The organism is Larkinella sp., from assembly GCF_965227735.1.
Classification (GTDB): domain Bacteria; phylum Bacteroidota; class Bacteroidia; order Cytophagales; family Spirosomataceae; genus Larkinella.
On sequence record NZ_OZ245776.1, the window covers coordinates 3690719 to 3748389 of the forward strand.

At 52.1% G+C, this 57671-nt stretch carries 45 protein-coding genes and 1 tRNA gene (1 of these 46 cut by a window edge); 29 read left to right on the forward strand and 17 right to left on the reverse strand.

What is annotated here, in order from left to right; all coding sequences use genetic code 11:
* Positions 1–131: 131 nt before the first annotated feature.
* The gene (locus ACO064_RS14355) at positions 132–1133 is read right to left on the reverse strand and encodes a polysaccharide deacetylase family protein (RefSeq protein WP_421827973.1); all 1002 of its coding nucleotides are present in this window, start codon (positions 1131–1133) and stop codon (positions 132–134) included.
* On the opposite strand from ACO064_RS14355, the gene ACO064_RS14360 reads away from it, so the two are divergent.
* The 4 genes from ACO064_RS14360 to ACO064_RS14375 all read left to right on the forward strand — a co-directional run bounded on the left by ACO064_RS14360 (position 1096) and on the right by ACO064_RS14375 (position 5352).
* On the forward strand, positions 1096–1989 hold the full coding sequence (locus ACO064_RS14360; RefSeq protein ID WP_421831022.1) for an EamA family transporter: 894 nt from the start codon (positions 1096–1098) through the stop codon (positions 1987–1989). The genes ACO064_RS14355 and ACO064_RS14360 overlap by 38 nt on opposite strands.
* Before the next feature lie 9 nt (positions 1990–1998).
* Positions 1999–2973, forward strand: a complete 975-nt coding sequence (locus tag ACO064_RS14365) for an NADPH:quinone oxidoreductase family protein (protein ID WP_421827974.1) — start codon at positions 1999–2001, stop codon at positions 2971–2973.
* 111 nt (positions 2974–3084) lie between these two features.
* Entirely contained in the window at positions 3085–4254 is a 1170-nt protein-coding gene (locus tag ACO064_RS14370) for an acyl-CoA dehydrogenase (protein WP_421827975.1), read from the forward strand.
* Between the two features lie 171 nt (positions 4255–4425).
* Complete coding sequence (locus ACO064_RS14375; protein WP_124908273.1) at positions 4426–5352, forward strand: AraC family transcriptional regulator; 927 nt, start codon at positions 4426–4428, stop codon at positions 5350–5352.
* A 95-nt stretch (positions 5353–5447) separates the two neighbouring features.
* On the opposite strand, the gene ACO064_RS14380 is transcribed toward ACO064_RS14375, so the two are convergent.
* From ACO064_RS14380 to ACO064_RS14395, 4 genes are all read right to left on the reverse strand, one after another.
* Positions 5448–6233: a geranylgeranylglyceryl/heptaprenylglyceryl phosphate synthase gene (locus ACO064_RS14380; RefSeq protein WP_421827976.1), complete on the reverse strand. Its 786-nt coding sequence runs from the start codon at positions 6231–6233 to the stop codon at positions 5448–5450.
* Positions 6196–6654 carry a hypothetical protein gene (locus ACO064_RS14385; protein WP_421827977.1) on the reverse strand — a complete coding sequence of 153 codons (459 nt, stop codon included), beginning with the start codon at positions 6652–6654 and terminating at the stop codon, positions 6196–6198. The genes ACO064_RS14380 and ACO064_RS14385 overlap by 38 nt, the downstream gene beginning before the upstream one ends.
* Before the next feature lie 89 nt (positions 6655–6743).
* Complete coding sequence (locus ACO064_RS14390) at positions 6744–7169, reverse strand: phage holin family protein (protein WP_150877336.1); 426 nt, start codon at positions 7167–7169, stop codon at positions 6744–6746.
* A gap of 210 nt (positions 7170–7379) precedes the next feature.
* Positions 7380–7763, reverse strand: coding sequence for a TraR/DksA family transcriptional regulator (locus tag ACO064_RS14395; RefSeq protein WP_114407523.1), 384 nt, complete (start codon positions 7761–7763; stop codon positions 7380–7382).
* Between the two features lie 336 nt (positions 7764–8099).
* Here ACO064_RS14395 and ACO064_RS14400 point away from each other — a divergent pair, with 336 nt between their 5' ends.
* Together ACO064_RS14400 and ACO064_RS14405 are read left to right on the forward strand one after the other, a co-directional pair.
* The gene (locus tag ACO064_RS14400) at positions 8100–9374 is read left to right on the forward strand and encodes a Glu/Leu/Phe/Val family dehydrogenase (RefSeq protein WP_421827978.1); all 1275 of its coding nucleotides are present in this window, start codon (positions 8100–8102) and stop codon (positions 9372–9374) included.
* 183 nt (positions 9375–9557) lie between these two features.
* Positions 9558–10217 carry a phosphatidylserine decarboxylase family protein gene (locus ACO064_RS14405; RefSeq protein ID WP_138992923.1) on the forward strand — a complete coding sequence of 220 codons (660 nt, stop codon included), beginning with the start codon at positions 9558–9560 and terminating at the stop codon, positions 10215–10217.
* 114 nt (positions 10218–10331) lie between these two features.
* On the opposite strand, the gene ACO064_RS14410 is transcribed toward ACO064_RS14405, so the two are convergent.
* Together ACO064_RS14410 and gcvP are read right to left on the reverse strand one after the other, a co-directional pair.
* Positions 10332–11021, reverse strand: a complete 690-nt coding sequence (locus ACO064_RS14410) for an outer membrane beta-barrel protein (RefSeq protein WP_421831023.1) — start codon at positions 11019–11021, stop codon at positions 10332–10334.
* Positions 11022–11429: 408 nt separating this feature from the next.
* On the reverse strand, positions 11430–14312 hold the full coding sequence (gcvP, locus tag ACO064_RS14415; protein ID WP_421827979.1) for an aminomethyl-transferring glycine dehydrogenase: 2883 nt from the start codon (positions 14310–14312) through the stop codon (positions 11430–11432).
* Between the two features lie 271 nt (positions 14313–14583).
* On the opposite strand from gcvP, the gene rfbF reads away from it, so the two are divergent.
* From rfbF to ACO064_RS14455, 8 genes are read left to right on the forward strand one after another with little or no spacing between them, the layout of a single operon-like run.
* Positions 14584–15354, forward strand: a complete 771-nt coding sequence (rfbF, locus tag ACO064_RS14420) for a glucose-1-phosphate cytidylyltransferase (RefSeq protein WP_421827980.1) — start codon at positions 14584–14586, stop codon at positions 15352–15354.
* Between the two features lie 13 nt (positions 15355–15367).
* The gene (gene rfbG, locus ACO064_RS14425; protein ID WP_421827981.1) at positions 15368–16465 is read left to right on the forward strand and encodes a CDP-glucose 4,6-dehydratase; all 1098 of its coding nucleotides are present in this window, start codon (positions 15368–15370) and stop codon (positions 16463–16465) included.
* On the forward strand, positions 16462–17013 hold the full coding sequence (rfbC, locus tag ACO064_RS14430; RefSeq protein ID WP_421827982.1) for a dTDP-4-dehydrorhamnose 3,5-epimerase: 552 nt from the start codon (positions 16462–16464) through the stop codon (positions 17011–17013). Before rfbG ends, rfbC begins: the two co-directional genes overlap by 4 nt.
* A gap of 3 nt (positions 17014–17016) precedes the next feature.
* A complete protein-coding gene (locus ACO064_RS14435; protein WP_421827983.1) occupies positions 17017–18243 on the forward strand; it encodes a methyltransferase domain-containing protein in 1227 nt (408 codons plus the stop codon).
* Positions 18240–19100 (forward strand): NAD-dependent epimerase/dehydratase family protein, encoded by an 861-nt coding sequence (locus ACO064_RS14440; protein WP_421827984.1) that lies wholly within the window; start codon positions 18240–18242, stop codon positions 19098–19100. Before ACO064_RS14435 ends, ACO064_RS14440 begins: the two co-directional genes overlap by 4 nt.
* Positions 19093–19824, forward strand: a complete 732-nt coding sequence (locus ACO064_RS14445) for a cephalosporin hydroxylase family protein (protein WP_421827985.1) — start codon at positions 19093–19095, stop codon at positions 19822–19824. Before ACO064_RS14440 ends, ACO064_RS14445 begins: the two co-directional genes overlap by 8 nt.
* Before the next feature lie 21 nt (positions 19825–19845).
* Positions 19846–21081, forward strand: coding sequence for a glycosyltransferase (locus ACO064_RS14450; protein WP_421827986.1), 1236 nt, complete (start codon positions 19846–19848; stop codon positions 21079–21081).
* A 12-nt stretch (positions 21082–21093) separates the two neighbouring features.
* On the forward strand, positions 21094–22248 hold the full coding sequence (locus tag ACO064_RS14455; protein WP_421827987.1) for a glycosyltransferase family 4 protein: 1155 nt from the start codon (positions 21094–21096) through the stop codon (positions 22246–22248).
* A gap of 8 nt (positions 22249–22256) precedes the next feature.
* Here the strand turns inward: ACO064_RS14455 and ACO064_RS14460 are convergent, their stop codons facing one another.
* From ACO064_RS14460 to ACO064_RS14470, 3 genes are all read right to left on the reverse strand, one after another.
* Complete coding sequence (locus ACO064_RS14460; protein ID WP_421827988.1) at positions 22257–24338, reverse strand: DUF7657 domain-containing protein; 2082 nt, start codon at positions 24336–24338, stop codon at positions 22257–22259.
* A 67-nt stretch (positions 24339–24405) separates the two neighbouring features.
* Positions 24406–24807, reverse strand: a complete 402-nt coding sequence (locus ACO064_RS14465) for a DUF2304 domain-containing protein (RefSeq protein WP_421827989.1) — start codon at positions 24805–24807, stop codon at positions 24406–24408.
* Positions 24808–24816: 9 nt separating this feature from the next.
* Positions 24817–25536, reverse strand: a complete 720-nt coding sequence (locus ACO064_RS14470; protein WP_114407535.1) for a glycosyltransferase family 2 protein — start codon at positions 25534–25536, stop codon at positions 24817–24819.
* A 145-nt stretch (positions 25537–25681) separates the two neighbouring features.
* Here ACO064_RS14470 and ACO064_RS14475 point away from each other — a divergent pair, with 145 nt between their 5' ends.
* Both ACO064_RS14475 and ACO064_RS14480 read left to right on the forward strand, forming a co-directional pair.
* Positions 25682–26674: a lysylphosphatidylglycerol synthase transmembrane domain-containing protein gene (locus ACO064_RS14475; protein ID WP_421827990.1), complete on the forward strand. Its 993-nt coding sequence runs from the start codon at positions 25682–25684 to the stop codon at positions 26672–26674.
* Between the two features lie 130 nt (positions 26675–26804).
* Positions 26805–28400 carry a M28 family peptidase gene (locus ACO064_RS14480; protein ID WP_421827991.1) on the forward strand — a complete coding sequence of 532 codons (1596 nt, stop codon included), beginning with the start codon at positions 26805–26807 and terminating at the stop codon, positions 28398–28400.
* Between the two features lie 118 nt (positions 28401–28518).
* On the opposite strand, the gene ACO064_RS14485 is transcribed toward ACO064_RS14480, so the two are convergent.
* The gene (locus ACO064_RS14485) at positions 28519–29367 is read right to left on the reverse strand and encodes a DUF2911 domain-containing protein (protein ID WP_421827992.1); all 849 of its coding nucleotides are present in this window, start codon (positions 29365–29367) and stop codon (positions 28519–28521) included.
* Positions 29368–29871: 504 nt separating this feature from the next.
* Between ACO064_RS14485 and ACO064_RS14490 the strand changes: the two genes are divergently transcribed.
* Together ACO064_RS14490 and ACO064_RS14495 are read left to right on the forward strand one after the other, a co-directional pair.
* The gene (locus tag ACO064_RS14490) at positions 29872–31044 is read left to right on the forward strand and encodes a cytochrome-c peroxidase (RefSeq protein ID WP_421827993.1); all 1173 of its coding nucleotides are present in this window, start codon (positions 29872–29874) and stop codon (positions 31042–31044) included.
* Positions 31045–31317: 273 nt separating this feature from the next.
* Complete coding sequence (locus tag ACO064_RS14495) at positions 31318–31833, forward strand: hypothetical protein (RefSeq protein ID WP_421827994.1); 516 nt, start codon at positions 31318–31320, stop codon at positions 31831–31833.
* Positions 31834–31927: 94 nt separating this feature from the next.
* Here the strand turns inward: ACO064_RS14495 and ACO064_RS14500 are convergent, their stop codons facing one another.
* From ACO064_RS14500 to ACO064_RS14510, 3 genes are all read right to left on the reverse strand, one after another.
* Positions 31928–32662: an ISAon1 family transposase gene (locus ACO064_RS14500; RefSeq protein ID WP_421831024.1), complete on the reverse strand. Its 735-nt coding sequence runs from the start codon at positions 32660–32662 to the stop codon at positions 31928–31930.
* A gap of 253 nt (positions 32663–32915) precedes the next feature.
* Positions 32916–33272 (reverse strand): ISAon1 family transposase N-terminal region protein, encoded by a 357-nt coding sequence (locus ACO064_RS14505; RefSeq protein ID WP_421827995.1) that lies wholly within the window; start codon positions 33270–33272, stop codon positions 32916–32918.
* Between the two features lie 163 nt (positions 33273–33435).
* Positions 33436–33508 (reverse strand) — tRNA-Met (locus ACO064_RS14510).
* A gap of 128 nt (positions 33509–33636) precedes the next feature.
* Here ACO064_RS14510 and era point away from each other — a divergent pair.
* From era to ACO064_RS14530, 4 genes are all read left to right on the forward strand, one after another.
* A complete protein-coding gene (era, locus tag ACO064_RS14515) occupies positions 33637–34554 on the forward strand; it encodes a GTPase Era (protein ID WP_421827996.1) in 918 nt (305 codons plus the stop codon).
* A 44-nt stretch (positions 34555–34598) separates the two neighbouring features.
* Positions 34599–35906 (forward strand): ribosome biogenesis GTPase Der, encoded by a 1308-nt coding sequence (gene der / locus ACO064_RS14520; RefSeq protein ID WP_114407540.1) that lies wholly within the window; start codon positions 34599–34601, stop codon positions 35904–35906.
* Positions 35903–36826 carry a DMT family transporter gene (locus ACO064_RS14525; RefSeq protein WP_421827997.1) on the forward strand — a complete coding sequence of 308 codons (924 nt, stop codon included), beginning with the start codon at positions 35903–35905 and terminating at the stop codon, positions 36824–36826. The genes der and ACO064_RS14525 overlap by 4 nt, the downstream gene beginning before the upstream one ends.
* Before the next feature lie 167 nt (positions 36827–36993).
* Positions 36994–37302: an ArsR/SmtB family transcription factor gene (locus tag ACO064_RS14530; protein ID WP_138992908.1), complete on the forward strand. Its 309-nt coding sequence runs from the start codon at positions 36994–36996 to the stop codon at positions 37300–37302.
* A 38-nt stretch (positions 37303–37340) separates the two neighbouring features.
* Here ACO064_RS14530 and ruvB read toward each other — a convergent pair whose 3' ends face one another.
* Together ruvB and ACO064_RS14540 are read right to left on the reverse strand one after the other, a co-directional pair.
* A complete protein-coding gene (ruvB, locus tag ACO064_RS14535) occupies positions 37341–38369 on the reverse strand; it encodes a Holliday junction branch migration DNA helicase RuvB (RefSeq protein ID WP_421827998.1) in 1029 nt (342 codons plus the stop codon).
* A gap of 111 nt (positions 38370–38480) precedes the next feature.
* Positions 38481–42557 carry a PKD domain-containing protein gene (locus tag ACO064_RS14540; RefSeq protein ID WP_421827999.1) on the reverse strand — a complete coding sequence of 1359 codons (4077 nt, stop codon included), beginning with the start codon at positions 42555–42557 and terminating at the stop codon, positions 38481–38483.
* Positions 42558–42825: 268 nt separating this feature from the next.
* Between ACO064_RS14540 and ACO064_RS14545 the strand changes: the two genes are divergently transcribed.
* From ACO064_RS14545 to ACO064_RS14555, 3 genes are all read left to right on the forward strand, one after another.
* On the forward strand, positions 42826–43860 hold the full coding sequence (locus ACO064_RS14545; protein ID WP_421828000.1) for a type IX secretion system membrane protein PorP/SprF: 1035 nt from the start codon (positions 42826–42828) through the stop codon (positions 43858–43860).
* Positions 43861–44037: 177 nt separating this feature from the next.
* Positions 44038–46923: a sugar-binding domain-containing protein gene (locus ACO064_RS14550; RefSeq protein WP_421828001.1), complete on the forward strand. Its 2886-nt coding sequence runs from the start codon at positions 44038–44040 to the stop codon at positions 46921–46923.
* Positions 46924–46946: 23 nt separating this feature from the next.
* Positions 46947–50384: a DUF5107 domain-containing protein gene (locus tag ACO064_RS14555; protein WP_421828002.1), complete on the forward strand. Its 3438-nt coding sequence runs from the start codon at positions 46947–46949 to the stop codon at positions 50382–50384.
* Here ACO064_RS14555 and ACO064_RS14560 read toward each other — a convergent pair.
* The gene (locus tag ACO064_RS14560) at positions 50381–51262 is read right to left on the reverse strand and encodes an AraC family transcriptional regulator (protein WP_421828003.1); all 882 of its coding nucleotides are present in this window, start codon (positions 51260–51262) and stop codon (positions 50381–50383) included. The two genes, ACO064_RS14555 and ACO064_RS14560, sit on opposite strands and share 4 nt — an antisense overlap.
* 101 nt (positions 51263–51363) lie before the next feature.
* Between ACO064_RS14560 and ACO064_RS14565 the strand changes: the two genes are divergently transcribed.
* The 4 genes from ACO064_RS14565 to ACO064_RS14580 all read left to right on the forward strand — a co-directional run.
* Complete coding sequence (locus ACO064_RS14565) at positions 51364–52704, forward strand: sugar porter family MFS transporter (protein WP_421828004.1); 1341 nt, start codon at positions 51364–51366, stop codon at positions 52702–52704.
* A gap of 174 nt (positions 52705–52878) precedes the next feature.
* A complete protein-coding gene (locus ACO064_RS14570; RefSeq protein ID WP_421828005.1) occupies positions 52879–55938 on the forward strand; it encodes a SusC/RagA family TonB-linked outer membrane protein in 3060 nt (1019 codons plus the stop codon).
* 29 nt (positions 55939–55967) lie between these two features.
* A complete protein-coding gene (locus tag ACO064_RS14575; protein WP_421828006.1) occupies positions 55968–57536 on the forward strand; it encodes a RagB/SusD family nutrient uptake outer membrane protein in 1569 nt (522 codons plus the stop codon).
* A 130-nt stretch (positions 57537–57666) separates the two neighbouring features.
* A protein-coding gene (locus ACO064_RS14580) for a VCBS repeat-containing protein (protein ID WP_421828007.1) crosses the window boundary here: on the forward strand, positions 57667–57671 show its start. The gene runs 3307 nt beyond the window's last position; 5 of the gene's 3312 nt are visible here — the first part of the coding sequence; its start codon is at positions 57667–57669; its stop codon lies off the right edge, out of view.

The window sequence follows — 57671 nt, forward strand, 5'->3', positions numbered from 1 at the left end:
TGGTTCAAAGGTGGTGGAAAGCCGCCAGCAAACCAAAGCCGTTCCGTTGGCAACGTCAGCGAGATAGGGTGAATCGTAACTTATGAACGTTGAATTGTGCCGAAAAGCCCGAAGGGCTGAAACATGGATAACTACGGGGTATCGGCCCATTTGGTCACCATCGCCGGAACTTCCGGTTCTCCTTCGAAAAACGCGCCTTTTTTGCCCTGCGTCAGCGCCCAGCGGTGCATCCACGAAATACCACCTTTGCCAATATACCCATCCTTCGAGCGGTAGGCTTCGTCGTTCAGGGCTTCGTCCAGCGAGATAAAGGTGTAACCGCTCTGACTCAGCCGTTTCAGTAAATCACCCATATAAACCGCATTGATCGTATTGGCGTGCGTCAACAACGTCTGCGGAATGGGTCGGCCAAAAAGCGAATCCGACTGCGCTTCGTAGTAGCGAACACAGGCCGTCATGTAGTCCATATACTGCCGCCCGACCTCGGCCGCCGACGCGGTATCGCCTTTCAGCAGTGCGTTGTCGTAGGCGTGGGAAAACAGATAATCATAATTATCGACCGTCACAGGCGCTTCAAGGTAGTTGTGTTGCACGAGAAACCGCTCCAGGGAATCTTTTTTGGCGGGCGTTTCCCCCTTGCGGAGGAACGGATGCCGGAAAAACCGGAACGGCTTGCCGCGTTGTTCCACCAGGGATTTGACGATTTTCTCACCGTCCATTACTTCGTCCCGGTAGTCCGGGATCGTAATAACCGTATAGTCTTTGTGCGAAAACGTATGATTTCCGAGTTCCAGCCCGGCATCGAGCCACAATTTTAGTACATTGACCTGATTTGGATCGGGAACGCCATTGCGGTATAACCCCTGCGAAACCACAAACCCGATGGCCGGCACGCGGTGCGTCTGAAAATGCCGGACCAGTTTTTGATTCATGATCAGCCGACCGTCGGGGGTTCGGTAATAGCTGGTCACGCCCGGCAGATCGTCGACGGTGATCACCATTTTTTTCTGCGCCCAGAGTTGGGAAGTCAGTAACCAAAAACCGATAAAAAGCCGGAAGCGCAGCCTGAAAGCCTGATTTTTAGATCCGATTATGATGTTGTTATTCGCCCTTACTTTAACCACCGTTGCCATTCTTGTTCGCATTGTATCGAGCCCTTTATCGAATGTTTTCCAGAAACAACTTACCCAACGCGCTGCCGAACCCCTGTTTGTCTCCTCCGCAACCTATGGCTTTTTGAGCATATTAACAATCCCGTTCTGGTCTGAACTGGAGTTGGCCGAACTCCCCCCCGCATTCTGGTGGGATGTGCTCGTTTTCAACCTGATCGGCGTCCTGGGAAATGTTCTCCTGATCAAAGCCATCCGAACCGGCGAGTTATCCGTTCTCGGCCCGGTCAATGCCTACAAATCCGTTGTCAGCCTGGTGCTGGGCATTCTGTTGCTGAACGAAATACCCAGTTGGATCGGTGTGGTGGGCGTCGTGCTGATTGTCGCCGGGAGTTACGTGGTGTTGGGTTCCGGACAGAGCGGACGCGGTTTCTCGCTGGACATTCTGAAAAAACCAGAAATTCAGTTTCGCCTGATCGCGCTGGTTTGCTCGGCCATCGAAGCGGTTTTCATCAAACGCGCCATGCTCTTGTCTACGCCCATGACCACCTTTGTGCTCTGGTGCGTGCTGGGTTTTCTGTTTTCCTTCGGTTGGGTACTGCTGACGCTGCGCAGTCGCTGGAAAGAACAGATCCGGGTCTTTTCTGCTTACAAAGGGACCTATGCCGCGCTGTTTGTTGCAACGGGGTTGATGCAGTTTTCGACCAATACGGCGTTTGGCGGCATGCAGGTGGGGTATGTGCTCGCCCTGTTCCAAACTTCGGCCCTGCTCAACGTCCTGTTTGGCTACCAGTTTTTTAAAGAGCAGAACATCGTCCAGAAACTCATCGGCGCGGTTATTATGGTGACCGGGGCGGTTTTGATTGTTGTTTTTAACTAAATATAACCTATGAAAGCCGTCCTCTGCCGCCAGTATGGCCCGCCCGAAACCCTGACTGTGGAAGAAACCGCGTCGCCGAAAGCATCCCCGGGCAAGTTGGTGATTCAGATGAAAGCCTGCGGAGTCAATTTTCCCGATACGCTGATGATTCAGGGGAAATACCAGTTCAAGCCGCCGTTTCCGTTCTCGCCCGGTGGTGAGGTGGCCGGGGTGGTCAAAGAAGTGGGCGAAGGCATCACGCATGTGAAACCGGGTGATCATGTCTTTGCACTCACCGGCTGGGGCGGTTTTGCCGAAGAGGTGCTGGCCGACGATTTCAAGACCTTTCCCATTCCGCCCGGCATGGGTTTCGTCACGGCGGCCTCGCTCATGTACACCTACGGCACGTCGTACCACGCGCTGAAAGACCGGGCCAATCTCCAACCCGGCGAAACCCTGCTGGTGCTGGGAGCCGCCGGGGGCGTTGGTCTGGCCGCTGTCGAATTGGGCCGGATCATGGGCGCGAAAGTGATTGCGGCCGCTTCGACCGACGAAAAGCTGGAACTCTGCCGACAAACCGGAGCCAGTGATACGATTAATTACAGCCGGGAAGACCTCCGCGAACGAATTAAGGAAATTACCGGCGGCTCCGGCGTCGATGTCGTGTATGATCCCGTTGGCGGCAGCCTCACCGAAGCGGCTTTGCGCTCCGTCAATTGGCGCGGGCGGTATCTGGTCGTGGGCTTTGCGGCTGGTCAGATTCCGGCGATTCCGCTCAATTTGCCGCTCCTGAAAGGCTGTTCGGTGGTTGGCGTGTTCTGGGGCGCATTTGCCGAAAAACAGCCGAACGATAATTCTAAAAATGTTCAGGCGTTATTGTCGTTTTATGAACAGGGGCAGATAAAGCCCCACATTCAGGCGAAATACCCGCTCGATAAAGTACCGCAGGCCCTCACTGAAATGATGAATCGCCAGGTAATGGGAAAACTGGTGATTACGCCCTGAACGGTTATTTTTGACCAGGATTTAGCAGATTAAAAGGATTGACAGGATGTAAAAACCGTCCACTTTTGAGAAAAAGATAAGACTGTACGAATTTAAAACACTTCACAACGCATGGCAACTTCCACACCCGACCTATCCGGACTGAATTTTAACCTGACTGAAGAACACCTGGCCGTGCAGGAAGCCGCCCGGGATTTTGCACAGACCGAACTGCTGCCCGGCGTGATCGAACGCGATACGGCCGCCAAGTTCCCCACCGAACAGATTCGGCGCATGGGCGAGCTGGGTTTTCTGGGCATGATGGTATCGCCAGACTACGGCGGTGGCGGAATGGATACGGTTTCGTACGTCATTGCGATGGAAGAAATTTCGAAAGTCGATGCTTCCTGTTCCGTCGTGATGTCGGTCAATAACTCGCTGGTTTGCTGGGGGTTGGAAGCCTTCGGCACGGAAGAGCAAAAACAGAAATACCTGACGCGGCTGGCTGCGGGCGAAATCATCGGAGCGTTTTGCCTTTCGGAACCGGAAGCGGGGTCGGATGCCACGTCACAGCACACCACCGCCATCGACCACGGCGATCATTATATTCTGAACGGCACCAAAAACTGGATTACGAACGGTGGCTCGTCGGAAGTTTGCCTTGTTATGGCACAAACCGATGTAGAAAAAAAACACCGGGGCATCAATTGTCTGATTGTCGAAAAGGGGCTGAACGGTTTCGTCGTCGGGAAAAAAGAAGATAAAATGGGTATCCGGGCGTCGGACACGCATTCGCTGATGTTCACGGATGTACACGTGCCGAAAGAAAACCGGATTGGCGACGACGGTTTTGGTTTCAAATTTGCCATGTCAACCCTGAACGGCGGCCGCATCGGCATTGCCGCCCAGGCCCTCGGCATTGCGTCCGGTGCCTACGAGCTGGCGTTGGCGTATTCGCAGGAACGACAGTCGTTTGGAAAGAAAATCTTTGAGCATCAGGCCATTCAGTTCAAACTCGCCGAAATGGCGACGAAAATTGAAGCCGCCCGCTTGCTGGTTTACAAAGCCGCCCGACTGAAGGACGAACACAAGGATTATGTGCAGGCAGCGGCCATGGCCAAACTGTTTGCGTCGGATGTCGCGATGTGGGCCACCACCGAAGCCGTCCAGATTCACGGCGGCTACGGCTACGTAAAAGAGTATCACGTAGAGCGGCTGATGCGAGACGCCAAGATCACCCAGATTTATGAAGGTACGTCCGAAATCCAAAAATTAGTAATCGCCCGGGAACTGCTTAAATAGAACTTTTTTACCGTTAGCACAATTTTTTTAAAAAACACGCGCGCTACTTTATTGGTATCGCGCTATTTTTTTTATCTTTTCGCAAGAACGAATGTTGTATTAGATTTGTACAATTTATTAGTTTTGTGCAACTTTGCAATTATTATCATGTAGATACATCACTTTCCCCATATGGAAGACTATAATAAGATTATCGAATCGCTGGGTGTGAAGTTCATCAAGGCCCGAAACATCCGCATTTTACAGCCCATAACCATCAAAAACTATTACGATGTTGAAAATACGCTGACCGTTCTGTACAACGGCGAGGTATCGTTCGGCGAAGAAAAAGTGAAGGTGGAAACCGGCGATATGCTGTTTATTCCGGGCGGTAAACACATTACTGTGACGTATGGCGACGCTTCACAACCCAAAACGGTCTCGAATGAAGAATTTATGATTCATCGGGAGCTGTATTTTGAAGCCAACCGCGATCCGCAGAAAATCGCCAACATGCCAAACTCCTTCGGCTATGTGTCGTTCGAAGCCAAGGTGTTCGACTCGGTAAACTTCTTCAACTCGCTGGATGTGCCGCCGTTTATCATCAAACGGGAAGATTCGCTGGTGCAGACGATCAACCAGATTCTGGCCGAAGAAATGCTGGATACCGCCGGTAAAGGCCGGATCATCAAGATCAAGACCGAAGAAATTGTTATCGAAGTGATTCGGTACATTTTGAAAAACCGCCTGTTCGTCGAGCAGTTGGTGACCAACAGCACCTATTTCAAAGATCCGCGCCTGATCGACATCTTCGCCTACATTAAAGACAACCTGGGCGGTGATTTGTCGAACAAGGTGCTGGCGAATGTGGCCAACGTGTCGGAAGATTACGTCGGACAGTATTTCAAGATGCTGACCGGGATCAATCCGCAGGATTACATCGAATACCAGCGGATGGAAGCCGCCGTTGGGTTGCTCCGGACGTCGAAGAAAAGCATCCGGGCCATCGGCGCCGAAGTGGGTTACAAAGACACGGCTTATTTCTGCCGCCGGTTCAAGATGATGTTCGGGATTCCGGCCGGCAAAATGCGCCGTCGGGAGTCGCTGATGAATGTGTAACGGGTAAAAAGCCACTACATAAAGCGGGGCACAAAGACTGATGGAAGTGATTTCCTCCGGTCTTTGCGCCCCGCTTTGTTTATTTTCCTTATTTTTTACGCCAACTGCCGGTTTACATCCTGAACCGCAGCCGCGATTTCCGGTAGTAAATCCGGGTTTTTCTCAATGCCGTTGCCGACCACAATCACATCGGCACCGGCTTGCAGAGCTACCTGCGCCCGTTCTACGGAGTTGATGCCTCCCCCAACAATGATGGGCGTATCGACGCAACTGCGTACGGCAGCAATCATTTCCGGCGAAACCGGGCGACGGGCTCCACTGCCTGCGTCCATGTAAATCAACTTCAGGCCGAGCATTTCGCCCGCCATCGCCGTACAGGCCGCAACACCCGGTTTGTCGTAGGGTAAAGGCGTCGTATTGCTGATGTATGACACCGTGGTTTGCACCCCGCTGTCGACCAGCATATAGCCCGTGGGCAAAATTTCCAAACCACTTCTTTTTAAAAGCGGAGCGGCAATAACGTGCTGACCGATCAAAAACTCCGGATTTCGGCCCGAAATCAGCGAAAGCAGCAGAATGGCATCCGCGCTGGGTTCAATATGAAGGCTGTTACCAGGAAAAAGAATGGCCGGAATATGGGTATACGTTCGAATGGTTTCAATGACTTCGGGCAGAATGAAGTTGGTAATCAGACTACCGCCCACAAAAAAGAAGTCAACCCGGTTTTCAACACTCCGAATCAGCAGGTCCTTAAACGAATCTTGCTCGATCTTATCCGGGTCGAGCAAGACAGCAAATGACTTTTGCCCTGTTTCCTTGCGGCTGGACAGGGTGTTCAATACGTTACGGGTACTGGCCTGGTTCTGGTTGTGTGGTTGCATTATTCTGACGTAAACGCGAAATAAAATCAGTAACCTGCTGCCGGGCTAGATTCGTCAGAATTGACGTCACGATCCCGGTGATAGCACCACCGATTGCCGATTTTGCGGGAGCCTCTTCTGCGGCTTTTGCGGCCCGTCGCACCTGCGACCGGGTGCTGCCACCGGCATAGTCATCAGCCTCTTCGTAGTCGTCGTCATCGTATTCCAGATCCGATTTATCAGACTTCGGCAATACAATGCTGGCAACCACAAAGACGGCCAGACAAACTCCAGCTACCAACGCCACGGTTTTGCCGACTTCTGCGGCATCCTCTTTCAGTGCCTTGACGTTGGACTCAATCGAACTTTTATACTGCTCGGTGGCTTCCATCAACTCAGCCCGACGGGCTGAGGTATCTGAAAAGGGCACATTCGTATCCATAAAAAAGAGCGTTCTAAAATTAGTAAAAAAATGGATTGACTTATGATAAAGCTCTCTACTTAGTTAGTATTCGAGGGCAAATAAACGTTTTATTCCTTTCTCGAGCCGCTTTCGTTGAGCGATTCCCGCGTTTGATCCATCAAATCCTGGATGGTTTCGGCCCGTTCCTCTGCTTTTTTCTCCTGGGCATTTTTAAGCATGTTGTAGGTCATCTTCCGCAGCATTCCCTCCACCGGCCCTTTGGCAAAAGCCCAGATCAGCGTTAGCAGCAGAAAAAAACCGGCCACGATCAGAAATCCCAGATAGCGGCTATCCAGCACTTCGTTAAGATAAGCCGCTAATAATGAGAACAGAAAAATGGTCGTAATGGTCGCTAGAAACCCCAGTACAATTCCGTGTACCGCATTCAGGGCAATGTTTTCAACCTGGTTGCGCGTTTCCAGCTTGAATAACTCAATCCGCGCTTCCAGGTACTTAAAGATGCCTTCCCTGATTTCTTCTAATTTTTCTAACATAGCGGTTTGGTAGTAATGACTGCTCTAGTAGTTACCAATTATAGCCTATTTTGTTTGGAAAATTTTTTAGCAGAACCGGTTTTTTAGGCAGTGACTGTTTATTGGACGAAAAAATACGAATTAGTCATCACGCGCTACAAAAAAAATCCCGCTTCATTCGTGAAGCGGGTGATGTATGAGGAATTCTGTCCTGACGTATGTTGAGCAGAACTACGTCCGTTTCAGTTTTGCTTCGATCGTCTGCTGGGTGTGTGGAACGGCGCGCAACCGTTCTTTCGGAATCAGTCGGCCGGTATCGATGCAAATGCCGTAGGTTCCGTTTTTGATCCGCACCAAAGCCGATTCCAGTTGCTGAATAAATTTCTGCTGACGGGCCGCCAGTTGACTCAGGTTTTCGCGCTCACTGGTGTCGGCGCCGTCTTCCAGCAATTTGGATGTGCCCGATGTATTATCCGTGCCACTGTCGTTGCGCTTGCTCAGCGTCTCCTTGATGTAATTCAGCTCGTTTCGGGATGCTTCTAACTTCTGGCTAATCAGCACCTCAAATTCTTTTAGCTCCTCCTCCGAGTACCTTTTCTTGTCTTCCTGAACCATAGTACTGATCAGCTAGTTAAGTGGGTAAAATTTTCTCTGTCGATGAAATAACAAAATTACAACTCTATTGATTCTTTTTCAATCAATAGCGCCTACCGTTTAAAAAAAAGTTCAAAAAATAGTCATCGGTAAATATCCGAAAACACCAAGTAATATTTGGTTACCGAACGGCTTGTTTATGACGATGTTTGGTAGAAAACTGGTCGCGGAATACATGTTATTGAAACCGGAAATTAGATTAAATCACGAAAAAATAGTTCTTAAGATGCATCGTTATCTTTTTTGGTAAGTTTGCTGTGGCACCACATCAGAATTGCCAACTAAAAAAATAGGAATATGGCTTATATAGAACCAGCCCCCATAAAAGATAAAGAGAATCCGCTCGAATCCATGATGTCGCGGTTCGATGCCGCAGCGCAAATGCTGGGTATTACGGAAGAAATGTACTACATCCTGAAGGTTCCGGCGCGTCAGGTCATGGTGGGTTTGCCCATTACGATGGACGACGGATCGATCAAGGTTTTTGAAGGTCACCGCGTCATTCACTCCACCATCCTCGGTCCGTCGAAAGGCGGTATTCGGCTCGATCCGGGCGTTACGCTCGATGAAGTGCGCGCCCTGGCCGCCTGGATGACCTGGAAATGCGCCGTGGTCGATATTCCCTACGGTGGCGCCAAAGGCGGTATTGCCTGCAACCCGCGCGAAATGTCGGCGGGTGAAATTGAACGATTGATTCGGGCCTACACCGTGGCTATGCTTGATGTTTTCGGCCCCGACCGCGACATTCCGGCTCCCGACATGGGAACCGGCCCGCGCGAAATGGCGTGGCTCATGGACGAATATTCGAAATCCCGTGGGATGACCGTCAATGCCGTCGTTACCGGAAAACCGCTCGTGCTGGGCGGTTCGCTGGGCCGGACGGAAGCCACCGGACGCGGGGTGACCGTAGCCGCCCTGTCGGCGATGGACAAACTCCGGATGAATCCCTACCGGTCTTCGGCGGCCATTCAGGGTTTTGGCAACGTTGGTTCGTTTGCGGCTGAGTTGCTGCACGAACGGGGTGTGACGGTGATGGCGATCAGCGATGTGACGGGCGGGTATTACAACAACCGCGGCATCGACATCGGTGCGGCCCTTGCCTACCGCAACGCCAACAAAGGCACGCTCGAAGGATTCAATGGGGCCGAACGCATCACGAACGAAGAATTGCTCGCGTTGCCGGTCGATGTGCTGGTACCAGCAGCAAAAGAAGACGTGATCACGGCCGAAAACGCGGATTCGATTCAGGCAAAAATGATTGTAGAAGGCGCCAACGGCCCGACCTCAGCCAGTGCCGACGATATCATCAACGAAAAAGGCATTATGGTGGTGCCGGATATTCTGGCCAATGCCGGGGGCGTAACGGTTTCGTATTTTGAGTGGGTGCAAAACCGCATCGGCTACAAATGGACGCTCGACCGGATCAATCGCCGGGCCGACCGCAACATGAAAGATGCCTTCGACCGCGTGTTCGAAACGTCGCAGAAGTACAAGGTTTCGATGCGGCTGGCGGCCTACATCGTCGCCATCGACAAGGTAGCCAGCACCTACAAATTCAGGGGCGGCTATTGATTGGCAGGCAGATACGGTTTTTGGATTATGTTTGGTGGCGGCCTCAACTCTCCCCCAGATGTAGTCTGAAAACCGTATTGGTATATGGATTGAATGTCGCCAACAAATTGGAGCCAATGCGGTTTGTTTCGTACCTTCACCGCTCTAGCCCATCTTTTTAGACGCAACTGATTTTCCAATCGTATGACCATCCACAAGGAAGGATATCAAATTTTGTTCTGGACAGCTCTGATTCTGTTAGGAGTCAACATTTTATCCATCTTCTATTTGTTTACCGGTAACCAAACCGCCAGCACGCTTATTCTCATCGTCAGTCTGGTGCTGTTTTTCCTGGTGTTGCAATTTTTCCGGAAACCGCGCCGAACCACGCCCCTGAACGATAAACACGTCATTTCGCCCTGCGACGGCACGGTGGTGGTGATCGAGGAGGTGAACGAACCGGAATACTTCAAAGGACAGCGTCGGCAGGTGTCTATCTTCATGTCGCCATTGAATGTGCACATCAATTTTCACCCCGTCACCGGCACCGTCAAATACGTCAAATATTATCCTGGGAAGTACCTGGTGGCCTGGCATCCGAAATCGAGCACCGAAAACGAGCGGACTTCCGTCGTCATCAAGGCGAAAAACGGGGCCGAAATTCTCCTCCGCCAAATCGCCGGGGCTTTGGCCCGGCGGATTGTCTGGTATGCCAAAGAAGGGCAGCAGGTTGAGCAGGGCCACGAACTCGGTTTCATCAAGTTCGGCTCCCGCGTCGATTTGTTCCTGCCGCTGGATGCGGAGGTGAAAGTGAAGATTGGCGAGAAGACGAAAGGTGGGGTGACGGTGGTGGCGGATTTGTAAGCTTTCCTTTGCATGTGGCTGAAGCCTAGAAGAACCTATTTTTCGAAATGAATTCACAAAACCGCCCGGCTCTTATGGAACCGGGCGTTTTTTTTGAATCTTAGCTTCCCACTTCTAAAACGTGTACTTCGCCTGAGCTTGCACACCTACCTGCCAGTCCCGATACTGGCCATACTCATGCCGGATTAGGTAGCCATTGGGTTTTGATTTGAGCTTTTGCAACCGGTACAAAACCGTTGGCTGAACAATCACCGACCACCTCGAATTGATTCGGTACTGCGCTCCTAATCCCACCAGAACATTCGTCGTTACTTCGTTTGAGCGCGCTACGGTGAGATCATCGTTGTTCGGGTAAGGTCCAATGGCTCTCCGGTAATTCATATTGAAGACCAAACCCGTTGACAAATAAGGCGATAAGCGGTGTTTGGAAGGCGAAAAATTAATTAAAACCGGTAGTTGCAAATTGTTGTATATCGTTCGGCGGGTTGGTTCTGCGTCATAAGCAATTTCGTTTTTGAAGGCCTGAAAATCTATGTGCCCGGTCGAACGGTTGTACCATAATCCCGACGAAACCGACCAGTTGCGATGAAACTGGTAGTTCGCCGTCAGCCCGACGGTTCCGCCTTTGTCTTTGGCGATTACCCTGGCACTGCTGACATCGGGTGTACTATCATAAAATTTAGACACGTAATCCAGCTTTCGTTGCGTGGGTGAGATTGTCGCCGATACAGAAAACCGGCCCTGACTAAAAACGAGCGTTGGCGTGACAACGGCCAGCAGGAAGATGTAGCGTAGTGATTTTATAGCGCATTAAAATGAGTGTTCGTAAATAGATTGATATGATTCATGAACGAAAGAGGAAATCTACACCCGAACGGTTGTAAGGAATTTTCGTTTTAACATTTCTTATGATTGCACGATACTGGATTTGGAATCCCGCCTTACATGCGGATTATAACTGGGTCGTCCGAAGATGCGCTTTAGGAAGGACCAAGAGTGGCTCCGGCTGCCCGTTCTTGGTCAGCCAAAAAAGGTCACTTCGCGGATTACAAATCCGCTACAGAGAAGATCAAGATTGCAAATCTTGATCAGCAAATTACAAACCTTGATCAGCAAATTACAAACCTTGATCAGCAAATTACAAACCTTGATCAGCAAAAAAGCCCCCGCCTGACACCAGGCGAGGGCTTTTCCATATTTTCAATATAAAATTTACGACGCTGTCTCCACCGCTTCCTGCGCATATTCCTCCACCGGCAAACACGCACAGACCAGATTCCGGTCGCCATACGCGTTATCGATCCGGCTGACACTCGGCCAGAACTTGCGGGCTTTCACGTACGGCAACGGGAACGCGGCTTTTTCGCGGCTGTAGGGGCGGTTCCAGTCATCGGCGATAAACACGTTGACCGTGTGGGGGGCGTTTTTGAGAACGTTGTTGGCTTTGTCGGCTTTGCCTTCTTCCACCTCCCGGATTTCGGCCCGGATGCTGATCAGTGCTTCGCAAAACCGGTCGAGTTCGTCTTTCGATTCGGATTCCGTCGGCTCAATCATCATCGTGCCCGGTACTGGAAACGAAACCGTTGGCGCGTGGAAACCGTAGTCCATCAGCCGCTTCGCAATGTCTTCCACCTCGACACCCGCAGCTTTAAACGGCCGACAATCGACGATCATTTCGTGGGCGCAACGACCGTTTTTACCGGTATAGAGAATCGGATAATGTTCTTCCAGCTTCGCTTTCAGGTAGTTGGCGTTCAGAATGGCGGTTTTGGTCGCATTTGTCAACCCTTCTCCGCCCATCATCGCAATGTAGGCGTACGAAATCGTCAGGATGCTGGCCGAACCGTAGGGAGCTGCCGAAACCGCGTGAATCGCCTGTTTGCCGCCTGTTTCCACCACGGCATGACCCGGCAGGAAGGGCATCAAATGCTCAACGACCCCAATCGGCCCCATGCCCGGTCCACCACCGCCGTGCGGAATGCAGAAGGTTTTGTGCAGGTTCAGGTGACAAACATCGGCACCGATGGTCGCCGGACTCGTCAGGCCCACCTGCGCATTCATGTTCGCGCCGTCCATGTACACCTGACCACCGTGTTCGTGGATAATATCACAGATTTCTTTGATCGTTTCTTCAAAAACGCCGTGCGTTGATGGATAGGTCACCATCAGACACGACAGATCGTTGCTATATTGCTCGGCTTTCGCCCGCAGATCGGCCACGTCGATGTTGCCCCGTTCGTCACACTTCACAATCACGACTTTCATCCCGGCCATCACCGCGCTGGCGGGGTTCGTGCCGTGGGCCGACGATGGAATCAGCGACACATTCCGGTGGCCGTCGTTGCGGCTTTCGTGGTAGGCCCGAATCACCATCAAACCAGCGTATTCGCCCTGCGCCCCGGAGTTCGGTTGCAGTGACATGCCGGCAAAACCGGTTATTTCACTCAGCCATTTACTCAGATCATCGACCAGTTTCTGATAGCCCATCACCTGATCTTTTGGCGCAAACGGGTGTAAACCACCGAATTCGGGCCAGGTTACCGGAATCATTTCGGCGGTTGCGTTCAGTTTCATCGTGCAACTGCCGAGTGAAATCATCGAATGCACCAGCGAAAGGTCTTTTTCTTCCAGTGACTTCAGATACCGCAGCATTTGATGCTCGGTGTGGTGCGTGTTGAACACCGGATGCGTCAGATACGCCGATTGACGGATCAGTCGCTCCGGCCAGTTGATCGCCAGGGTTTCGATGGCGGCATCCATGTCGGCACAGATCCCGAAAACATCCAGCAACTGAACCACATCCTCGACGGTTTTCACTTCATCGAACGCAACGCAAACCCGTTCATCGTCCAGATACCGCAGGTTGATTCCCGCCGTCCGGGCCGATTTCCGCAACGATTCCACATCGTCCACCTCGACCGTAACGGTATCGAAGTAATTCTGCGTCTGAATTTTATAGCCATTCCAGCGTAAAACCGTCACAAACAGCTTCGTCATGCCGTGGATTCGTTCGGCAATGGCCCGAAGCCGTTGCGGCCCGTGGTACACCGCGTAACTACCCGCCATGACGGCCAGCAGCACTTGTGCTGTACAAATATTGGACGTTGCTTTTTCCCGGCGAATGTGTTGTTCGCGGGTTTGCAACGCCATCCGTAGGGCGGGATTGCCTTCGGCATCAATGGAAACGCCGATAATCCGACCCGGAATCTGCCGTTTGAAGGCTTCTTTGGTCGCGAAGAAAGCCGCGTGCGGGCCACCGTAGCCCATCGGAACGCCAAACCGTTGTGAAGAACCCACGACAATATCCGCCCCCATTTCACCCGGAGGAGTCAACAGCGTAAGGCTCAGAAGATCAGCGGCAACGGCCACAAAGATATTCTGCTCATGGGCCGCCGTAATGAGATCGGTATAATCAAACACCTCGCCGTCTGACGCCGGGTATTGCAGCAACATCCCGAATAGATCGTCGGACGTAATGTTTACTTTCCGGTGATCGCCCACCTGAACGGCGATGTTCAGGGGCGTGGCACGGGTTTTGATGACGTCAATGGTCTGCGGATGGCAGCTCTCCGACACGAAGAATGTCGTAGCGTTCTTTTTGGCCGCCGGGCGCTGGGCATACAGCACATGCATGGCTTCGGCCGCAGCCGTGCCCTCATCGAGCAGCGACGCATTGGCGATTTCCATGCCGGTCAAATCGATGACGACGGTCTGGAAATTCAGCAGGGCTTCCAGCCGACCCTGAGCAATTTCGGCCTGATACGGTGTATAGGCGGTATACCAGGCCGGATTTTCCAGTATATTGCGCAGAATGACGTTCGGCGTAATGGTATCGTAGTAGCCCGTGCCGATGTAAGATTTATTCAGTTTGTTAAGCTGGGCGAGCTTTTTAAAATCGGCCAGAAACTGGTACTCGGATTTGGCTTCGGGCAGATCGAGCGGTTTTTCGAGCCGGATCAGGGCCGGAACCGTTTGTTCGATGAGTTCGTCCACCGAATCGACTCCGATGGTTTTCAAAATGGCATTCGTTTGTGAAACATCCGAGCCGTTGTGACGGTCTTCGAAACGTTCCTGATAGTGTAGGTCGAGCTTCATTACCAGTGAAGTGTGATTGAAAGCGATTGAGATAACCGGGTTAAACTGCGGTTGCCGAAAGCAATGACGTAAATACAAAAATACAAAGAATAAATGAACCCGATTGGTTCCCACCGACGAATCCGGCCACGATTTGATTTTATCCGGTAAATGTGTAAATTTTTAATTCTCCGGCACAAAAAAATTTACGATCAACAGACAAAGCAATCTTATATTACCGTCAATTTTTTCAATGAAACCCGATAGTTGTTTGTCAACAAAACCGATCAGTATGAAAGTCGTCATTTTAGCGGGAGGCCTGGGAACGCGCCTGAGTGAAGAAACCATTGTGAAGCCCAAACCCATGGTGGAAATCGGCGGTATGCCCATCCTATGGCACATCATGAAAATATACTCTTCACACGGCTACAACGACTTTATCATCTGTCTGGGGTATAAAGGGTATATGATTAAGGAGTACTTTGCCAATTATTTCCTTCATCAGTCCGACATTACCATCGATCTGGCTACCAATTCATTACAAGTACACGATTCAGCCGCCGAGCCCTGGAAAATCACGCTCGTGGATACGGGAAAAGACAGCATGACCGGCGGCCGTATCAAACGGGTCCAGCGGCACATTGGCAACGAGCCGTTCCTGCTGACGTATGGCGACGGCGTTGGCAATGTGGACATCACGGCTCTGGTTGCCTTTCATCACCAGCACGGCAAACGATGCACCCTGACGGCGGTTCAGCCATCGGCGCGGTTTGGGGCGCTGGATGTGGGCGACGACCATACCGTCCAGTCGTTTCTGGAAAAACCGAAAGGCGATGGCGCGTGGATTAACGGCGGTTTTTTTGTCTGCGAACCGGCGGTTTTCAACTACATTGAGGGCGACGATACCGTTTGGGAACGAAAACCGATGGAAACCCTGGCGGCCGAAAGGCAAATGATGGCTTTTAAACACGATAGTTTCTGGAAACCGATGGACACCCTCCGCGACAAACTGGAACTGGAAACCGCCTGGAACACCGGGCAGGCGGAGTGGAAAAGCTGGTAATTTTAGCAGAACCATGACAACACTTTTTGCAGGTATCTATCACAATAAAACCGTCCTGATTACCGGCAATACCGGTTTTAAAGGCTCCTGGCTGGCGTACTGGCTTCATCAAATGGGTGCCAAAGTAGTTGGTTATGCCCTCCCGGCGCCAACCACGCCGAATCATTGGGGCTTGCTCGATCTAATCATTCCGCACCAAACCGGCGACATCCGGCAACTGGACAGCCTGCGAAACACGTTCGACCGGTATCAACCGGAGGTCGTGTTTCATCTGGCGGCTCAGTCACTGGTGCGGTATTCATATCAGCATCCGCTCGAAACCATCGAAACGAACATCGTCGGCACGGCCCATGTGCTGGAGTGCGCCCGGCAGTCGGCTTCGGTGCGGGCCGTCGTGGTGGTCACCAGCGATAAATGCTACGACAATCCGGAAGACGGAAAACCGCTGGTCGAAACCGATCCCATGGGGGGCTACGACCCCTACAGCATGTCGAAAGGTGGTGCGGAGCTGGTGACCGCCAGTTACCGGAATTCCTTTTTCAACGTCAGCCAGTACGGCAAAACGCATCAGGTTCTCGTGGCGAGTGCGCGGGCCGGGAATGTCATCGGCGGGGGCGACTGGGCCGACGACCGCTTGATCCCGGATTTGATCAAAACGACCCAAAGCGGGCAACCAGTCGTAATTCGAAACCCGGAAGCCATTCGGCCCTGGCAACACGTTCTGGAACCCCTTTCGGGCTATCTGCTCCTCGGCCAGAAACTGCTGGAAGGCAATACGTCGGCGGCTGGCGGCTGGAATTTCGGTCCGTCGCTGTCAGACGTTTTGCCCGTCCGGGAGATGGTCCGTCAGGCCCGGCAGCAATGGGATGCAATTTCGTATCAGGAATTACCGGCCGAAACCAATCCGCACGAAGCGCATTTTCTGAGCCTTGATTGCACAAAAGCGGATCAGCAACTGACCTGGCGACCGGTTTGGGATACGGAAACCGCCCTGCTATACACCATAAACTGGTACAAAACGTATGCAAAAAGCCAGCAGATCAGTACATATTCCGACCTCGCGGCTTATGTACAACGGGCAAAAGAGGCAAATTCAATCTGGGCAGTATGATTTTTACAGAAACGTCGTTGACCGGTGCGTATCTCATTTCTCCGAAACCGTTTCGGGATAATCGGGGCTGGTTTGCCCGCATCTATTGCCGCCGGGATTTCGAAGCCGTCGGGCTGGCGGCCGACTGGGTGCAGATGAACCACTCGATGACGCAGCAAACCGGGGCCATTCGCGGAATGCATTACCAAAATCCGCCCCACGCCGAAATCAAGCTCGTGCGCTGCATTGCCGGTCGGGTCTTTGACGTCATCATCGATTTGCGGGCCGGATCACCGACTTTTGGACGATGGTTTGGAACCGAATTATCCGCCGAAAACCAGCAGATGCTGTATATTCCGAAAGGATTTGCCCACGGTTTTCAAACGTTGACGGAACATTGCGAACTGGTGTATTGCCACAGCGACTATTACACGCCCGGCAGCGAAGGAGCGGTTCGTTACGACGATCCGCAGATCGGCATCGAATGGCCGCTGCCAGCCGCCGACCTATCGGCCCGGGATGTGGCCCATCCCCTTTTGGACCCTTCTTTTCACGGTTTAACTTTCTGATTCATGGAGTGCCGCTTCTGTAAAACTCCGTTGCAACACGTCTTTATCGATCTGGTGAATTCACCGGCATCCAACTCGTTCCTAACCGCCGAACAGCTCAACGAACCGGAAACATTTTATCCGTTGAAGGTTTTTACGTGCCATTCCTGTTTTCTGGTACAGATTGATGAATACAAAAAATCCGACGCCATTTTTGATAGCGACTACGTTTATTTCTCCTCGTTTTCAACCAGTTGGTTAACCCATGCCCGGCAGTATGTCGACCGGATGACCGAACGGTTCGGGTTGGGCCGCGATTCGCAGGTGATCGAAATTGCCTCGAATGATGGTTATTTGCTCCAGTATTTTGTCGAAAAAAAGATTCCGGTTTTGGGTATCGAGCCCACCACCAATACGGCGGCAGTTGCCATCGAAAAAAATATACCAACCATCACCCGTTTTTTTGGTGCTGAACTGGCACGCGAGTTGATTGCACAAGGAACAAAAGCCGACTTATTGCTCGGCAATAACGTGCTGGCGCACGTTCCCGATATTGTGGATTTCGTAGCTGGCATGAAAATCATTCTGAAACCGACGGGCGTGATCACGATGGAGTTTCCGCATTTGCTCCAACTGGTCGAAAACAACCAGTTCGACACGATTTACCACGAGCATTTCTCGTACCTGTCGTTTCGAACCGTCAAACAGATTTTTGAATCACAGGGGCTGGTGTTATTCGATGTGGAGGAGTTGCCAACGCATGGCGGCTCGCTGCGGATCTATGCCCGGCACCGGGAAGATGACCGCAAACCGGTTTCGGCCAACGTAACGGCTCTGCTTCAGAAAGAAACCGACACCGGCCTGACCAACCTGCGTTATTATGAGAACTTCCAGCAGAAAGCGCTGCGGGTCAAGTTGGAACTCACTGATTTTCTGACCCAACAGAAACAGGCGGGCAAAACCGTTGTGGCCTACGGAGCAGCCGCCAAAGGCAATACGCTGCTGAATTATTGCGGGATTAAAAACGATCTGATCGAATTTGTTGTGGATGCGAATCCGGCTAAACAGCATAAATTTCTGCCCGCCAGCCACATTCCGGTGGTGAAAGAAACCGCCCTCCGTGAGCGAAAACCGGATTACGTCCTGATTTTGCCCTGGAATCTGCGCGATGAAATTACGCAGCAGCTCTCGTACATCCGGGAATGGGGGGGGCAGTGTGTCGTACCGATTCCAACCCTGACAATGCTATGACGATTCTGGTTACGGGCGCCACCGGTTTTATTGGACAACACGTTGTGGAACAACTGCTTGCGACAGACGGCATTCGGGTGATCGCGACGGCCCGCACCGAACCGCCAGCCGAAAAAACCGCCGGGCTTTCGAAGGTTGAGTTTGTCCCGTTCGACATCGGTGCCGACTGGGGCGACACGGATCTTTTTACGTATTTCGGCAAACCGGACGCCGTCATCCACCTCGCCTGGCCCGGTTTGCCCGACTACAAATCGCTGGCACACATCGACACCTACTGGCTGCAACATGACCGGTTTTTGACCAACCTGATCACCAATGGCCTGACCAACCTGACCGTAACGGGAACCTGTCTGGAATACGGTTTACAAAGCGGCTGTTTGTCGGAAGACCTGCCAACCCAGCCGACTACGGCTTATGGAATAGCCAAAGACAACCTGCGAAAAGCCCTCGAGCTGTTTATAAAAAACCGCACTGTTTCGTTCAAGTGGGTTCGGTTATTTTACATGTTCGGTAAAGGCCAGAACCCGAAGTCGCTGCTGGCGCAGGTTGAAGCAGCCGCGCTGCGGAATGAGCCGGTTTTCAACATGTCGAAGGGGGAACAGTTGCGGGACTATTTACCGGTGACAGAGGTCGCCAAGATCATTATCCAAACGTCTCTCCAGCAGCGTATTACCGGCATCATCAATTGCTGCAGCGGTCAGCCGATTTCCGTACGGGCGCTGGTGGAACGGTTTATGCAGGAAAATCACTATATCCTGTCGCTCAATCCGGGCTATTATCCGTACCCCGACTACGAACCGCTGGCTTTCTGGGGCGATACTCGAAAACTATTAAATCTACTGTCCAATCATGACTGATCCAATTGAGGAGTTTAAAAAAGAACGTAGCGAGCGCATCGCCACCTATCCCACCCAATCTGACTTGCTGGCTGCCGCTGCGGCTTTTAATCTGACTTCCAACCGGGATAAATATTCATACAATTTCACCTGGATGGGCCGCCCCATTATTCAGTATCCGCAGGATATGATCGCCATGCAGGAATTGATCTGGCAGCTCAAACCGGATCTGATCATTGAAACCGGCATTGCCCACGGCGGTTCGCTGATTTTTTATGCGTCGATTCTCGAACTTATCGGCAAAGGTGAGGTGCTGGGCATCGACATCGACATTCGGGCTCACAACCGCCGGGAAATCGAAAACCACCCCATGTTTAAGCGGATCACGATGCTGGAAGGCTCGGCCATCGATGAAACACTGGCCGCCGAGGTCGCCCGGAAAGCCGAAGGCAATCAAACCGTGATGGTTTGCCTCGATTCGAATCATACGCACGATCACGTTTTGCGGGAACTGGAATTGTATTCCCCGCTCGTAACGGTCGGGTCGTATCTGGTTGTTTTTGATACGATTGTGGAAGACCTGCCCGCCAACTCCTACGACCGGCCCTGGGACAAAGGCAACAACCCAAAAACCGCCGTTTGGGAGTTTCTGAAGCACCACTCAGACTTTGAAATCAATCACGAAATCGATCATAAACTTCTGATTTCGGTGGCACCGGAAGGGTATCTGAAACGGATTCGGTAGCCGTTAAAAAACGATCCGTTCATGAAAGAACATAAATACACCGTGGTTGTGCCTACCCGCGAACGCGCGGACACCTTGTTGCATACGCTGCGAACCTGCGTGACCCAAAACTACGATAACCTGACGATTCTGGTTTCGGACAACTGCAGCCAGGATACGACGGAAGAAGTCGTGCGGTCGTTCAACGACCCGCGCATTCAGTATGTCAACACGGGCAAACGGCTCAGTATGTCGCACAATTGGGAATTTGCCCTATCGCAGGTTCGGGAAGGGTACGTCACCTTTCTGGGGGATGACGACGGCCTGCTGCCCGACGCCGTGCAGGACGTCAATGCGCTCTTTAACGAAACCGGTTTGCAGGCCGTCAACATGAATCCCGCGCCGGATTTCTATTTCTGGCCTTCTTATTTTAACAAGAAACAGGCTAACATGCTGAAAGTTAGCTTTCAGAGCGGATTTGTAATTAAAGAGGGCAAGGCGGTTTTGCGGAAAGTTCTCCAATGCCGGGAAGACTATTTGCCATTGCCTTTTGTCTATAGTTCCTTCGTTAACATGACGGCAATCGAGCCGATTCAACGAAAAACCGGTGCGTTTTTCCGGTCGCAAATACCGGACGTTTATTCCGGTGTCGCCCTGGCCAATCAGGTGGGCGCGTACGTTTATTCGAAAAAACGGTTGCGGATTTCCGGGGCGTCGTCGCACAGCACGGGCATGTCACAGTTTAACTACGACGCTAACAAAAAGGCGATGGACAAATTTGCCAGCGAACCCAATATTCCGTTTCATCCGGCCTTGCAATATTGCCCGTCCTACACCTATCTGATCGCCGAGAGCTTCCTGCAATCTTTCGACGCAGGTTTGAATCCGGACGAAAAAGCGGCTTTTAACTGGATGCCCTTTATCGAAACCGCCATCAAGGAAGCCAATACGAAATTTCATAACCAACGTGACAAAATTCTGAACGTCACGCGGTATATCGCTGAAACCAATCACCTTGACCGTGAACGGGTTGAGAAGCTCATCAATGGCTCGACCAGCCGCCTGAACAATATCATTCCTTACGATTTAAAGCGGTATTCGTATCCGTTTCTGCTGATCAATGCCGCCACCTACGGTGTGGAAAATATTTTTGATGCCTGTCAGCTTCATCGCACCATCACCGACAATCCAAGCCGGTTTTGGTTGAAAAGTACCACCTGGAAGGAGATGTTTCGGATGGTTTTTGGCGAACTTGCCGACCGCTATGCCTCAGCCTGATCGATCCTGCGTATGAAAATATTGTACATTCTGGACAATTATTACCCGCACATTGGCGGAGCAGAGTTGCTGTTTCAGCGCCTGGCCGAAGGGCTGGTCCGGCGGGGCATGACGGTGACGGTTCTGGTGCCTAAAAATTACCCGGATTATCTGGATGAAGAAACCCACAACGGCGTCCACATCATCCGGCAAAAGGTGCCTTCCTTCGCACAGCGGTACTTTTTTATGGTCCTGGCCATTTTCCGCGCCATTCGTCTGGCCAAACACCACGACATTATTCAGACGGCCACCTACAACGCCATTGTACCCGCCTGGATTGCCAGTAAACTGACCGGTAAAAAAGCGATTCTGACGGTTTACGAAGTGTGGGACACCAAATGGTATACGCTGAGCGGCCAATCGCGCTGGAAAGCCAGCCTGTTCCGCCTGTTCGAACGGATGCTTTTGACCTTTCCGTTTAATCGCGTGGTTTGTATTTCGGATAGTACGCTGCGCGATTACGTTCGTCTGTTTCCATCAGCTCCCGTCTCCCGGATTTACCCCGGCGTCGATTATGACGACTTTGAGAAAAACCGGCTCAACGATGAACAGCGGGCGGTTTTTCGCGCGGAAAAAAACTATAGATCCGACGATTTTCTGGTGGTTGGATTCGGTCGGCCCGGCATTTCCAAAGGGTTCGATTTTTTGGTCAATGCGGTTCCGCAGGTGCTGAAAGCACAAGCCAACGTCCGGTTTTTGTTCATCTGGCCGTCAGCACCGAATTTTATTTCGTTGCGGGATTCGCTCGTTCAACGGCTTGAATCTTTCCAGGCTGGCAAAGCGGTGCGGATTCTCGACAAGCAATCGCGGACCGATTTGCTGCATTACATCCAGGCCGCCGACTGTGTGGTGGTTCCTTCGCTGGCCGAAGGGTTTGGGTATGCCGCCGTGGAAGCCTGTATGCTGGGCCGCAGCGTGGTGTCTACCACCGCCGGTTCCATCCCGGAAGTCATCAGCGGTCATTATCGACTGGTGCCTCCGGCCGACAGCAACGCGCTGGCTGACGCCATTGCCGACCTGGTTCATCACCGCAGCAACTACGCACCACCCCGCTATTTTGAAAACGAAACCATGATCGACCGGTATGAAGCCTTGCTCCGGGCCGAAATGGGTTCGGCCCGGAGCTAATCGTCTCCTTACTCGTTGATTCGGTAAATTTCAACCGAGCCTAATTTATCGACGAGTTTAAGGCAACGCGTTTCGACAGCCTGTGGAGTCCGGTCAAAAACAAAGTATTTGGTATTTAGCTTCTTAAGTCGTGGTGAACACGGATCCAGTGCGACCTGATACCCATCTTCAAACGTATTTTGGATCACGATGGAATCACGCCCATCGATATACGTGCTATAAACCGTGTGTGCATACCGATTGTAGGCAGAATCGCGCTTCGCCGTCGGGTCCAGCACCCGCATGGTTTTAAAATCCGGCAGGTATTTAATCCCGCTCAACTGATTGACACCGGTTGCCGTAACCAGATACGTAATGTACTGGCTCCCCAAAACTACCCAGCGGGCCGTAGGGTCCCGCTCGTGAATAGCCCGAATCTTCTGGTAGAGAACATGTTGCGTCAGGGGCGCGGTTCCTTTAGAAACCGGGTTGATGCCCAGATTGGGGAGCGAAAACAGAACCAGAACCAGCCCGATCACCCCTTCTTTATACCGAAATGTACTGACGGGTAACATCAGAAAGTTTAAGGCCAGGAAAAACGCCGTTGGCAAAAAGAGCTGGTGTGCTTTGTAAAAACCGTCCGAATCATTGAGGTTAAGCCAGGCGGCATACACCATGAACGCAACGACGCCCACCACCAGTAAACCGCTGATTACCGGTTTTAAGGCAATCTTTTTGTCCTGAATATACCCCAGATACAGCACCGCCAGCACTACATTTCCGATACCAAACGGGATTTGCGTGCGTCGGGTCGGGCTCATGTCCATCAGCGTTAATTTGGCGAGTCCTGCCGGATAACCCACCTCGATCCAGATCCAGAGCAACACGACGTAGAGCAGAACAAGCGTCAAAAGTGGGTCGATTTTGCGGAATGTTACAAAATAGAAACCCATACAAACCGCAATAACCGGGGTGAAGGTTACAAAGTGGGATAGTTCACAAATGTTCAGCCAGCCCTTCGGAAACCGCTGATCGTCCAGCAGCCAGCCGGCATAATATTCGGAAAACCAGTTGGCAATGAAACCCGTTCCGCCGGTTTCGCTTCTTTTTCCGGGATACACCGTTTGTGACATCACGTCGATGGTGGCTTTCGCTTCCACGTAATACTGGTACAAAACGAATCCAATCAGGGCGAATGCAACCGCAAACGCGACGGCTTTACTGCCCAGTTGGGAAAACAGTTGCTCCCGGCGAAAATTGCTGGCGACAAATCCGATGAGAATAAAGACCAGTAAATAGCCGATCGACACCTGATACGGCGGATACAGGTTGAGCGCGTAGGCAATCAAGGACCAGACGAAAAGCAAACCGGCCCAAATCAGCGTGCTCCGTTTTTGAGCATAAAACAGATAAAGCGACGAAATCAACAGCAATCCGCCGGATATCATGCTGGTTAACAGAGAGAAAGACCACCAGGCAAAGCCCGGCGAGAGCAGAAGCCAGACAGCTCCACAAACCGAAACCCAGAAATTATTGCGGGTCAGAATCAGAAAAAGTAAAGTCGTTACGATCAGGCTCCCCAGCAACATAAAATTCCATCGCCAGGACAAACCAAAATCGGTGCTGATGAAAAAGCCCCAGTAGTCGGGCCGAAAGAGCATGATAAAATGCTTGACCGGCAGGTACAGAACCAGGGCCGGTTTTTCACCCCCAATTGCCATGTTCTCAACCGGATAGTCCTGATTGGCCTGCGAAAGCGTAAAGGGCACCATAGCCGCCCATTCGTCCATGCGAATGGGGCGGGGTTTTCCGGAAATCAGACCCCGTTTGGGATCAGACCCATCCGGAATAACCTGATTCCAATACGGCAAGGAGGAATAATGAATTTTGGCCAGCGTCAGCAGCAGGAAAAGACCGATACAGATACCGATGAACCATTTTAACCGTTTGTTAAAGTCGATGAGCTGAGCGGTTTCTTCAGGGCGTACCGGCAACGGTTTTTCGGCCGAAACCACCGATCGGCTGGCTGGCCAATCGGGCTTTGCCGGTTGGGAGATACTCTTGGGTGGGATGGGTTGTACTGATGCCGGTATTTTTTTCTTTTTTGACATAACCGCCGTTCTATTTTTGAGGGCTGCAACTACGATTGGATCTAAAAACTCGGGATTGATTCGACAATTACGGCAAATTTGTCTGGCTTTCGTTCGCCATCACCAATTTATCCGGGACTTGTAAGTCCGTTACTTCTTTTTTTAAAAGGGCCACTTCCTGCGTTAATTCTTTGATGGAATTTTGCAGTTTGGAGTTAACCACCGACAAGTGTACCAGGAAACAGATGATGGCAAAAATAGCCGTTAAAAAAATAAGAGAGGGTGGATAAAAAACCCCTAACAACCGGGAAATCTGGGTCAATCCATCCCGCCAGGCCGCAAAAACAAGCAAAATGATTGCGCAAACAATCCAGATGAAGGAATATTCTTCACGCAATTTTCCTCTAACAATAAGCCGGGCGATGAAGGCCAGGAAGATCAAAGTGCCAATCAGACTGAAAACCTGAATGGTGATGGGTAAGGATTCCATAATTGAAAACTATATTTTCCGTAAACGAATGTAAACAAACAGGGTACCCAGCGTCACTTTGAACAGATAATAGACCGATTGAACCCAGCCAATGGATGAGGTTCCCCCCTGCCGTTCCTCCATCAGAACCGGCACTTCCAGCAGCCGCAGTTTATGCAATCCAAACTGCACGATGGCTTCCGGTTCCGGGTATTCGTCGGGATAATAGCGGTTGACAATCTCGATGGTTTTGCGGTTGAAGGCCCGGAAACCCGACGTACTGTCATGCACAGTTTTACGAATCAGCAACTGGTTGAGCCAGCGAAAATACCGAATCCCGATGCGCCGGACAAAAGACGACTGAAATCCCTGGCGTTCCAAAAACCGGGAGCCGATGACGACGTCGGCCTGGTCATCGAACAGCGGTCGCAGCAGTTTGATCAGCCCTTCGGCGGGATGCTGCCCGTCGCCATCGATCTGAACCGCAATGTCATACCCCTTGCGATACGCATACTTGTAACCGGCCTGCATGCAGCCCCCAATGCCGAGGTTCACGGGCAGGTCAAGGTGCAGGCAGTCCAGCGTACGGACAACGGCCATCGTGTTGTCGGTTGAACAATCATTGACCACCAGCGTATCCAGCGACAGGCCAAACCGGGTTTTCACCCAGTGAATATCATTCACAACCGCAGCAACCGAACGCTGCTCGTTGTAGCACGGAACCACCACCAGCACCCGAAGTGACTTCATTTTCTTTCTTAGGTAGAACGTTGGACGAGGTATAGCCGAATCTGCTACGCGATTTTCAAAGGTAGCAGGACGCAGGATTTGGGTCAAATTATGTGCCATAAATTATCCGATGTTTCCCTATCTTACAGCCAATTAGTCAAACTGAATGAAGCAACTTCTCAAAACCGCCCTTCCCTTTGTTCTGGCCATTTCCCTGCTGGCGTATGCCCTGAAGGATATTTCATTCGCCGACATCGGACAACAGTTTCAGCAGGCGCACTATGGCTGGATTGCGCTGGTGGGGCTGCTCACGGTTTTGATCTATCTGGTGCGGGGCAAACGCTGGCAGCAGCCTTTGCTGGCGCTCGGGTATTTTCCGACGGCTTTCCGGGCCACGGTTGCCACCCTGGCGGGTGTCATTGCCAGTATGATTGTGCCGGGCTCCGGCGAACTAACCCGCTGTGCCACGCTGCAACGGACCGACAACGTGCCGTTTTCGCAGGGCGTTGGCTCGGTCGTGGCCGAGCGTATCATCGACTTGATCATGCTCGGTCTGGTGCTTCTGCTGACCTTTCTGCTCGAATTAACCCGCGCCAGGAGCTATGTGTCCGGCCTGTCGTTCCGCGTACCGGACAAAACCGCCTGGTTTCTGTTCGGTGTTTTGTTGGCCTTTCTGGTTTTGACAGGCGTTGGCATTTGGCGTATGTTACTGATTTACAATATAAAACAACATCCAGTTGCCCTCAAAATAGCTAACAGTGTTAAGGGGCTCTGGAAGGGTTTTAACGCCATTCGGCAGCTCCCCAACCTTTACTTGTTTGTACTTCTAACAGTGTTAAGTCAGTTTTTTTCCTGGCTGAGCATCTATTGGCTCCTGATGGCGCTGGACAGCACCCGTTCTCTCCCTCCTACCGCAGCTCTGACCATTTTGGCCGTTAGCTCGCTCGGCGGACTGGCGGTGCCCACCCAGGGAGGAATCGGAACCTACCATTTTCTGGTCAGTCGGGTGCTGGTACTCTACGGTTTTACGCCCGCCGAGGGAGCCGTTGTCGCCACGTTTCTGCACGCCGTGGGCTTCGGAATCAATGTAGTTTTGAGCAGCCTGAGCTTCCTGATCGTCCCGTTTATCCTGGCCAAAAACCGGGAAAAAGTCGCCTGACGAGTCGGATATCAACGGTGAACCCATGTCAACATAATTAACCCACAATTTCGTTTTATCTTTGCACAAGCAGGGAGGACGATTGTCTATTCCTGCTTTTTTGATTTGTCATTTTCTTCACAACAACCCGATGAAATATTTGAAGTATAGTGCCGGTTTGCTGCTGATTACGCACTTAGCGACGGCCCAGACCGCCACCGATTATGCCAACACCATTTCGGCGGCTGATCTCGAAAAACACCTGCGCGTGCTGGCTGCCGACGATATGCAGGGCCGCGAAACCGGTACTGAAGGACAGCGGAAAGCCGCCGATTACATTGCCAAACAGTTTGCTGCCGAAAATTTACAGGCTATTGTCAAAACCGACGACGGGAAAACCGGCTATTTTCAACCGTTCAAGCTGTACCAGAAAACCTGGGGCGATTTTTACGTCAAGGCCGACGGAAAAACGTACACCTATCCCAAAGATTTCATTGTCAACGGTTTGTTTGGCGTGATGCAGGAAGCGTCGGTAGAAACCGTGTTTGCGGGCTACGGCATCCTGACTGATCAATACAACGACTACGCGAAAATCAATATTCAGGGAAAAGCGGTCGTCATTCTGGAAGGTGAACCCAAAAAGGCCAACGGAAATTACGTGATTTCCAATTCGGCCAAAGCCTCGGACTGGAGCAACGACGAGAGTCTGCGGAAAAAAGTCACGATTGCCAAGGACAAAGGTGCCGAGCAAATTTTCATCGTTTCGGCCGAATCGCCGGAAGCCTACCGCCGGTTGGTGGCCGAACGGAGTGCGCTCATGGGCCGGTTCAATCGCCTGAGCCTCCGCCCGGCCATGGAAAAGATCGGAGCCGTTGGAACGTTCCTGATTACGCAGGACATGGCCGCGGCTGTTCTTAATACGACAACGGCCAAGTTGCAGAGCGCGGTGGCCAAAATCAACAAAACCGGCAAGACCAATTCCGGCGCGTTGAAAGGTAAAATCAGCCTGAAAGCGGAGCGGAAAGATGTGCAACTGGAAAGCAGCAATGTGCTTGGGTTTCTGGAAGGCACCGACAAAAAAGACGAAATCGTGGTGATTTCGTCACATTATGACCACATCGGCGTCAATCCGGACGGGCAAGTGAACAACGGCGCCAACGACGACGGTTCGGGAACGGTTTCGGTGATTGAAATTGCGCAGGCCTTCGCCAAAGCCAAAGCCGAAGGCCACGGCCCCCGCCGGAGCATGCTGTTTCTGACGGTTTCGGGTGAAGAAAAAGGCTTGCTGGGATCGGAATATTACACCGACCTAAATCCGGTTTTGCCGCTGGAAAAAACCGTCTGCGATCTGAACATCGACATGGTGGGCCGCGTCGACGATCTGCACGAAGGCAAATCAGACAATTACATTTATGTCATCGGTTCCGACAAATTATCGTCGGAACTGCACCAGATCAGCGAAGATGCCAACCGGAAATACACCATGATGGAGCTGGATTACAAGTACAACGAGCCCAGCGACCCGCAACGGATTTACTACCGCTCCGACCATTACAATTTTGCCAAGCACAAAATCCCCATCATTTTTTACTTCAACGGCCTCCACGCCGACTACCACCGCCCCGGCGACGACGTCGAGAAAATCAACTTCACGCTGGCCGAAAAATCCGCCCGGCTGGTGTTTTATACCGCCTGGGAAATTGTGAACCGGGAGAATAAACTGGTGGTGGACAGCAACAAACCGTAATGGTGTTGGCCTGAGATTTTCCGCATCGGGGAGAATCTAAAAAAGTTGGCTATCGCAGGATGATCTCTGCCGATAGCCAACTTTTTCTATTTTTTTGATTCACTTTCCCGGCCTCTCATTACTTCTTAGCGGAAGCAATCAGGTCGTTGGCCATTTTTACATAATCCGCATTTTTAGCTTCGCTTGCCAGGGCAACGGTTTTCTCGGCACTGGCAATGGCATTGGCTTTTTCGTTTAACTTCAGTTGAATGCGCGCCTTGAGCAACATCACCCAAAACGCCTTGGGGTTTTGTTCAGTGGCCTTGGTCACCCACGTAAGCGCCTGTTTCAAATCCCGGTTGGTATCATAATAATAGCTGGCGGCCTCAAAATAGGACGGCTTATCAGAAGCCAGCGAAGCCTCGATGTTCTTGACAATGATCTGGTCAACATCGGCCGTAATGGCAACGGGTACACGGGTTTTATCCCAAATGATTTCCAAAACCGCCGAACTGGGCAAAATATCGGCGATATTGATGGTAAAGTTTTCTACTTTGTTAGCCAATGCAGTCGGTTTCACCGATACCCGCAGTACTTCGTTTTCCTGTTTATAGTCGCCCACGTTAGCCCCCAGGTTCAGGTCTTTGGAAAGCATGACTTGCCAGGTGGTTTTACCGGGAATGGTGAAGAATCCATACGTACCTGCTTTTACGTCTTTGCCTTCGAGTTTGACATCCGATGAAAAGGTAATTTTAGACGTGGCATTGGCACCGGTCCGCCACACCTTGTCATAGGGAACCAGATCCCCAAAGATGGTCCGACCTTTCATGGCTGGTCGGGAGTATTCCAGCGTTATGTCGCCCAGGGCAAAACTTTGTTTCGTGACTTGAGCGGGGCTGGCGGCTGGTATTTTCAGTTGGGCCTGAGCGGTTCCGCCCACCGTCAGAAAAATAGCAAGAGCGGTTGTGAGAAACTTAAGTGACTTCATGCGAGAGGAATGATAAATGAATACAGGTACGTTTTTATCTCAAAGGTACAAAATAATGGCCCGGTATTCTGGTCATTGGCATCGGTCCAATCGGCCTATTTTTTTACAACTTTGCGCTGATAAAATACGGTTTAAGCGTATCGTCATTGGAGAGCATCTCCGGGTCCTACTCGTTCAAGGGGGCTTGATCCGTATTTTTGGAAAGAAACCTGCCTGAAAACAGAAAAGGCCACACTTTGTGTGACCTTTTCTGTGTAGCCCCAACAGTTGAAAACTCGAACACATTGGTCAAGCGACTGCGAAGAATTTATGAACTACAACAAGTCTCAGCCCTCGAATATTGACTCAAAAACTAATTACAAAGTCTGAAATCAATCCAAGAAATTCTATGTCCAAAAAATGGCGTTTAATTTGCTTAACTTGGTAATGAAATTTGCACCAGATCAAAGAAAATAGATTTAGCCAGATCAAAAATATGTTGTTTATATTTTATCCGCTTTAACGATGCGCAAAAATATATCAGCCCTTCTCACGATAATTATTTTATTCACCGTCATTATCCAAGCCTGTACAAAGGACGATCGCAGTACGGCCATAGATCCTTCAGTCAGTACCCCCATTCAGCCCGGTACGACCAGCACTCCAGCCAGTAACCCAATTACCAATGATACGGCTGCACTTGGCCAGCTACTGTTTTGGGACCCAATCCTGTCAGGAGGGAAAGACGTAGCCTGTGCTACCTGCCATCACCCCAATAATGCCTATACCGATGGATTGGACCTGTCCCTGGGTCCTAATGCTGTGGGCTATGGGCAAAGCCGCCGGTTTCTGCGGCCTAATGATGTGCCCTTTACAAAGCGAAATACACAAACCTTACTCAATGCGGCCTTCAATGGCATGGGTGGTAACGGAATTTATGAGCCATTGACTGCGCCGATGTTTTGGGATTCGCGCATCCAAAGCCTGGAGAATCAGGTTATTAGCCCGATCTTGGGCTTTGAGGAAATGCGCGGTCATGCCTTTAGTGAAGCCGTTGCGTTAGACAGTTTGGTGGCGCGTTTAACAACTATTGCGGAGTACCGACAACGGTTTCAGACTGTCTTTGGTAACAGCAAAGCCATTACCGCGGCCAACATCAGCAAAGCCATTGCGGCTTTCGAACGTACCTTAATTGCGATGAATTCACCCTTCGACCGCTACCAGAAAGGCAATAAAGCGGCCCTTACGGAACAACAAGTTCAGGGGATGCAGCTCTTTAAGGACGAGGGTTGTCCCCTTTGCCATTCGGGACCGATGTTTTCCGACTACCAACTGCACGTAATGTCAGTGCCTGACAATACCCAACTGTCAAGTTCTGACGCGGGTGCGGGGGGAACCTATGCGTTTCGGACTCCCTCCTTGCGAAACGTAGGACTGACGGCTCCTTATATGCATAGCGGGGTGTTTCAGACTCTACAGGAGGTACTTAAGTTTTACGACGATATTGGCGAGCCTATTTCGCAAAATCCGCATGTGGCTGTTCAACAAATGGACGTAAAAATACAGCGAGTTGCCTTGCGCGACTTCGAGCAGGAGCAACTCATTTCGTTTTTAAAAGCCCTGACAGATCCTGGTTTTGATAAGACCATCCCGGTTCGTGTCCCTAGTGGTCTCAATCCAGGTGGGAGCATCCGGTAGTCTGGTTCAGACTCATTATTTTTCTAGGCTAGTTGAGAAAGTTAACTTGGCCCGAACTACCTAGTGTCGGTTTTAGAATTAGAAATTATGTAGGTCTAACCGAAAACGCAATCCGAGACTCGACTTTGTGATTAATTGATACGTTTATAACTTCATGAATTCGGCATTAATAGTCCAGATTGAACCGGCTTTAATAGATCCAGATAAAAAAACAATCCGCTATAGATGGACTCACGGTTCAATATTATACCATGACCAACTAAAAACCACACCATGAAACGGTTACTCACCTTTTTCGGTCTGTTTATTGCCTTCACCAGCCTTGCCCAAGAAGATGAAGAGGGCCGCTTTCCTGTCGATCCGGACACTAAACTCGTCACTTATTCCAAAGTTGTAACGATAGAGGGAGCAAACAAAGAGCAACTAACTGGCCGGGTCAAATACTTCTTCACTCATGCTTTCCGGGAGCGTAGTCTTCGACATATCGAATCAGACGCTCTCAGTGGATTTGTAAGCACAAAAGGCGCTATTTGGCTCGATACCGGCCTCCTGGCACCTTACGCAGAGATCCTAATACCAGTGGCCGTTTGGATAAAGGACGGACGTTACCGGTACGATATTTCCCACATTTACATACTAGAGATCAATTCGGCGGATGATAAGCCCTTGGAAGACTGGGTAAAAAGATCGACCAGCAATCGAGTCAAAAACCGGGTTGATACTATTCTCAGACAGTTCATTGCCGATCTTGAAACCTGTATGAACAACAGCAAATTAGATAATTTCTAAGGGCTAGGACCCTCATCTGTTTTACGGTCACAAACCTCAGGCATAAAAGCGGATCAATATTGGATCAAGAGCAAAAGTTGTGGAGCATCTTGGATTAAGCATATAACTGCGTCAATCGGTAAAGAAAGAATTCCACATTTCTTACCCCTCTGAACTGGGCTCGGAACGCTTTGATTTTAGCATTGAAAGATTCGGCCGAGGCATTGGTGCTGCGGTTGTCAAAATAATTCAGGATTGTCTCATAGTGGTTTTGAATCGAATGGGCCACGGTGTTGAAGGCCTTAAAACCGCACTGCCGGACCTTTTCATGCCATTTAGCCAGACGAGCCAAGCCATAAAGTTTATCGGTCGTATTCTCAAAGATCTGGCTTAGGGCTTGACTGAGATCATAGGCTTTTTTCAGATCAGGGTACCGATCAAAAAGCAGCGTAGCCCGTTCCCGTTGGCTTTCAGTCCAATCACCCGGTTTTTTATAAAGCACATACCGGCTGCGGGCCAGCAATTGTTTAAGGGTATCGCCATTGGAAAGCACTGGGGACTCGTACTCACTCTGAGTGGCTTTGGCTTGTTCAAGGGCTTCGTTTTCGGCATCCAGGGCTTCCCACCGGTACTCGACGCGCATTTCCTGAACGGCTTCCAACGCTAATTGCTGGACATGGAATCGGTCGGTGACCTGAGTAGCTCGTGGAAAGCATTTCTTGGCGATCAGGCTCATATTGCCCGCCATATCCAGGGTGATTTCGGTGACCTTTTTACGAAGCTTTTCGGGTATTTTTCGTAGGATTGGAATGATCGTTTCAGCCTTTGTACCAGCGATAATGGCTACGATACTGCCCTGCCCTTTTGGCCTTTGGCTGCTTTATTGGTCAGAATCGTATATAACTCGCCATGCGAAAGGCTAGTCTCATCGATCGATAAATGCGTTCCTATATTTTGGGGATATAACAGCCACTGTTTAGCATGTTTTAGCTGGGACCAGTTCTGAAAATGGCTCAAATGGGTCCGATACTGGCGGGACAAACGTTTTCCGTCAACGCCATATAAACGACCCAGGCTATTGGTACTGTGGGGGGATAAATCCGTCAAGCTGGTTTAAAAAAAGCGCGAATTCTTTCGTCATTCGCGTTCCCTCTGCTACCTGTGACCAATCTCTTTGCTGGATGTGACCGGTCTGGGTATTGAGCCGCGCCACGGTGGCCAGCGACGACGTTTAATATGAAGAAAACCCGTTTATCACGGATGGGGAAGTCCTGGATGGTAATTTCAGGTAAGAAACCCTTCGATAAAAGAAATGCTTTAGCGGGATCGGACTCCGGGTAGTTTTTCTCTTCCAGATAAACATGAAGCAGATCCGAAGACTTCTCGACACGGGTCAGTTCATAATAGGCTACGATAAAATCAGGTAACAGGTATTCGACTAAAGGCAGGAAACTCTCCAAGACGCTCAGGTTTGATTAAAAACACAAACCTAAAAAAATCCTACGCCCTCCACAACTTTTGCTCTTGATCCTCAATATTACGTCTACGTCCCCATTTCCGTCCCCGCCTTAAATCGAAAAATCCCTAATAAACTGTTAAACAGCTTACCAGGGGTTTTCTTTGTAGCGGGAGCTGGACTCGAACCAGCGACCTTTGGGTTATGAGCCCAACGAGCTACCAACTGCTCCATCCCGCGATGTTGGGACTGCAAAGGTAAGGCGTTTTTCATAAAAAACAATTACCTTTGTGAAAAAATCTGCCCCCTCCCGCTATTTTTTTTAGCCGGAGGGGAGTTTTTTTCTGTAGTCATTGGTTGTCAATTACATGGATATTTCAAATGAAACCTACGGCCCGGATCATAAGGCCGGCTATGTCAGCATCATCGGTAAACCCAATGTCGGCAAATCGACGCTGATGAATCAATTGGTGGGCGAGCGGCTTTCGATCATCACCTCAAAAGCGCAAACCACCCGCCACCGCATCATGGGCATCCTCAACGGGGTGCACGACGGGCAGGAGTTTCAGTTGGTCTATTCGGATACGCCCGGTATTATCAAGCCGCAATACCGGTTGCATGAATCGATGATGAGTTTTGTACGCGGTTCGCTGGAAGACGCGGATGTGATTCTGTTCGTGACCGACATTTTCGAAAAATACGACGAAAATGACGTGATCGAGCGGTTGCAGAAAACGCAGACCCCGGTTTTGTTGCTCATCAACAAAATCGATCTGGCGACCCCCGAACAGGTGGAGGAGAAAATTCAGTACTGGAAGGAGAACTTCAAATCCGAAGCCATCATTCCGATTTCCGCCCTCACCGACATCAACATCAAGCATGTCTTTAAAGCCATTGTAAGCCGCCTGCCGGTTCATCCGCCTTATTTCCCGAAAGACGAATTGACCGACCGGCCCGAGCGCTTTTTTGCCTCAGAAATCATTCGCGAGAAGATTTTCCTGAACTACAAAAAAGAGGTTCCCTACAGTTGTGAAGTGATCATCACGGGCTTTAAAGAAAAAGACGACATCATCGTTGTCCAGTCGGAAATCCTGGTTGAGCGGGCTACTCAACGGGCGATTTTGCTGGGCGAAGGGGGTAAAATGATTAAAAAAACGGGTATTATGGCCCGTGAGGAACTGGAACGCTTCTTCGGCAAGAAGGTGTTCCTTGAACAATACGTAAAAGTTGAACCCGATTGGCGCACCAAAGAACGGGCGCTGAAGAGGTTTGGGTACGAAGAATAACCGAAGGCCAGCCAACGCGCTCCTTCTTTCCTCTAAAGTGAATCATGGCAAATATTGTAGCAATTGTGGGCCGACCGAATGTCGGTAAATCGACGCTGTTTAATAAATTGGTAGAACAGCGCCAGGCCATTATGGATAACCAGCCGGGCGTGACGCGCGACCGGCATTACGGCTATGCCGACTGGACCGAGAAGTATTTTACTGTCATCGATACCGGCGGTTATGTGGTCGGATCGGATGACGTTTTTGAAGAGTCGATTCGGGAGCAGGTTCAGATCGCCATCGATGAAGCATCCGTAATTTTGTTCATGGTCGATACCATGGCCGGATTGACCGACATGGACAAGGATTTTGCCGACGTGCTGCGCCGGTCGAAAAAACCGGTGATTGTGGTTGCCAACAAATCCGAAACCGTGCTGCGGCAGAACTCCGTCGGTGAATTTTACGCGCTGGGTCTGGGTGACCCGTTCCCGATTTCGTCCCTGACCGGAACCGGTACGGGCGATTTGCTGGACGAAGTTGTGAAGCATTTTCCGTCCGACGGCGTCGAAGATCCGAACGCGGGCATCCCGCGCATTGCCATTCTGGGCCGTCCGAACGTCGGGAAGTCGTCGTTTCTGAACGTCCTGATCGGTGAAGAACGCAGCATCGTGACGGACATTGCCGGCACCACCCGCGACGCCATCGACACGCGTTACAGAGCTTTTGGGAAAGATTTCATTCTGACCGACACCGCCGGGATCCGGCGCAAAGCCAAAGTGAAGGACAATATCGAGTTTTACTCGGTTATGCGCTCGCTGAAGGCCCTGGAAGAGTCGGATGTGGTGATTGTGATGCTGGACGCCACGCGCGGTCTGGAAGCGCAGGATATGAACATTATCGGACAGGCCGTTCGGGCCAAAAAAGGGGTTCTGCTGATGGTGAACAAATGGGATGCCATCGAGAAAGATACCAAAACCGCCGATACGTGGAAAAAGGAGATCGTGCAGCGCATGGCACCGATTGATTACCTGCCCGTTATTTTCGCTTCGGTCGTAGAAAAACAGCGGATTTTCCAGGTTATGGAAAAAGCGATGGAGGTGTACGAAAACAAGCACAAGAAAATTTCGACCTCGAAACTCAACGAGGCCATGCAGCAGGAAATCATGAACTACCCGCCCCCGGCAACGAAAGGAAAGCTGATCAAAATCAAGTATATGATTCAGTTACCGACGCCCTCGCCCACGTTTGTGTTTTTCTGTAACCTGCCGCAGTACATCAAGGAACCGTATACCCGGTATCTGGAAAACAAACTCCGCGATCACTTCGGGTTCGACGGAGCACCGATAACGATATTTTTCCGGCAAAAATGAGGGATCCGCAGACAACGGCATCACCTCGGACACGGTATTGGATTGGAGCGCTGCTGGTTTTTCTGGCAGCGTTTTGTTTTGCCTTAAAAGGCATTTTAATCAAAATGGCCTACCAGTATCCGATCGACGCGATTTCGCTGCTGACGCTGCGGATGGTTTTTGCGTTGCCGTTTTACGTAGCCATTGCCCTGAATCTGTCCCGACGGCTTCCACCGGCCCGTTTATCCATTCAAAACTGGTTAAAGCTGGGTGTGCTCGGCCTGACGGGCTACTACATCGCCAGTTTTCTGAATTTCCTGGGTCTGGTTTACATCACGGCCAGCCTGGAGCGAATCCTGCTGTTTGTTTATCCCACCTTCGTTTTGCTGCTCGGCATGGTGGTTTATGGCCGTAAAGTAAACCGGTTACAGATTGTGGCGGTGCTGTTAACGTATGCCGGCATCATGGTGGCATTTGCGCCTAACATCAACTCCGGGCAACAGAAAGATGTGTTTCTGGGGGCATTCTGGGTCATTCTGAGTGGGCTGGTCTACGCCGTTTATCTGGTGGGCAGCGATACGATGATTGCCCGCGTGGGCGCCCAGCGGTACACCTGCTACGCCATGATTGCGGCCACCCTGGCCATCGTTCTCCATTGCCTGATCGCCAACGGCCTGGATCTGTTCCGGTTTTCCGCTCCGGTGTATGGGCTGGCCCTGCTGATGGCGGTTTTGGTCACCGTGATTCCGACATTTATGATCGCCGAAGGCATCAAACGCATTGGTTCCGGCAATGCCTCCATTGTTGCCAGCATCGGCCCCATTTTTACCATCGTTTTGGCAACCACGCTTTTAGACGAAACCATTTCAGTCTCCCAGCTTGTAGGCACAGGGCTGGTGCTGCTCGGCGTCTTTCTGATTGGCTGGAAAGGCCGTAAATAACCGGACACCCGACCGAATTTGTCTGCTAATTCCGCTGTCTTCCTTAACTGGTTTTAGACCCTTTTTAAATAGATTAACATATCAATGTTACTGGTATATTTTTTTGCTTATCTCGTATAAATAACTAAATTTCAATTACTTTACGAACCTAAATAGCACACAGAATCATGACAAAGGAAACGGTAGTTAACGACGAAAAAAAGATTGAGCGGGCCGCTTACGTATTGAAGGCCGTCGCTCATCCGTTGCGCATCAAGATCATCCAGATGTTGAATGAGCACAAAGAATTAAACGTATCAACGATTTATAAGAACCTGAACGCGGAACAGTCGTTGATCTCACACCATCTCATTAATATGCGCGACAAAGGAATTCTTGAAATCCGGCGAAGTGGCAAAAACATTTACTACTTTCTGGTAGACAATTCGATAGCCGAAATTATCGATTGCATTTACCGCAGTAAAATTCTGGCGTAACAAAAAAGGGAAGCAGTATCGCTTCCCTTTTTTGTTTTTCAGGAGAACAACTCTCCATCCCGGTACGCGGGCACGATGCCCAGGTGTTTATACGCCTTTTCAGTCGCTTCCCTTCCCCGCGACGTTCGCTTCAGATAGCCTTCCTGAATTAAAAACGGTTCATATACTTCCTCGATTGTTTCGGACTCATCGCCACAAGCCGTCGCGATGGTCGACAGCCCGACCGGCCCGCCTTTGAATTTTTCGATAATGGTTGTCAGAATCCGGTTGTCCATCTCGTCGAGACCGTTCTGATCCACGTCGAGTGCGCGCAGAGCCATTTCGGCAATCGCAACCGTAATGACTCCTTTTCCTTTTACCTGCGCAAAATCGCGCGTTCGGCGAAGCAGGTTGTTGGCAATCCGGGGCGTTCCGCGACTCCGGCGGGCAATTTCATAAGCCCCATCGGACTCGATGGGTGTTCCCAGAATGGCCGCCGACCGGTTTACAATCGTGGTCAACAAAGCCGCATCGTAATATTCCAGCCGGGCGTTGATCCCAAACCGCGCCCGCAACGGCGACGTCAGCAACCCGGCGCGGGTGGTGGCCCCGATCAATGTAAACGGGTTCAGTTTGATCTGAACGGTTCGGGCGTTCGGGCCGGAATCGAGCATAATGTCAATTTTGTAATCTTCCATCGCCGAGTACAGGTATTCTTCCACTACGGGGTTGAGCCGGTGAATCTCGTCGATAAACAGCACGTCGTTTTCCTGCAAATTGGTCAGCAAACCGGCAAGGTCGCTCGGTTTGTCGAGCACCGGGCCGGAGGTCATCTTGATGCTGGCATTCAGCTCGTTGGCAACGATGTGCGAGAGAGTTGTTTTCCCCAGACCCGGAGGGCCGTGGAGCAGAACGTGGTCGAGTGCTTCACCACGCTGGAGGGCGGCCTGTACGAAAATCCGCAGGTTTTCGAGTATTTTGGCCTGACCCGTAAAGTCTTCGAACGACAACGGCCGCAGGGCGCGTTCAATCTCCTTTTCGGTGGCCGTCATGCCTTCGTTGGTACCTTTCAAAATGTCTTTCCGCATCGGTATTTGAATGAACGTATTTGTTGTTTATACTTAAAACAGGCCTGTTTTTCAGACACTTACACAGACACTGATTTCATTCAAATATACAAAACTTCGGGCATATTTCCACTATCGAACCAGCAGAATCGAACCGCGTTTCAGCACTTTTGGCCGCTCCGGATAGTAAAGACTTTTGAAGTTCACGGTATAGGCATACACCATCGACGGGTAGGCCTGGCCGCGGTAATTACCGTCCCATTTCTGTTCCGGATCGTTGGAAACGAAGATCACCTCGCCCCAGCGATTGAAGACCCGAAGCTCAAAATCCGTTACGTAAGCCGTGAAAACATCCAGCAAATCATTGTTGCCGTCGCCGTTCGGCGTAAAAGCATCGGGGAGCACAACCCGGGGTTCGCACTTATCCACCACCACCGCCGTATCCACCGCGGCACAGCCATTGGCACCCGTTACCCGAACGGCATAACGGCCTACTTCCAGAACAGTGATCCGGGGCGTGGAATCGCCGGAATGGGGCCAGAAATACGTCAGCGTGCTGTTTCCCGATACCTGCAAAACCGCCCGGCCCTGATCGCCGACGCATAACGGGACCTCCCGTGTCAGATCGAAAGTCGGTAAGGGTAAAAAGGTGAGCTTCACTTCATCAGTCGCCGTACAGGCTCCGGATGTGGCTACCACGGAATAACTACCGGATGTGGTGGGTTGAATCGATGATGTAGTGGCCCCCGTCGACCACCGATAGGTGGCCCCCGCCGACGCGGTTACTTGCAACCGGAGGGTCGGCGACGGGCAGAGCGTCGTATCGGGACCCAGGCTCACCGTTGGCGGAACCTGAACGAAGACGATCTTGCGGTCGAAAGCCACACAACCGCCCTGGGAAGCTGAATAGGTTAGCACGATGGGATTGGGGCCCGCCAGACTATCGGCGGGAGTGAAACGCCCGGTACTGTCGACACCCCGACCCGTCCAGAATCCGCCCAATGGTGTAGCTCCGCTGAGGGTCAATACTGGCGCATTGGCGCAAATTTCAAGTGGCGGTCCAGCTTCTACAACCGGTTTGGCATTGAAGGTTACCACCACTTCGTCGGAACCCTGGCAACCCGTAATCGAATTGCGAACCGTCAGACGGTAGGGACCAGCCGTCGTTACATTGATCGAAGGGGTAGTCTGACCACTGTTCCAGAGGTAGACATCGCCGGGTGTTTGCACCAGCGTCGACAATTGAACCGTATCGCCAATGCATTTGCCGCGATCAGGACCCAGGGAGACAAAACCGGTGGTGTCGACCGGAACCCGGATGTTGTTCAGCGTATCCAGACAGCCCCCTGTATCGCGGGCTTCAAGGCTATAAACGCCACCGTTGATCCCCGTCAGGCCGGAACCGTTGCCCACTACCACGCCATTGGCATCCCGCCAGATGAACTCGGTCGGCCGTCCCCGCACAATCGTGAGTCGAATGGAACCACTCTGCGGAATCGTACACAAAGCCGTCTGCGGATTGGCCTGAACCTCAATGCTGTTGTTGGATCGAAGCGTTAAGGTCGTGTCTACCGTACAGGCGTTGTCGCTGATAATCCGAACGGTATACTCACCATCGCGAATGCCCTGCAACAGCGCGGTCGTATCGCTGAGCGGTTGCCCGCCAGAACTCCACTCAAACCGCCGAACCGTGGCCGACCCAACGCTGAGCCGGATGCTGCCGTCCGTCGTCGTACAACCCGTAGGAGGAGTCAGGAAAGCCGTTACAACCGGTTTGGGCAAAGCGACCACCGCGACGGTATCGGTATTCTCGCAACCGTTTACATCCCGAACAATGACGGAATACGTGCCCGCCTGGGTAATCGTCGTGGTCCGTTCGGTGGAACCGTTGCTCCACTGGAAGCTGTTCCAGCCACTGCCCCGGGCGGTCAGCGTCAGGGAACTGTTCAGACAGAGCGTGGTGTCGGGACCCAGCGTAAAATTGGGCGGACGGCGCAGGGTCACGTTGATGGTATCACTTGAAAAACAGCCCCCGTTGGCCGCAATGACAATAAACCGTCCCGGTGGAATGCCGTTATAGCCCGGCGACCCGGGCACGGTCACGGGTAATGTTCGTTCATTATATCCCCGTATCAATCGTCCGTTTCGGATCCAGATGTAGACACTGGCTTCCACTTTGGCGTCCAGCGTCACCATATTCTTGCAACTGTCAATGTCCGGCCCCAGATTGATCGGGTCCGGCGTCCGAACGATGGTTACATCCTGAGGAATCAGTGTGTCTTTACAAACTTGACCATCTGAGCGGAGCGTAACGATGCGCAGAGTGACTTTATAAACGCCCGGTTCATTGTAGGTGTGCGTGGCCTGCGTGGCCGTCGAGCTAAAGGGCGCACTGTTGTCACCCCAATTCCAGGTATAATTGTCCTTCAACGGCGGACACATGGGCGTCACCGTAAACTGCGTGGGCGAACCGGCGCAGGTGTCGGCATACGAAAAACCGGGTGAGTTAGATGGTTCGTTGAAGTTGGCCACCATGTTGGGCAAACCCAACTGGCTGGTGGGGCCGTTCAAATTCAGTCCGTTCGGGTCGAAGGTGGCGGGGGCCAGCAGTTCATCGTTCGGGTTGTCGATCACGCCCAGGCTGGTGCCATCCTTGATGGCCACGTATATTTTCCCGTCGGAGCCGATTTGCAAGGCCCCATACTGTCGGCTTTTCGTACTGTCGAGCACGGTTTTGGACGCTTCAATGGCGGCCGGGTCCGGATTCGTCAGGTCATAAATCAGAATCTGGGACGCATTGGCCGTATCGCCCTGTAACGAAACGTAGAGTTTCGACCCATCCGGCGAAAACTCCACCCCGTAGGCTTTGGGCGGGGCGGGGCCGATGTTGATGGCTGGCCCGGCCGTCATGACCCCGGTCGAATCATTGAAGGTAAACACTTCGACATAGTTGGTGGGTGGACCGGGCACCACCACCGCGATGGGGCGGTTTCCATTGCCGGTCGTATCTGCCGGACCAATTTTCATATACCCTTCGCCCTTCGTCGTGGTGTCGTGGGGCATCCCGAGGGCGTATTCTTCCGGCCCTTCAACCCCGGCTTTGGTCACGTGGTAAACCTGAAACTTATTGTTGCCGTAATCGTGGGAAATGACCCAGTAAGTCGTATCACGGTCGTTCCGCACCGAAGCCAGCCGCTCCGTCGTGAGGGAGTCGACCAGCGTGTTTTTTTCGATAATGGCACCCGTTCCCTGATTATACCGCATGTCGACGGTGCTGACACTCAGGATCTTTTTGCCGTTAATTTCGGAGGTCGTATACACCCGGTAGAGGTATTCGCAGCCTTTACAGGTGGGTTGCGGCACAATCAGAGCCGATTGGGTCGAGGTCTGGCTCCCCTGCAACTGGGCGGTATCGGCCGGGTTGAGCGGTTTCATCAGATTGCCATTTTTGTCGTAGATGAGCACCCCGCCGGTATAAAACAGAAGCTGTCCTTTGGTGTTGGAGATTGACGACGACCCTTCGATGGTATTCAGCTTTCCGTCATCCAGCGGTGTGGGACTGCCGCCGGAGAAGTCGATCCCGGCATTGTTTCCGAAATACCACTTGGCACCCTGCTGCTGGGGCCGCTGTCCGCAGACCTGCACATTGATCCGGTCTTCCACCGAGCAGACTTTCTGTTTATCCGCCTGCGTTCCGATCCAGACTTCCACCGAATAACAGCCCGCGCTGTCGACCTGAATGGTTCGCGTCGTGTCTCCCTTTGGATACCAAAGGTAACTGGCACCCGCCGGAGCGCCGTTGGGGTAGGGATCAAGCGTGATTTTCTGGCCGTTACAAAGCATGGTGTCTGTCCGCCAGTTCTGAAACTGGGTTGGTGGGACGCCGATGGTAACTTGTCTTGTCGCGGTTTGTATCGAACCATCCTGCATGGTTCGGGTTAGCGTCACGGTGTAAGTGCCGGGATTATTGTAAGAATGTTTGGGCTTTGCGGCAGAAGAGGTATCCTGACCAGAAGCTCCGTCACCAAAACTCCAGAGACGGGAGCGCACATTCGGTACGGTATCTTCAAACATAACGCCCGTGTCGCACGACGGGTCTGTTATGCACAGTTTTCCACTTACTTTAATACCCGACGGCGACGTTTGCGCCCGGGCCAAACCGGCAAACAGCCCCCAACACAGAAGCATCCATCCCAACCGCCGTACCATTCCTGTATAGGTTGTCATTCGCTGCTAATAAAATCAAGTAGGTTGCCGGTTTTCCCAGTGGTTGTGAATATAACAGTGAAGGTCGGCAGTACGTTATTGTAAACGAAACGGCAGCTATAAAAATTTTATAGGAATCCATTCATCCGTTTCATCCGTTACCACTACCTTTATCTAAGCGGTCAAGTGCAATTTTACGGTAAAAAAACGTTTATGTTTTAGTGTTTTCCCGGAACCAGTTTGGCAAGTTGTTTGCACTAAAGATACAGTTATGTTAAAACGTTACCTTCTTATCCTCTTTGGCTTGCTGATCGCCGGAACGGTTTGGGCGCAGGATCCGCAGTTTTCGCAGTTCTATGCGGCTCCCATGTACTTGAATCCGGCTTTTGCCGGTTCGGCCTTGGCACCACGGGTAACGGTCAACTACCGGAACCAATGGCCCGCCGTGACCAATTACGTGACCTCCATGGTGAGCGTCGATCACTATTTCGACCGCTACAACAGTGGGGTTGGCCTGATGCTGCAAAGCGATAACCAGGGTCAGGGGCGCATCCGTTCCACCGACATTGGCTTGCAATATTCCTACCAGATTCAATTGGCCGAACAAACGTTCGTGCGGCTGGGCGTTCAAGGCTCCTACGTAAACCGCTCGATCAACTGGTTTGGCCTCACCTTTGGCGATCAGTATAACAACGGCGGCTTTACCGGCAACCCCACCACCGACCCCGTGGTTTCCAACGGCTCACCAACCCTTTCTTACCTGGATTTTTCAACCGGCGGTTTGCTGTATTCCGACTGGTACTGGATCGGCGTGGCGGCTCACCACCTCGGGCGGCCCAATCAGGGCGTTTTTGTCCTGAGCGACGAAAGCCGTCTTCCGATGAAGGGGAGCGTCCACGCGGGCCTTCGGATTCCCTTTGCGGGTTTCACCGGCCTGGGCGATGAGTGGGATCGTGAAAAAACCATTTCACCCGCGATCAACTACCGGTATCAGGGCAAGTACGACCAACTGGATCTGGGTGTTTATATGACCTATTCGCCCATGGTGGTCGGTCTTTGGTATCGTGGTTTGCCGTTGAAAAAATACGCCCCGAGTGTTACCAACCGCGAATCACTGATTGTTTTGGCCGGTTTTCGTCAGGACAATTTTTCGATTGGTTATAGCTACGACGCCACCATTTCCTCGCTCGGACCAGGCAGCGGGGGCGCCCACGAGATTTCGCTCTCGTACACCTTTGAGAATTTCCCCTCGGGCAAACCCAAAAACCGCAAAGCGCGCAAGCAACTTTCCTGCCCGAAATTCTAATCGCTTTGTTTCGTGAAATGCCTGCCTCCTTCCTCTGGTTGAGGGTAGCCGGAATTTCCGTTAAATTATCCATCTTTTCCCAAATAAACTCTATGGTTTATTTTATATGAATTTGTGTTTTTTGCATGACGATTAGGTAGATCACGGGTAATCATAAACCGCCTGATCGGGTACAAAATGCACAAAAGGGGACTATTCATTTTTATCCTTTCGATCGGAAGCTGGTTTGCCAATCCTACGCAGGCCGTCAGTCAACCTAAAATCTCGTTAGCCGGGGAGTGGCAACTCCGTTTAGACCCCGCCGATCTGGGTTTGCGGGAACACTGGTGGCAGGGAACCTACCCCGATCGGGTGAAACTACCGGGTTCTTTAACGGAAAACGGAAAAGGAAATGACATCACGCTGCAAACGCCCTGGGTCGGCGACGTCATCGACAGCACGTATTTCTTTGCGGACAGCTATAAAAAATACCGCGAGAATCCCATCAAAATACCGTTCTGGCTTCAGTCCGTCAAGTATTACGCCGGGCCAGCCTGGTATCGACGCCAGATCGAAATTCCCGCCAACTGGGCAAAAAAACGCATGACGCTGAATCTGGAACGCTGCCATTGGGAAACGATGGTGTACGTCAACGGCCAGTTCTGCGGCACGCGCAACTCCCTCGTGGCTCCCCACCAGTTCGACCTCACCAAACACCTCCGACCGGGCCGCAACACCATCGCCATTCGGGTCGATAACCGGTATAAACTACACATTGGCCCCAATTCGCACAGCGTTGCCGATCATACGCAAACCAACTGGAACGGGTTAGTCGGTGATTTGTCATTAACCGCCGAAGCACCAACGTATATAGAAGACGTACAGGCGTTTCCGAACCTGGCGGCTCAATCGATCAACGTATCGCTGGCGCTTCGCCAGCCCCGGCACCAGGAATTTCAGGGGAAGTTGATTCTACAGGCCCGGAGTTTGCAAAAAAATGGCGCAGCCTTGCCGGAATTAACGCAAGCCGTTCGGTTCACCGGCGAAGAAACCACGTTAAACCCAACGTATGCCATACCGAATCCGCAACGCTGGGACGAGTTTAACCCCAACCTGTACAAACTGCACGTCCGGCTGGTCAGCGATCAGGGCGAGGTGCTATCGGAACGGGAGGTGACGTTCGGCATGCGCGAAATGAGTACAAGCGGAACGCGGCTGGCCATCAACGGTCGTCCGATTTTTCTGCGGGGCGATGTCGAATGCGCCACCTTTCCGCTGACGGGCTATCCGCCAACGACGGAACCGTACTGGGAAAAAATCATGAAAACCGCCAAAAGCTACGGTCTGAATCACCTTCGCTTTCACTCGTGGTGTCCGCCCGAAGCGGCTTTCGATGTGGCCGACCGGCTTGGCGTGTATTTATACGTGGAAAGTCCACTGTGGGCCAACCAGAGCAGTGCCGTCGGCACGGGTGGCGTGATCGACGATTTCATTTACCAGGAATCGGAACGCATTCTAAAAGCGTACGGCAATCACCCGTCGTTCTGCATGATGTCGTACGGCAATGAACCAGCCGGACCCGAGCAGAACGAGTTTCTGGGTCGCTGGGTCGACCACTTCAAACAGAAAGACAACCGCCGACTCTACACCAGCGGAGCGGGCTGGCCCATGATTCCTGAAAGCCAGTTTCACATTCATTCCGATGCCCGGATTCAGCGGTGGGGCGAGGGTGTGAAAAGCATCATCAACGCGGGAACGCCCAAAACCAGCTACGACTGGCGCGAGATCACCAAAACCGCTACGGCTCCCTACGTCAGCCACGAAATTGGGCAGTGGTGCGTTTATCCAAATTTCAAGGAGATTGCCAAATACACCGGCGTGGTGCGGGCGAAAAATTTTGAAATCTTCAGAGAAACGCTCGAAGCCAACGGCATGGGCGATCAGGCCGAAGCCTTTCTGCATTCGTCGGGCCGTTTGCAGACGCTTTGCTACAAAGCCGATATCGAAGCGGCCCTGCGCACGCCCGGTTTTGCCGGTTTTCAGTTGCTGGGGTTACACGATTTCCCGGGACAGGGAACCGCGCTGGTGGGCGCGCTGGATGTTTTCTGGGAATCCAAAGGCTACACGACTCCCGAAGAATACCGCACGTTTTGCAGCCCAACGGTTTTGCTGGCCCGCATGGAAAAGCTCGTGTATGAAAACAATGAAACGTTACAGGCCGCTGTGGAAATTGCCCATTTTGGCGCGGGCGAGTTGACCAACCAAACCGTGGTCTGGCAGGCGCTGGATGCAGCCGGGAAAGTAAAACGCAGTGGATCGCTGACCAAAGACAAGATAGCGATTGATAACCTCCAGTCGGTCGGAACTATTCAATTGCCGCTTGCGGGTTTCAAAAAACCGGAGATGCTTACGCTGAAAGTGGCTTTGAAAGGCGCTGAAAGTACGAATTCCTGGAATTTCTGGGTCTATCCGGCGGGTGTCAATGCCGATGCGGCTACGGGAAAAGTCGTCGTGGCCCACACCTTGACGCCGGATGTCGTCAATCAATTGCAGAACGGCGCGAACGTTTTGCTGTTGCCCTACGGACACGTCAAAAAAGGCAAAGGGGCCGAAGTGGAGATTGGATTTTCGAGTGTTTTCTGGAACACATCCTGGACCAAGGGGCAGGCTCCGCACACGCTTGGGCTGGTTTGCAATCCGGCTCACCCGCTGTTTGCCAGCTTCCCGACCGAAGCCAGCAGCAACTACCAGTGGCAGGATCTGGTCAGCCATTCCCAAACCGTCATTCTGAATGATTTTCCCAAAACGCTTCGTCCGCTGATTCAGCCGATCGATACCTGGTTCGAAAACCGCCGGTTATCGCTGGCGTTTGAAGGCCGGGTTGGCAAGGGAAAGCTGCTCGTGTGCAGCATCGATCTGGAAAGTGATCTGGCCCAACGCCCGGCTGCCCGGCAGTTGAAATATAGCCTGCTGAACTACATGAACAGCAGCCAGTTTAAACCCGCGAACGGGCTGGAAGTCGATCAGGTAAACCAATTGTTTCAGGCCGAAACCTCTCTGCTTACGCCCGCTAAAAACGACTAAAATATTTTGACAGACCTCTATTTATGGCTTTGCAGGAAGTGACTGTGTGGGAAGAATCGGTTGTGATTCCCACATACGGTGTCGGCGCACCCGAAAAAAATCCGATGTTTCTGGAAAAACGGGTGTATCAGGGCAGCAGCGGGGTGGTGTATCCGCACGCCGTGATCGAAAAGATCGACGACCACAAGGAGGACCGGACGTATCAGGCGGTTTTTCTGGAAAACCGTTATCTGAAAATCATGGTATTGCCCCAGTTGGGCGGGCGGATTCAGATGGCGTACGATAAGATCAAAAACCGTCATTTCGTCTATTACAACCAGGTGATCAAACCCGCATTGGTCGGGCTGACGGGGCCGTGGATTTCGGGCGGCATCGAGTTCAACTGGCCGCAGCACCACCGCCCCAGCACCTTTGAACCCGTTGATTATACCACCGAAGCCCATGCCGACGGTTCCAAAACCGTGTGGGTCAGCGAAGTGGAGCGGATGTTTCACACCAAAGGCATGGCCGGTTTTCGGCTGCATCCTGACAAAGCCTACCTCGAAATTCAGGGCGTGCTGTACAACCGTACGCCCGTTCCGCAGACTTTTTTGTGGTGGACGAACCCGGCCGTCAAAGTGAACGATCACTACCAGTCGGTTTTTCCGCCGGATGTCTATGCCGTTTTCGACCACGGCAAACGGGATGTTTCGTCGTTTCCGATTGCCACCGGGACGTATTACAAAGTCGATTATTCGCCGGGGACGGACATTTCGCGGTATAAGAACATTCCGGTGCCGACGTCGTATATGGCCGTGGCGTCGAAGTATGATTTTATGGGCGGCTACGAGCACGACAGCCGGGGCGGTTTGCTGCACGTGGCCAACCACCACCTGTCGCCGGGCAAAAAGCAGTGGACCTGGGGCAACGGCGAGTTTGGCTACGCCTGGGATCGCAACCTGACCGACGAAGACGGGCCGTATATCGAGCTAATGACCGGCGTTTTTACGGACAACCAACCCGATTTTTCGTGGATTATGCCCAACGAAGAGCGGACGTTTGTGCAGTACTTCATGCCCTACAGCGAAATTGGAATCGTTAAAAATGCCACAAAGGAAGCCGCTGTCAATCTGGAACTTACTAACAAAACCGTTCAGATCAGCGCGTATGCCACCGCCGTTTATGCGGGGGCGGTCATTCGATTGACAAAAAATGGAGAAGTGGTTTTTGAACAACAGGTTGATCTCTCGCCGGAAAAACCGTTTCTGCATGAATTACCGCTTTCGCTTCTTGCCCCTAAATCCCCTAAAGGGGACTTGGACGTAGAATCCTCCGGATGCAAAAAGTCCCCTTTAGGGGATTTAGGGGCGCAACTCCGCCTGAGCGTCGAAACCGCTGATGGCCTGGAACTGGTCGCTTACCAGCCCGACGAAGTAGCGGAGACAACGGTTATTCCGGAACCGGCCCAGGCCGCTCTGGACCCCACTGAGGTGGAAAACAACGAGCAGTTGTATTTAACGGGTTTGCACATCGAGCAATACCGCCACGCAACCTATGTCGCCACTGAGTATTACGAAGAAGCCCTGCGCCGTGATCCGAAGGATGTGCGCTGCAACAACGCCCTGGGGCTTTGGCATATGAAACGCGGTCAGCTCGCCAAAGCGGAACCGTATTTCAGACAAGCCGTTCAGACCCTGATTCAGCGAAATCCCAACCCGTACGACGGCGAACCGTATTACAACCTCGGCCTGTGTTTGCAGGGGTTGGGGCGGTATGACGAAGCCTTCGACGCATTTTTTAAAGCCACCTGGAATGCCGCCTGGCAGGATACCAGCTTTCTGGAACTGGCCCGCATCGCCACCCGCCGGAAAACCTACGCCCAGGCCCTCGAACTGGTCGAGCGGTCGCTGGCCCGAAACTGGCACGGCCATTCGGCGCGACATTTGAAGGTGGCCCTGCTGCGGAAAACCGGGCGAACCGGCGAAGCTTTGCAGCTCATCGACGATACGCTGGCGATTGACCGGTTTCACTTCGGCTGTCTGTTCGAAAAATCGCTCCTCTTGCAAACTGGCGACGCATCGGATGCGGCCCGGACGCGGAGCCAGCTTAACGAGCTGATGCGCTACAACGCCCATACCTACCTGGACTACGCGCTGGATTACAGCCGGGCCGGCCTGTACGACGAAGCGATTCAACTGCTCTCGGAATTGCTGACAACCGGAAAGGCGGTTTATCCGATGGTCTATTACTTCCTGGCCTTTTTCAACGCGCAGTTGGGTCAGACCGAAACCGCTCACGACTATCTCAAAAAAGCCACCGAAGCCAGTCCTGACTTTGTATTCCCCAACCGGCTGGAAGAATTGACGGTTTTGCAATGGGCGGTTTCGCAAAAACCGGGTGATCAGCCGATTAACCACGCCCACACCTGGTATTTTCTGGGCAATTTCTGGTATGGTAACCGGCAATATGACGAAGCCATCGACGCCTGGGAGCGGTCTGTGAGTCTCGATGACGCCTTCCCCACGGTGCATCGGAATCTCTCCCTGGCCTATTACAACAAACGGCAACGGGCCGACAAAGCCCTGGTATCACTGGAAACCGCCTTTTCCCTGGATACCGCCGATGCAAGGGTACTCATGGAGTTGGATCAGTTGTATAAAAAGCTGAATTACCCGCATGAAGAACGACTGGCGTTTCTGGAAAAACACCTCGATACAACCGAAGAGCGCGATGATCTGTCTTTAGAACGGATCACGCTGTATAATCAGCTCGGCGCGTATGAAAAGGCGCGTGATTTGCTGGCCGCCCGGCAGTTTCATCCGTGGGAGGGGGGCGAAGGCAAAGTGGTGAGCCAGTACCTGATTTGTCACATCGAGCTGGCGAAGCAGGCGTTGCAACATGCCGAATATTCGTTGGCCCTTGCGCTCCTGACAGCCGCCGAAACCTATCCGGTGAATCTGGGCGAAGGCAAGCTGTTTGGCGTGCAGGAACCCGACATTTTCTATTTGAAAGGACTGGCCTACGAAGGGATGGGCGAAACGCAAACCGCCCGGTCGTATTTTGAGCGGGCATCAGTCGGTCTGGATGCGCCGGTGCAGGCGGTTTTCTATAACGATCAGCAACCGGATAAACTGTTTTATCAGGGCTTGGCCCGGAAAAAACTGGGGCAGAACGACCGGGCCGAAAAGCTTTTCAAGACGCTGATTCAGTACGGAGAAACGCACCGTGACGACGCTATCAAGATCGATTATTTCGCGGTATCGCTGCCCGATCTGCTGGTGTTCGATGCCGACCTGAACGAACGAAACCGCATCAGTTGTCTGTATCTGATGGGTTTGGGACATCTGGGTCTGGGAAATGGTCATGTTGGACAGGCGCTGGCCTGTTTTGATGCCGTTCTGGCCAGTGACCGCAACCACCAGGGCGCGGCTTTGCACCGGAAAATGGTCGATTTTCTGACGGCGCAGGAAGTGTCGGGTTAGGATTTCCGGAGTTTGCGGAAATCGCGCGGAGACACGCCCATGACGTGGGCAAAAACCCGGCTGAAGTGGTACGGGTCGCTGTACCCGATCTGGTAAGCGACTTCCTTGATGCGCAATTGCGTGTTTTCGAGCAACCGACAGGATTCCTGAATCTTTAAAAAGGTAAAGAAATTGATGGGCGCACTTTGGACCTTGGTCCGAAAAACCGCCGAATAGTGCGACGCCGACATGCCCGCAATCTGCGCCAGGTCTTCCAGCGTCAGGTTCTTGCTCAGGTTCTCTTTCATGAACGCGATGGTTCGGCTGATCGGGTCATTTTCGGGTTGGGCAAACTGGTTGGGATTATAAACCGCATTGTTGAACGTGGCCAGGAAGCGCGACAGACTGCTGTTGGCATACACGATATTGTCCATGTTATACGACATTTCGACGTGTGACAGAATGTCGTCAAAAAGCTGAAACCGCTCGGGCTGGGGCGACACGGTTACCGGGGACGGATCGGTATCCTGCTTTAAAAACTGCAAAAAATGATGCGCGTTGGAACCGGTAAAATGCAGCCAGTAAATGGTCCAGGGATTCTGGGTGTCGGTTCCGTAGCGGTGGGCCTGGTCGGCTGGCAGAATAAAGACCTGGTTGGGTTTTACGGTGTATTTCCGGTCGTTGAGGACATACCAGCCTTCGCCCTGAACGCAATAAATCAGAATGTGTTGCGGACTTCCTTTCCGGCGTTCCCGATCGTGAAAAGCGGCTTTCGGATAATACCCGATATCGGTGATGTACAACGACTCACAAAGCGGATGAACGGCGATCAGTTTCTTTAACTCGCCCGGCAACACATAACTGCGTTGTCCGGCAAAGCCCTCTTTCTTTTTGATCATGTCGCAATATTATCTAGGTATGGGTCAGGAATGGTTTGTAAAATTACGCATCTGTATCGCTTTTTTTCTAAAAATTACCCGAATACTTTAACAAAACCACCATGGCAAAAACCGGGCTTAACGCCAACTATATTTTTGGAATCGCCTTCATTTCGGCACTGGGCGGATATCTGTTCGGCTTTGATTTTGCCGTTATTTCGGGAGCGCTGCCGTTTCTGCGGGGTTATTTTGGACTCACGGCCTGGTGGGAGGGATTTCTGACCGGTTCGCTGGCGCTGGGCTGTATGCTGGGCTGCGTGCTGGCCGGCAACCTCGCCGACCGCTACGGACGGAAACCCGGTCTGATGGTGGCGGCCCTCATTTTTGCGCTCTCTTCGCTGGGCATGGCCTTCTCCTCCACCTTGCCGGTTTTCATCACCATGCGCTTCGTAGCCGGAATTGGCGTCGGGATGGCGTCGACGCTGAGTCCGCTCTACATTGCCGAAATTTCGCCCGCCGAAGTCCGGGGCCGCAACGTTTCCATCAACCAGTTGACCATTGTGATCGGGATTCTGATCACCAATCTGGTGAACTATGCACTGGCCGATAACGGCCCTGATGCCTGGCGGTGGATGTTCGGGCTGGGGGCCGTGCCGTCCGTCGGTTTTCTGCTGGGCGTCTTCTGGTTGCCCGAGAGTCCGCGGTGGCTGGTGCAGAAAGGTCGGGTGCAGGAAGGCGAAGCGATTTTGCGCCGAATTGGTGGTGAATCCTTTGTAAAACAGACGGTTATTGCCATCAATCGTTCGATGGAAGGAGTTGAAAAACCGTCGTTATCCATGCTGCTGGAGAAGGGCGTTCGCCCGGCGGTGATTGTCGGCATTGGCCTGGCGGTGCTGCAACAGTTGTGCGGAATCAATGTAGTTTTCAATTATACCTCCACGATTTTCGAGACCGTGGGAGCCAATCTCGACCGGCAGTTGTTCGAAACCGTAGCCATCGGAATCGTCAATCTGGTATTCACGCTGGTGGCCATGTGGCAGGTGGATAAACTGGGCCGAAAACCGCTGATGCTCATCGGAACCCTGGGGCTGGCGGTGCTCTATGTCGTGATTGCGGTGCTGCTGAAAACCGGCGCGTCGTCGGGTTTGCTGTCGGTCTTCGTGCTGCTGGCGATCAGCGTTTACGCGACCTCGCTGGCGCCCATCACCTGGGTTTTGATCTCGGAAATTTTTCCCAACCGGGTCCGTGGGCTGGCGTCATCGGTCGCGATTTTGGCGTTGTGGGGGGCTTACTTCATTCTGGTTTTCACATTTCCGATCCTCGCCGAACAACTGGGTACATACGGACCTTTCGGGCTTTACGCGGTAATCTGCCTCGTCGGATTCTGGTTTGTCCGCCGGAATGTGCGCGAAACGAAAGGAAAAACGCTGGAAGAACTGGAAGATACCTTCATCACGCATTGATTTCATAAGATTATCCATCTTAATCGAAATTCTCTCTATTGATTTAGGAGCTGAAGCCTTTAATCTTTGTAGTTATGGAATTTAGCAAATAATGATTTGGATTTTATCGTGCCTATCCTCAATTCAATCGGCTTGTTCTGACTAATCAACTAAACCCTTAATCCTTTCTTACGTATGAATTATTCTATACGGTGTCTGCAAACAACCCTGCTATTGGTTTGCCTTACACTGACCACTTTTGCCCAGAGCCTGATTACGGGCAAGGTGGTTGGCGAGCAAAACGATGGCATACCGGGGGCTACGATTACCATAAAGGGCACAACCCGGGGCACCACGACCGATGCGTCCGGTGGGTTTCAACTGAATGCCAGCCCGAACGAAACGCTCGTATTCAGCTACGTGGGTTACGTGACGCAGGAAGCCGTCGTTGGCAACCGCACCAGCCTGACCGTCAAAATGCTGACCGATACCCGCAGCCTGGAAGAAGTGGTGGTGGTGGGCTATGGTACGGTGAAAAAAAGTGACCTGACTGGTTCGGTTTCGACCATCAAAGCCGACGCCATCAAGGAAATGCCGGTGGTTTCGGTCGATCAGGCCATTCAGTCGCGGGCGCCGGGTGTTCAGGTGACCCAGAGTTCGGCGGCTCCGGGAGGTGGGATTTCCATTCGCGTGCGGGGTGCCAACTCCATCAACAGCGGAAGTGAGCCACTGTATGTCATCGACGGTTTTCCGATGTATCCCGACAATGGCGCGATGGGAACCGCGGGCAACCGGCAGTCTAGCAACGCGATGGCCACCATCAACCCCAACGAAATTGAATCCATCGAAATCCTGAAAGATGCCTCGGCTACCTCGATTTACGGATCGCGGGGGTCGAACGGTGTGGTTCTGATTACGACCAAACGCGGAAAAGAAGGCCAGAGCCGGGTCGATTACGAAGGTTCCTACTCGTTCCAGCAAATCGCGCGGCCCATCGAGGTCTTGAACGGCAGTGACTATGCCCGGTATCTGAACATTCTGGAACGCAGCCAGGGCGGCAGTCCGCGGTTTACCGACGCGCAAATCAGCCAGATCGGCGAAGGCACCAACTGGCTGAATACGATTACACAAACCGGAGCGTTGTCTAACCACCAGCTTTCGTTTACCGGCGGCAACAAGGCCATGCGGTATGCCTTTGTTGCCAACTACCTGGATAATAAGGGCATTGTCAAGAATACGTTTTTCAAACGGTACGGTTTCCGGCTGAACCTCGACAACGATTTTCTCAATGGTCGGGCCACACTCAGCAATAGCTGGTCGTATAACCGGACGGGAAGCAGCAACGTGGCCACGGATCGGGGCGGCCCGGGCGGGATCATCATTACGGCCCTGGGCCTGGACCCAACCGTGGCAGTGTATGACCAGAATGGCAACTACAATTACCCGAGCTACGATCAGCGCTTCAACATCAACCCCCTGGCAGAAGCGGTTGAAGGCTACGACCGGGATAACATCAACCGGTTATTCGGGACGACGGCTCTGACGGTCAACATCATCGAAGGGCTAAAATTCCGGACCAGTCTGGGCGCTGATGTCGTGAATGCCACCCGCAACACGTTTTATAACAACTACACCTTTACCGGTCGGCAGTATGGCCGGCAACTGGAACGGGCCAACCGCAACGTCAGCAGCATTCTGAACGAGAACATCCTGAGCTACAACAAACAGATCCGGCCGGGCCACAACCTCGACGTCACGCTGGGATATACCTATCAGCAGGAAAGCAACCTGTTCAACTCGGCGTCGACGCGCGGACTGCCTTCGGATGATCCGGAGTCGGTTAACATGCAAAACGGCAGCAGACCCCAGATTCCCAATTCCGGGCGTCAGGACTGGACCTTGCAATCGCTGCTGGGCCGGGTGAATTACAACCTGAAAGACCGCTACCTGTTTACGGTGACGTTCCGGCGCGATGGTTCGTCGCGGTTTGGCCCGAGCAACAAATGGGCCACGTTCCCTTCGGCGGCTGTCGGCTGGCGTCTGGTAAACGAAGATTTCTTCCAGAACTCGGCTCTGAAAAATGTGTTTGACGACGTTAAAATCCGGGCCAGCTACGGTCTGACCGGTAATTCACAAATCCCGGTTTACCGGTCGCTGGGCGGTTTATCGACCTACAATTACGTGTTTGGTGGCGGCCTGGCTGCGGGCTATGGCCCCAACCGGATTGCGAACCCCGACCTGAAATGGGAAAGCACCGCGATGCTGAACCTCGGTCTGGATCTATCCCTGCTCAACAACCGCCTGTCGATGACGTTCGATGTATTCAGCAACAAAACCACGGATCTGCTGCTGGATGTTTCCATTCCGCAAAGCACGGGTTTCAGCACCATCATGCTGAACTCCGGATCGCTGACCAACAAGGGCCTTGAGTTTTCTACAAACTATAAAATCTTCAATAATGCCGCGTTCAAATGGGATGTGAGCGGTAATATTTCGGTGTTGCGGAACGAGATTACCGATTTGGGCAAGAGCACGCCCTTCTTCGCCAACAGCACCAGCGGCCACTTGGGCGTTTTTGGTAGCTGGGTAGAAGCCGGAAATCCGATTGGGGTTTGGAAGGGCTACAAATACGTCGGACTGTTCCAGACGGATGATGAAGCCCAGACTTTTGCCGCCCGTGCCGGTTATCCGAAATACGAAGACGTGAACGGCGACGGAAAATACACCGCCGACGATTATGTGGTGATGGGCAATCCGAACCCGAAATTTACCTGGGGATTGAATTCAAGTGTCAAGTTTAAAAATTTCGACCTCTCGATCTTCTTCCGGGGTGTTCACGGCAACGATGTGCGGAACCTGCAACAGTCGGAAATGGGCGATGGGGTTCAGAAAATCAACCAGATTGGCGACATTCTGACGGATTCGTGGACGCCGACCAATACGGGTGCCAGCCGACCCGTGATCGATGGTCGCCGGGATTTCATCTCCTTCCGCCGGTCGTCGTTCTTCATTCAGGACGGTTCTTTTGTGCGGTTGCAGAACCTGGCGCTGGGCTACAACCTGCCGTTGCATACCAAATACATCCGGTCGGCCCGGATCTACGCCAGCGGCCAGAATCTGTTCCTGATCACGAAATACAAAGGATTCGATCCGGAAGTGAACAACCAGGGCCAGAACAACCTGAACCGGGGTGATGACTACGACGCCTATCCCCGCGCCCGGATGTTTACGGTGGGAGTCAATCTTGGTCTGTAATTCGCTAACCCTACAATCTTAAAAGAGACATGAATCTGATTATTTCTTCCAAAGTCAAATCCCTGCTGATGCTGTCGGTCCTGGCCACGGGCCTCGGTTGCTCGGATCTCAAGGAAAACCCCGATTTTATCAATCCCGACACGTTTTATAAATCGGCTACGGAACTGGAACTGGGCGTCAACGGTATTTACGACGATCTGAACTCCGGCTATTCCGGCTATTTCTACGACCGCTACGTATTTGAGTGTTTGACGGGCGACCAGATCGGCTGGGAAAAAGGTCCGCTTCAATACAACCTGGGCAACGTCAGCTCGGCCGACGAATACATTGAAGCCTACTGGTCAATCAGTTACCGTTCTATCAACCGCGCTAATGCGGTGATCGAAACCGCCGATGCGATGAAAGATCCATCCAACGACGCCCTGGTGAAACGCCTGAAGGGTGAAGCGCAGTTTCTGCGGGCATTCTACTACTACGGTTTGCTGAGCTATTTCGATAACCCTCCGCTAACGACCAAATCGACCAAGGGAATCAGCGAATTACCGTCGAATGCGGGTGGAAAACGCGCCGTGATCGACCAGATTTATGCCGATGCCAAGGCCGCTGCCGAAGTATTACCCGCTGCCTATACCGGAGCCAACGCCGGACGGGCGACAAAATGGGCGGCCAAATCGATTCTGATGAAAGCCCAGCTCTGGGATGAAAAATGGGCCGACGCCAAAACCACCGCCGAAGACATCATCAACAACAGCGGGCTTCAGTTGTACGAAAACTTCGGTTATAACTTCGATCTGGCGCATGAAAACCAGGGTGAACGGATTTTTGAAGGCCAGGTTTCGGCAGCCGCCAACGCCAGCGAGTGGAATGTGCACTCGGCCCACTTTAACCCGGAAGATTATCCGAGCGAACTGGGCGGTGCGGGCTGGAGCTGGCTGAGTGCGACGCAGGAATTCCGGGCTTCGTACGACAGCAAGGACAAACGCATCGACGCCACGTTCATCGAATCGTATCCAACGGGGCGCCTGGGTAAAGTCAATGGGCAGTATCCGATTGTGAAATGGAGCCCGACAGCGGATTTCAACCTCTCCCGGTTTGGCGGTATTGTCAAAGCCGATGCCAACCCGGCCGATCCCAATCAACTGGTTTTTGGTAAAGCGTGGGCGGGTAAGCTGGTAGAATTGGGTATCAACTACAACAACACCGAAAAGAACACCATTTACATCCGGTTGGCCGACATTCTGCTGGGCCATTCCGAAGCCTGCAACGAAAGCAATACGGGCGACAAGTTCATGGGAATCAACAAGGTACGCGCCCGCGCCGGTCTGACGGCTCTGAGCGGTTTGAGCCAGTCGGCGTTGCGGGATGCGATCATCAAGGAGCGCGAGCAGGAATTTGTGTTCGAGCAGGTGATGTATCCGGAACTGCGTCGCAAAAGTAAACCGGGCGGACAGCCTGATTACCTGGGTGAGCGAATCAACCACTACATCACGAAATACAAAGTGGGCCGAACCCTCAAACCGCGCGATTATGTGCTTCCGCTCCCGCTGAAAGAGATGCAGGGTAATCCGAACGTAACGCAAAACCCGGTGTGGCAGTAATAGTTGCCCCCAACCCCCTAAAGGGGGCTTAACATCCGGATTTTAAGCCCCCTTTAGGGGGTTGGGGGTGATCAAAAAAGGGCTTTCACAAGCCCTTTTTTGATGTCTGTTTTTTAGCGACCTTGCCTGTATGAA

What these genes read in the sequence shown, in the direction of transcription:
- ACO064_RS14360 (WP_421831022.1), top strand. Translation starts at nt 1,096, where the DNA reads ATGTTGTTATTCGCCCTTACTTTAACCACCGTTGCCATTCTTGTTCGC.
- ACO064_RS14355 (WP_421827973.1), bottom strand. Translation starts at nt 1,133, where the DNA reads ATGGCAACGGTGGTTAAAGTAAGGGCGAATAACAACATCATAATCGGA.
- ACO064_RS14365 (WP_421827974.1), top strand. Translation starts at nt 1,999, where the DNA reads ATGAAAGCCGTCCTCTGCCGCCAGTATGGCCCGCCCGAAACCCTGACT.
- ACO064_RS14370 (WP_421827975.1), top strand. Translation starts at nt 3,085, where the DNA reads ATGGCAACTTCCACACCCGACCTATCCGGACTGAATTTTAACCTGACT.
- ACO064_RS14375 (WP_124908273.1), top strand. Translation starts at nt 4,426, where the DNA reads ATGGAAGACTATAATAAGATTATCGAATCGCTGGGTGTGAAGTTCATC.
- ACO064_RS14380 (WP_421827976.1), bottom strand. Translation starts at nt 6,233, where the DNA reads ATGCAACCACACAACCAGAACCAGGCCAGTACCCGTAACGTATTGAAC.
- ACO064_RS14385 (WP_421827977.1), bottom strand. Translation starts at nt 6,654, where the DNA reads ATGGATACGAATGTGCCCTTTTCAGATACCTCAGCCCGTCGGGCTGAG.
- ACO064_RS14390 (WP_150877336.1), bottom strand. Translation starts at nt 7,169, where the DNA reads ATGTTAGAAAAATTAGAAGAAATCAGGGAAGGCATCTTTAAGTACCTG.
- ACO064_RS14395 (WP_114407523.1), bottom strand. Translation starts at nt 7,763, where the DNA reads ATGGTTCAGGAAGACAAGAAAAGGTACTCGGAGGAGGAGCTAAAAGAA.
- ACO064_RS14400 (WP_421827978.1), top strand. Translation starts at nt 8,100, where the DNA reads ATGGCTTATATAGAACCAGCCCCCATAAAAGATAAAGAGAATCCGCTC.
- ACO064_RS14405 (WP_138992923.1), top strand. Translation starts at nt 9,558, where the DNA reads ATGACCATCCACAAGGAAGGATATCAAATTTTGTTCTGGACAGCTCTG.
- gcvP (WP_421827979.1), bottom strand. Translation starts at nt 14,312, where the DNA reads ATGAAGCTCGACCTACACTATCAGGAACGTTTCGAAGACCGTCACAAC.
- rfbF (WP_421827980.1), top strand. Translation starts at nt 14,584, where the DNA reads ATGAAAGTCGTCATTTTAGCGGGAGGCCTGGGAACGCGCCTGAGTGAA.
- rfbG (WP_421827981.1), top strand. Translation starts at nt 15,368, where the DNA reads ATGACAACACTTTTTGCAGGTATCTATCACAATAAAACCGTCCTGATT.
- rfbC (WP_421827982.1), top strand. Translation starts at nt 16,462, where the DNA reads ATGATTTTTACAGAAACGTCGTTGACCGGTGCGTATCTCATTTCTCCG.
- ACO064_RS14435 (WP_421827983.1), top strand. Translation starts at nt 17,017, where the DNA reads ATGGAGTGCCGCTTCTGTAAAACTCCGTTGCAACACGTCTTTATCGAT.
- ACO064_RS14440 (WP_421827984.1), top strand. Translation starts at nt 18,240, where the DNA reads ATGACGATTCTGGTTACGGGCGCCACCGGTTTTATTGGACAACACGTT.
- ACO064_RS14445 (WP_421827985.1), top strand. Translation starts at nt 19,093, where the DNA reads ATGACTGATCCAATTGAGGAGTTTAAAAAAGAACGTAGCGAGCGCATC.
- ACO064_RS14450 (WP_421827986.1), top strand. Translation starts at nt 19,846, where the DNA reads ATGAAAGAACATAAATACACCGTGGTTGTGCCTACCCGCGAACGCGCG.
- ACO064_RS14455 (WP_421827987.1), top strand. Translation starts at nt 21,094, where the DNA reads ATGAAAATATTGTACATTCTGGACAATTATTACCCGCACATTGGCGGA.
- ACO064_RS14460 (WP_421827988.1), bottom strand. Translation starts at nt 24,338, where the DNA reads ATGTCAAAAAAGAAAAAAATACCGGCATCAGTACAACCCATCCCACCC.
- ACO064_RS14465 (WP_421827989.1), bottom strand. Translation starts at nt 24,807, where the DNA reads ATGGAATCCTTACCCATCACCATTCAGGTTTTCAGTCTGATTGGCACT.
- ACO064_RS14470 (WP_114407535.1), bottom strand. Translation starts at nt 25,536, where the DNA reads ATGAAGTCACTTCGGGTGCTGGTGGTGGTTCCGTGCTACAACGAGCAG.
- ACO064_RS14475 (WP_421827990.1), top strand. Translation starts at nt 25,682, where the DNA reads ATGAAGCAACTTCTCAAAACCGCCCTTCCCTTTGTTCTGGCCATTTCC.
- ACO064_RS14480 (WP_421827991.1), top strand. Translation starts at nt 26,805, where the DNA reads ATGAAATATTTGAAGTATAGTGCCGGTTTGCTGCTGATTACGCACTTA.
- ACO064_RS14485 (WP_421827992.1), bottom strand. Translation starts at nt 29,367, where the DNA reads ATGAAGTCACTTAAGTTTCTCACAACCGCTCTTGCTATTTTTCTGACG.
- ACO064_RS14490 (WP_421827993.1), top strand. Translation starts at nt 29,872, where the DNA reads ATGCGCAAAAATATATCAGCCCTTCTCACGATAATTATTTTATTCACC.
- ACO064_RS14495 (WP_421827994.1), top strand. Translation starts at nt 31,318, where the DNA reads ATGAAACGGTTACTCACCTTTTTCGGTCTGTTTATTGCCTTCACCAGC.
- era (WP_421827996.1), top strand. Translation starts at nt 33,637, where the DNA reads ATGGATATTTCAAATGAAACCTACGGCCCGGATCATAAGGCCGGCTAT.
- der (WP_114407540.1), top strand. Translation starts at nt 34,599, where the DNA reads ATGGCAAATATTGTAGCAATTGTGGGCCGACCGAATGTCGGTAAATCG.
- ACO064_RS14525 (WP_421827997.1), top strand. Translation starts at nt 35,903, where the DNA reads ATGAGGGATCCGCAGACAACGGCATCACCTCGGACACGGTATTGGATT.
- ACO064_RS14530 (WP_138992908.1), top strand. Translation starts at nt 36,994, where the DNA reads ATGACAAAGGAAACGGTAGTTAACGACGAAAAAAAGATTGAGCGGGCC.
- ruvB (WP_421827998.1), bottom strand. Translation starts at nt 38,369, where the DNA reads ATGCGGAAAGACATTTTGAAAGGTACCAACGAAGGCATGACGGCCACC.
- ACO064_RS14540 (WP_421827999.1), bottom strand. Translation starts at nt 42,557, where the DNA reads ATGGTACGGCGGTTGGGATGGATGCTTCTGTGTTGGGGGCTGTTTGCC.
- ACO064_RS14545 (WP_421828000.1), top strand. Translation starts at nt 42,826, where the DNA reads ATGTTAAAACGTTACCTTCTTATCCTCTTTGGCTTGCTGATCGCCGGA.
- ACO064_RS14550 (WP_421828001.1), top strand. Translation starts at nt 44,038, where the DNA reads ATGCACAAAAGGGGACTATTCATTTTTATCCTTTCGATCGGAAGCTGG.
- ACO064_RS14555 (WP_421828002.1), top strand. Translation starts at nt 46,947, where the DNA reads ATGGCTTTGCAGGAAGTGACTGTGTGGGAAGAATCGGTTGTGATTCCC.
- ACO064_RS14560 (WP_421828003.1), bottom strand. Translation starts at nt 51,262, where the DNA reads ATGATCAAAAAGAAAGAGGGCTTTGCCGGACAACGCAGTTATGTGTTG.
- ACO064_RS14565 (WP_421828004.1), top strand. Translation starts at nt 51,364, where the DNA reads ATGGCAAAAACCGGGCTTAACGCCAACTATATTTTTGGAATCGCCTTC.
- ACO064_RS14570 (WP_421828005.1), top strand. Translation starts at nt 52,879, where the DNA reads ATGAATTATTCTATACGGTGTCTGCAAACAACCCTGCTATTGGTTTGC.
- ACO064_RS14575 (WP_421828006.1), top strand. Translation starts at nt 55,968, where the DNA reads ATGAATCTGATTATTTCTTCCAAAGTCAAATCCCTGCTGATGCTGTCG.